This is a genomic window from Brevibacillus sp. NRS-1366 (assembly GCF_050467985.1).
Window position 1 is genome coordinate 1 of sequence record NZ_JBITPN010000006.1, and the last position, 57671, is coordinate 57671.

Annotated in this window: 58 protein-coding genes, 1 pseudogene and 1 riboswitch; of the genes and pseudogenes, 11 read left to right on the forward strand and 48 right to left on the reverse strand. The window is 49.2% G+C overall.

Annotated features, from left to right (window positions below):
• Positions 1 to 599: 599 nt before the first annotated feature.
• The 9 genes from ACIFQN_RS03860 to ACIFQN_RS03900 form a co-directional block, all read right to left on the reverse strand.
• Entirely contained in the window at positions 600 to 1052 is a 453-nt protein-coding gene (locus ACIFQN_RS03860; RefSeq protein WP_429831717.1) for a Dps family protein, read from the reverse strand.
• Between the two features lie 111 nt (positions 1053 to 1163).
• Complete coding sequence (locus ACIFQN_RS03865) at positions 1164 to 2375, reverse strand: M20 metallopeptidase family protein (RefSeq protein WP_429831718.1); 1212 nt, start codon at positions 2373 to 2375, stop codon at positions 1164 to 1166.
• Positions 2372 to 3301, reverse strand: a complete 930-nt coding sequence (locus ACIFQN_RS03870) for a S66 peptidase family protein (protein ID WP_429831719.1) — start codon at positions 3299 to 3301, stop codon at positions 2372 to 2374. Before ACIFQN_RS03870 ends, ACIFQN_RS03865 begins: the two co-directional genes overlap by 4 nt.
• Before the next feature lie 14 nt (positions 3302 to 3315).
• Positions 3316 to 4962, reverse strand: coding sequence for a peptide ABC transporter substrate-binding protein (locus tag ACIFQN_RS03875; protein WP_429831720.1), 1647 nt, complete (start codon positions 4960 to 4962; stop codon positions 3316 to 3318).
• Between the two features lie 166 nt (positions 4963 to 5128).
• Positions 5129 to 6499 carry a sigma-54 interaction domain-containing protein gene (locus tag ACIFQN_RS03880; RefSeq protein WP_429831721.1) on the reverse strand — a complete coding sequence of 457 codons (1371 nt, stop codon included), beginning with the start codon at positions 6497 to 6499 and terminating at the stop codon, positions 5129 to 5131.
• Between the two features lie 23 nt (positions 6500 to 6522).
• Positions 6523 to 6762, reverse strand: coding sequence for a hypothetical protein (locus ACIFQN_RS03885; RefSeq protein ID WP_429831722.1), 240 nt, complete (start codon positions 6760 to 6762; stop codon positions 6523 to 6525).
• A gap of 47 nt (positions 6763 to 6809) precedes the next feature.
• The gene (locus ACIFQN_RS03890; protein WP_429831723.1) at positions 6810 to 8225 is read right to left on the reverse strand and encodes a HAMP domain-containing sensor histidine kinase; all 1416 of its coding nucleotides are present in this window, start codon (positions 8223 to 8225) and stop codon (positions 6810 to 6812) included.
• Positions 8209 to 8895, reverse strand: a complete 687-nt coding sequence (locus tag ACIFQN_RS03895) for a response regulator transcription factor (RefSeq protein WP_429831724.1) — start codon at positions 8893 to 8895, stop codon at positions 8209 to 8211. The genes ACIFQN_RS03890 and ACIFQN_RS03895 overlap by 17 nt, the downstream gene beginning before the upstream one ends.
• A 206-nt stretch (positions 8896 to 9101) precedes the next feature.
• Complete coding sequence (locus ACIFQN_RS03900; RefSeq protein ID WP_429831725.1) at positions 9102 to 9848, reverse strand: stalk domain-containing protein; 747 nt, start codon at positions 9846 to 9848, stop codon at positions 9102 to 9104.
• A gap of 245 nt (positions 9849 to 10093) precedes the next feature.
• Between ACIFQN_RS03900 and psiE the strand changes: the two genes are divergently transcribed.
• On the forward strand, positions 10094 to 10510 hold the full coding sequence (gene psiE / locus ACIFQN_RS03905) for a phosphate-starvation-inducible protein PsiE (protein WP_429831726.1): 417 nt from the start codon (positions 10094 to 10096) through the stop codon (positions 10508 to 10510).
• A gap of 10 nt (positions 10511 to 10520) precedes the next feature.
• On the opposite strand, the gene ACIFQN_RS03910 is transcribed toward psiE, so the two are convergent.
• Positions 10521 to 10775, reverse strand: a complete 255-nt coding sequence (locus ACIFQN_RS03910) for a hypothetical protein (RefSeq protein WP_429831727.1) — start codon at positions 10773 to 10775, stop codon at positions 10521 to 10523.
• A 175-nt stretch (positions 10776 to 10950) separates the two neighbouring features.
• On the opposite strand from ACIFQN_RS03910, the gene ACIFQN_RS03915 reads away from it, so the two are divergent.
• A complete protein-coding gene (locus ACIFQN_RS03915) occupies positions 10951 to 11448 on the forward strand; it encodes a cation:proton antiporter regulatory subunit (protein ID WP_429831728.1) in 498 nt (165 codons plus the stop codon).
• 82 nt (positions 11449 to 11530) lie between these two features.
• On the opposite strand, the gene ACIFQN_RS03920 is transcribed toward ACIFQN_RS03915, so the two are convergent.
• The 22 genes from ACIFQN_RS03920 to cobO form a co-directional block, all read right to left on the reverse strand.
• Entirely contained in the window at positions 11531 to 12091 is a 561-nt protein-coding gene (locus ACIFQN_RS03920) for a peroxiredoxin family protein (protein WP_429831729.1), read from the reverse strand.
• Positions 12081 to 12776 carry a hypothetical protein gene (locus tag ACIFQN_RS03925; protein ID WP_429831730.1) on the reverse strand — a complete coding sequence of 232 codons (696 nt, stop codon included), beginning with the start codon at positions 12774 to 12776 and terminating at the stop codon, positions 12081 to 12083. Before ACIFQN_RS03925 ends, ACIFQN_RS03920 begins: the two co-directional genes overlap by 11 nt.
• A 154-nt stretch (positions 12777 to 12930) precedes the next feature.
• Positions 12931 to 13563 (reverse strand): precorrin-2 dehydrogenase/sirohydrochlorin ferrochelatase family protein, encoded by a 633-nt coding sequence (locus ACIFQN_RS03930; protein ID WP_429831731.1) that lies wholly within the window; start codon positions 13561 to 13563, stop codon positions 12931 to 12933.
• A 49-nt stretch (positions 13564 to 13612) separates the two neighbouring features.
• Complete coding sequence (gene cobA, locus ACIFQN_RS03935) at positions 13613 to 14401, reverse strand: uroporphyrinogen-III C-methyltransferase (RefSeq protein ID WP_429831732.1); 789 nt, start codon at positions 14399 to 14401, stop codon at positions 13613 to 13615.
• Positions 14398 to 15450 carry a nicotinate-nucleotide--dimethylbenzimidazole phosphoribosyltransferase gene (cobT, locus tag ACIFQN_RS03940; RefSeq protein WP_429831733.1) on the reverse strand — a complete coding sequence of 351 codons (1053 nt, stop codon included), beginning with the start codon at positions 15448 to 15450 and terminating at the stop codon, positions 14398 to 14400. Before cobT ends, cobA begins: the two co-directional genes overlap by 4 nt.
• Positions 15447 to 16964, reverse strand: coding sequence for a cobyric acid synthase (locus ACIFQN_RS03945; protein WP_429831734.1), 1518 nt, complete (start codon positions 16962 to 16964; stop codon positions 15447 to 15449). The genes cobT and ACIFQN_RS03945 overlap by 4 nt, the downstream gene beginning before the upstream one ends.
• Positions 16957 to 18333, reverse strand: coding sequence for a cobyrinate a,c-diamide synthase (locus ACIFQN_RS03950; protein WP_429831735.1), 1377 nt, complete (start codon positions 18331 to 18333; stop codon positions 16957 to 16959). Before ACIFQN_RS03950 ends, ACIFQN_RS03945 begins: the two co-directional genes overlap by 8 nt.
• Positions 18330 to 19472, reverse strand: coding sequence for a cobalt-precorrin 5A hydrolase (locus ACIFQN_RS03955; protein WP_429831736.1), 1143 nt, complete (start codon positions 19470 to 19472; stop codon positions 18330 to 18332). The genes ACIFQN_RS03950 and ACIFQN_RS03955 overlap by 4 nt, the downstream gene beginning before the upstream one ends.
• Positions 19469 to 20251, reverse strand: coding sequence for a precorrin-4 C(11)-methyltransferase (cobM, locus tag ACIFQN_RS03960; protein ID WP_429831737.1), 783 nt, complete (start codon positions 20249 to 20251; stop codon positions 19469 to 19471). Before cobM ends, ACIFQN_RS03955 begins: the two co-directional genes overlap by 4 nt.
• Entirely contained in the window at positions 20251 to 20961 is a 711-nt protein-coding gene (gene cobI, locus ACIFQN_RS03965) for a precorrin-2 C(20)-methyltransferase (RefSeq protein WP_429831738.1), read from the reverse strand. The genes cobM and cobI overlap by 1 nt, the downstream gene beginning before the upstream one ends.
• A complete protein-coding gene (gene cbiE, locus ACIFQN_RS03970; RefSeq protein WP_429831739.1) occupies positions 20958 to 22187 on the reverse strand; it encodes a precorrin-6y C5,15-methyltransferase (decarboxylating) subunit CbiE in 1230 nt (409 codons plus the stop codon). Before cbiE ends, cobI begins: the two co-directional genes overlap by 4 nt.
• Positions 22150 to 23286, reverse strand: a complete 1137-nt coding sequence (locus tag ACIFQN_RS03975) for a cobalt-precorrin-5B (C(1))-methyltransferase (protein WP_429831740.1) — start codon at positions 23284 to 23286, stop codon at positions 22150 to 22152. Before ACIFQN_RS03975 ends, cbiE begins: the two co-directional genes overlap by 38 nt.
• A gap of 4 nt (positions 23287 to 23290) precedes the next feature.
• Complete coding sequence (locus tag ACIFQN_RS03980; protein ID WP_429831741.1) at positions 23291 to 23941, reverse strand: precorrin-8X methylmutase; 651 nt, start codon at positions 23939 to 23941, stop codon at positions 23291 to 23293.
• 36 nt (positions 23942 to 23977) lie between these two features.
• Positions 23978 to 24745, reverse strand: a complete 768-nt coding sequence (cobK, locus tag ACIFQN_RS03985; RefSeq protein WP_429831742.1) for a precorrin-6A reductase — start codon at positions 24743 to 24745, stop codon at positions 23978 to 23980.
• Between the two features lie 12 nt (positions 24746 to 24757).
• A complete protein-coding gene (locus ACIFQN_RS03990) occupies positions 24758 to 25711 on the reverse strand; it encodes a sirohydrochlorin chelatase (RefSeq protein ID WP_429831743.1) in 954 nt (317 codons plus the stop codon).
• Between the two features lie 41 nt (positions 25712 to 25752).
• Positions 25753 to 27519: a precorrin-3B C(17)-methyltransferase gene (gene cobJ / locus ACIFQN_RS03995; RefSeq protein WP_429831744.1), complete on the reverse strand. Its 1767-nt coding sequence runs from the start codon at positions 27517 to 27519 to the stop codon at positions 25753 to 25755.
• 19 nt (positions 27520 to 27538) lie between these two features.
• Positions 27539 to 28498 carry an adenosylcobinamide-phosphate synthase CbiB gene (gene cbiB, locus ACIFQN_RS04000; RefSeq protein ID WP_429831745.1) on the reverse strand — a complete coding sequence of 320 codons (960 nt, stop codon included), beginning with the start codon at positions 28496 to 28498 and terminating at the stop codon, positions 27539 to 27541.
• Between the two features lie 12 nt (positions 28499 to 28510).
• On the reverse strand, positions 28511 to 29116 hold the full coding sequence (locus ACIFQN_RS04005; protein WP_429831746.1) for a histidine phosphatase family protein: 606 nt from the start codon (positions 29114 to 29116) through the stop codon (positions 28511 to 28513).
• A complete protein-coding gene (cobS, locus tag ACIFQN_RS04010) occupies positions 29113 to 29853 on the reverse strand; it encodes an adenosylcobinamide-GDP ribazoletransferase (RefSeq protein WP_429831747.1) in 741 nt (246 codons plus the stop codon). The genes ACIFQN_RS04005 and cobS overlap by 4 nt, the downstream gene beginning before the upstream one ends.
• Entirely contained in the window at positions 29850 to 30389 is a 540-nt protein-coding gene (gene cobU / locus ACIFQN_RS04015) for a bifunctional adenosylcobinamide kinase/adenosylcobinamide-phosphate guanylyltransferase (protein WP_429831748.1), read from the reverse strand. The genes cobS and cobU overlap by 4 nt, the downstream gene beginning before the upstream one ends.
• On the reverse strand, positions 30386 to 31492 hold the full coding sequence (gene cobD, locus ACIFQN_RS04020; RefSeq protein WP_429831749.1) for a threonine-phosphate decarboxylase CobD: 1107 nt from the start codon (positions 31490 to 31492) through the stop codon (positions 30386 to 30388). The genes cobU and cobD overlap by 4 nt, the downstream gene beginning before the upstream one ends.
• Positions 31492 to 32040 carry a cob(I)yrinic acid a,c-diamide adenosyltransferase gene (cobO, locus tag ACIFQN_RS04025; RefSeq protein WP_429831750.1) on the reverse strand — a complete coding sequence of 183 codons (549 nt, stop codon included), beginning with the start codon at positions 32038 to 32040 and terminating at the stop codon, positions 31492 to 31494. Before cobO ends, cobD begins: the two co-directional genes overlap by 1 nt.
• A 141-nt stretch (positions 32041 to 32181) precedes the next feature.
• A riboswitch (cobalamin riboswitch) is annotated at positions 32182 to 32399 on the reverse strand.
• A gap of 205 nt (positions 32400 to 32604) precedes the next feature.
• Here cobO and ACIFQN_RS04030 point away from each other — a divergent pair.
• The gene (locus ACIFQN_RS04030) at positions 32605 to 33492 is read left to right on the forward strand and encodes a hypothetical protein (protein ID WP_429831751.1); all 888 of its coding nucleotides are present in this window, start codon (positions 32605 to 32607) and stop codon (positions 33490 to 33492) included.
• Between the two features lie 76 nt (positions 33493 to 33568).
• Here the strand turns inward: ACIFQN_RS04030 and ACIFQN_RS04035 are convergent, their stop codons facing one another.
• The gene (locus ACIFQN_RS04035) at positions 33569 to 35143 is read right to left on the reverse strand and encodes a glutamate synthase-related protein (protein WP_429831752.1); all 1575 of its coding nucleotides are present in this window, start codon (positions 35141 to 35143) and stop codon (positions 33569 to 33571) included.
• Between the two features lie 85 nt (positions 35144 to 35228).
• Positions 35229 to 35540, reverse strand: a complete 312-nt coding sequence (locus tag ACIFQN_RS04040; protein WP_429831753.1) for a hypothetical protein — start codon at positions 35538 to 35540, stop codon at positions 35229 to 35231.
• A gap of 282 nt (positions 35541 to 35822) precedes the next feature.
• Here ACIFQN_RS04040 and ACIFQN_RS04045 point away from each other — a divergent pair, with 282 nt between their 5' ends.
• Genes ACIFQN_RS04045 through ACIFQN_RS04060 form a run of 4 tightly spaced genes read left to right on the forward strand, consistent with a single transcriptional unit; the run spans position 35823 to position 39311 of the window.
• The gene (locus ACIFQN_RS04045) at positions 35823 to 37181 is read left to right on the forward strand and encodes a right-handed parallel beta-helix repeat-containing protein (protein WP_429831754.1); all 1359 of its coding nucleotides are present in this window, start codon (positions 35823 to 35825) and stop codon (positions 37179 to 37181) included.
• The gene (locus ACIFQN_RS04050; protein ID WP_429831755.1) at positions 37178 to 37756 is read left to right on the forward strand and encodes a nitrous oxide reductase accessory protein NosL; all 579 of its coding nucleotides are present in this window, start codon (positions 37178 to 37180) and stop codon (positions 37754 to 37756) included. The genes ACIFQN_RS04045 and ACIFQN_RS04050 overlap by 4 nt, the downstream gene beginning before the upstream one ends.
• A gap of 18 nt (positions 37757 to 37774) precedes the next feature.
• The gene (locus ACIFQN_RS04055; protein ID WP_429831756.1) at positions 37775 to 38581 is read left to right on the forward strand and encodes an ABC transporter permease; all 807 of its coding nucleotides are present in this window, start codon (positions 37775 to 37777) and stop codon (positions 38579 to 38581) included.
• Complete coding sequence (locus ACIFQN_RS04060) at positions 38550 to 39311, forward strand: ABC transporter ATP-binding protein (protein ID WP_429831757.1); 762 nt, start codon at positions 38550 to 38552, stop codon at positions 39309 to 39311. The genes ACIFQN_RS04055 and ACIFQN_RS04060 overlap by 32 nt, the downstream gene beginning before the upstream one ends.
• Positions 39312 to 39320: 9 nt before the next feature.
• Here the strand turns inward: ACIFQN_RS04060 and ACIFQN_RS04065 are convergent, their stop codons facing one another.
• Positions 39321 to 40025 carry a MerR family DNA-binding transcriptional regulator gene (locus ACIFQN_RS04065; protein ID WP_429831758.1) on the reverse strand — a complete coding sequence of 235 codons (705 nt, stop codon included), beginning with the start codon at positions 40023 to 40025 and terminating at the stop codon, positions 39321 to 39323.
• Positions 40026 to 40178: 153 nt separating this feature from the next.
• On the opposite strand from ACIFQN_RS04065, the gene ACIFQN_RS04070 reads away from it, so the two are divergent.
• Positions 40179 to 40673, forward strand: a complete 495-nt coding sequence (locus ACIFQN_RS04070; RefSeq protein ID WP_429831759.1) for a DUF6022 family protein — start codon at positions 40179 to 40181, stop codon at positions 40671 to 40673.
• A gap of 523 nt (positions 40674 to 41196) precedes the next feature.
• On the opposite strand, the gene ACIFQN_RS04075 is transcribed toward ACIFQN_RS04070, so the two are convergent.
• Entirely contained in the window at positions 41197 to 42363 is a 1167-nt protein-coding gene (locus tag ACIFQN_RS04075) for a DUF4062 domain-containing protein (RefSeq protein WP_429831760.1), read from the reverse strand.
• A 306-nt stretch (positions 42364 to 42669) separates the two neighbouring features.
• Here ACIFQN_RS04075 and ACIFQN_RS04080 point away from each other — a divergent pair, with 306 nt between their 5' ends.
• Complete coding sequence (locus ACIFQN_RS04080) at positions 42670 to 42957, forward strand: hypothetical protein (RefSeq protein ID WP_429831761.1); 288 nt, start codon at positions 42670 to 42672, stop codon at positions 42955 to 42957.
• Positions 42958 to 42988: 31 nt separating this feature from the next.
• On the opposite strand, the gene ACIFQN_RS04085 is transcribed toward ACIFQN_RS04080, so the two are convergent.
• Positions 42989 to 43351: a helix-turn-helix domain-containing protein gene (locus ACIFQN_RS04085; protein ID WP_429831762.1), complete on the reverse strand. Its 363-nt coding sequence runs from the start codon at positions 43349 to 43351 to the stop codon at positions 42989 to 42991.
• Positions 43352 to 43492: 141 nt separating this feature from the next.
• On the opposite strand from ACIFQN_RS04085, the gene ACIFQN_RS04090 reads away from it, so the two are divergent.
• Both ACIFQN_RS04090 and ACIFQN_RS04095 read left to right on the forward strand, forming a co-directional pair.
• Positions 43493 to 43630 (forward strand): hypothetical protein, encoded by a 138-nt coding sequence (locus ACIFQN_RS04090; protein ID WP_429831763.1) that lies wholly within the window; start codon positions 43493 to 43495, stop codon positions 43628 to 43630.
• Positions 43631 to 43643: 13 nt separating this feature from the next.
• Positions 43644 to 44204, forward strand: coding sequence for a hypothetical protein (locus ACIFQN_RS04095; protein WP_429831764.1), 561 nt, complete (start codon positions 43644 to 43646; stop codon positions 44202 to 44204).
• A 331-nt stretch (positions 44205 to 44535) separates the two neighbouring features.
• Here ACIFQN_RS04095 and ACIFQN_RS04100 read toward each other — a convergent pair whose 3' ends face one another.
• The 11 genes and pseudogenes from ACIFQN_RS04100 to ACIFQN_RS04150 all read right to left on the reverse strand — a co-directional run bounded on the left by ACIFQN_RS04100 (position 44536) and on the right by ACIFQN_RS04150 (position 57594).
• Positions 44536 to 45831, reverse strand: a complete 1296-nt coding sequence (locus tag ACIFQN_RS04100) for a transcriptional regulator (protein ID WP_429831765.1) — start codon at positions 45829 to 45831, stop codon at positions 44536 to 44538.
• Positions 45832 to 45992: 161 nt separating this feature from the next.
• Complete coding sequence (locus ACIFQN_RS04105; protein WP_429831766.1) at positions 45993 to 47330, reverse strand: CapA family protein; 1338 nt, start codon at positions 47328 to 47330, stop codon at positions 45993 to 45995.
• 19 nt (positions 47331 to 47349) lie between these two features.
• Positions 47350 to 48147: a serine hydrolase gene (locus tag ACIFQN_RS04110; RefSeq protein WP_429831767.1), complete on the reverse strand. Its 798-nt coding sequence runs from the start codon at positions 48145 to 48147 to the stop codon at positions 47350 to 47352.
• A 19-nt stretch (positions 48148 to 48166) separates the two neighbouring features.
• The gene (locus ACIFQN_RS04115; protein ID WP_429831768.1) at positions 48167 to 49480 is read right to left on the reverse strand and encodes a Na+/H+ antiporter NhaC family protein; all 1314 of its coding nucleotides are present in this window, start codon (positions 49478 to 49480) and stop codon (positions 48167 to 48169) included.
• Positions 49481 to 49511: 31 nt separating this feature from the next.
• Entirely contained in the window at positions 49512 to 50705 is a 1194-nt protein-coding gene (locus ACIFQN_RS04120) for a M20 metallopeptidase family protein (protein WP_429831769.1), read from the reverse strand.
• 641 nt (positions 50706 to 51346) lie between these two features.
• Positions 51347 to 52060: pseudogene (locus tag ACIFQN_RS04125) on the reverse strand (ATP-binding cassette domain-containing protein); the annotation flags it as partial.
• A 58-nt stretch (positions 52061 to 52118) separates the two neighbouring features.
• Positions 52119 to 53033 (reverse strand): hypothetical protein, encoded by a 915-nt coding sequence (locus ACIFQN_RS04130; RefSeq protein WP_429831770.1) that lies wholly within the window; start codon positions 53031 to 53033, stop codon positions 52119 to 52121.
• Positions 53008 to 53583, reverse strand: a complete 576-nt coding sequence (locus tag ACIFQN_RS04135) for an RNA polymerase sigma factor (protein WP_429831771.1) — start codon at positions 53581 to 53583, stop codon at positions 53008 to 53010. Before ACIFQN_RS04135 ends, ACIFQN_RS04130 begins: the two co-directional genes overlap by 26 nt.
• 38 nt (positions 53584 to 53621) lie before the next feature.
• Positions 53622 to 54326 (reverse strand): DUF998 domain-containing protein, encoded by a 705-nt coding sequence (locus ACIFQN_RS04140; protein WP_429831772.1) that lies wholly within the window; start codon positions 54324 to 54326, stop codon positions 53622 to 53624.
• Between the two features lie 29 nt (positions 54327 to 54355).
• Entirely contained in the window at positions 54356 to 56713 is a 2358-nt protein-coding gene (locus ACIFQN_RS04145) for an ABC transporter permease (protein WP_429831773.1), read from the reverse strand.
• Positions 56710 to 57594 (reverse strand): ABC transporter ATP-binding protein, encoded by an 885-nt coding sequence (locus ACIFQN_RS04150; RefSeq protein WP_429831774.1) that lies wholly within the window; start codon positions 57592 to 57594, stop codon positions 56710 to 56712. Before ACIFQN_RS04150 ends, ACIFQN_RS04145 begins: the two co-directional genes overlap by 4 nt.
• Positions 57595 to 57671: the final 77 nt, after the last annotated feature.

Sequence of the window (57671 nt, forward strand, 5' to 3'; positions counted from 1 at the left end):
TGGCGCTGATTATAGCGAGGATTGCGAAGAGACACGGCTTCCCCAATAAATAAATACGAGGATCTCAATAAGCGAAGCTTCCGAAACTAGGTGGGTAAAAAATAAAAATAGTAAATGATTCATTGAACTAATGGGTTCGATAGTTCAATAAACAAGGCCAGTCTAACACTTTATTTTCGTGTTTTGACTGGCCTTTTTGTATGGAAGGACTGAATAGTCTAATACCTATATTTCTAAGGTAAAGAGCTTTCTTAGACAGAAATAGCACCAAATCAACAACATCAGTCTAATGCTTTATTTTCTCTGAACACCAGCCTTGAGTCATCCCCCTGCCTTCTTCTGAAGCCTTCCACGGAGTTTCTTTATTGACAAAACAAAATGAAACTTTTGCGACTCGTGCAACACTACTGCCGCTGCCAAACTAATCGGTGCCTATTAAGAGTCATGTTTATCCCATCAAAATCTTATAAATACCTTGTTATGCGCTTCGGAAAGTTTAAGCAATGATGCTTTTACACTGTGAAGCACTTGAACTTTCCTACACGTTGAAAAAAAGCTGACACCTTATCAGGCATCAGCTCGCACTTTTTTCCAATCCCTTATTTCCCTAAAAACGCCTGCAGCATCCAGACATGCTTTTGCAAGCTTTCGCTCATCTCCAAAAACATGTCTCCAGTCGCGTCGTCATCCGCGGCTTCGGCTGCCACGATCCCTTCATGCAGTTCACTGATGAGCGTAGTAAAATCGCTCACAACCGCCTGCACCATCTGATCAGCTGACTCTCCGCCTGCCGCTTCCTTGATGGAAGACTGCTCCATACAGGCTTTCATGGTAGAAACGGGCTTGCCACCGACCACGAGCAGACGCTCTGCCAGCTCATCTACATACTTCGCAGCCTCGTTGTACAGCTCCTCGAACTTTGCATGCAGCGTAAAAAAGTTCGGGCCTTTTACATACCAATGAAAGTGGTGCAGCTTTATATACAACACAGACCAGCTTGCAACCTGCTTGTTCAGCACTTCGGTTACGGGACGGCTTATCGTAATACTCATTTCGGCGCTCCTTCCTTTCAAGGAAATAGATATAGCGTCAGTAGTGTGCCGCTATGGACCGTTTGCTATTCTAGAACAGCGGGATTTACGCAAAATGGACTGCTCTACTATTTAAGCCTGCAAGCTTTTTGCACGCTCCTGCAGAAAGACTATCGCATTATACGCCTGCATGGCAGCTCCGACCGCCAAGCTGCGCTCATCCAGATCAAATCGCGGATGATGGACAGGATAGATGCACCCCGTCTCTTCATTTCGAACACCTAAATGGTAGAAGGCGCCAGGCACATGCTCGGCAAAGAAGGCGAAGTCCTCGACTCCCAGGCTCGGCAGCTCGTTTACTTGAACTTTATTCTCTCCAAGCATTTCTTCCCCGCTGTTTTTAACCAAATCGACCAAAGCATTATCGTTAATCAACGACGTGTATCCTTCCTCGAAGGCAACCTCTGCCCTGCCCCCTAGGCTGCGAGCAGTCAGTTCGGCTACCTCACGAACACGCTCCTTAACGAGTGCACGTACTTCTTTTGTGAGCGTGCGAATGGTGCCAGACAGCTTTACTTCCTGGGCAATAATGTTGGTCGCGGTTCCCCCTGAAATGATTCCCAGCGAAAGAACAGCTGACTGGCGCGGGTCTACATTGCGACTGACAATCGTCTGCAACGCAGTAATGATATGAGCAGCGATCACGATGGCATCTCTTCCGTTGTGCGGATAGGCTCCATGACCATTTTCTCCATACACGGTAATATGCACATCATCCGAAGCGGCATTCATTTGGCCGTATTTGACTCCGATATGGCCCACCGCCAGCTCAGGCGATACATGCAGTCCAAATACTGCCTCCACCCGAGGGTTTTCCAGCACGCCTTCCTGTATCATCGGCAGTGCTCCGCCTACAGTCTCTTCTGCTGGCTGGAAAAATAGCTTCACATTGCCAGCGAGGTCCTGCTTGTGTTCATTCAGAATACGAGCAGCACCGAGCAAGCATGTCATGTGAGCATCGTGTCCGCACGCGTGCATTTTTCCTTCGACCTTTGAACGGTAGGTGGTGTCGTTCTGCTCCAGAATGGGCAATGCATCCATGTCTCCACGCAGCGCAACTGTTGCTCCCGAGTGCGCCCCTTGGATCAGACCCACGACTCCCGTTCCAGCAGATTTCGAATAAGGAATCCCCATTTCATCGAGGTAGCGGATAATCTGTTCTTGGGTACGGAACTCTTCTAGACCAAACTCCGGATATTGATGAAAGTCTCTGCGTACTTCCGACAGCCACGGCAAAATCTGTTCGGCCTGACGCTTCACCTGTTCTTTATACCCGATCCTCATACGGTTACACTCTCCTCAATGATCAACTGACAGCTTGTCGCATCCAGACTGGCTTCTACGCCAAGCGGCAGTGCCATGTTGTACGCACCATGTCCGATCTGCACATTCCAGACAGTTGGCTTTTGATATGGCACGACAATATTTTGAAAAACATTCCACACAGAAAAGCCTTCGCGTTTTTTCGATTCGCAGTCGGTCCAGGTCCCAATCACCACACCAGCGCAATCATCAAACAAGCCGCCGAGCGCCAATTGGGTCAGCATCCGGTCCACTCTGTATGGCTCCTCGTCAATATCTTCTAAAAATAACAGCTTGCCTCTCGTATCCAATTGGAACGGCGTGCCCATCAATGCTGAAATGAGTGCCAAATTTCCACCGACAACCGGGCCTGAAGCCTGCCCCTCTACGAGGCAAACCATCTCTTCTCCAGGAGGATTGACGATGGGACCGAGCGGCTCTGGACGTGTCATGGCACGCAGCAAGTATTGCTTGGACCAATCATCCAAATTGTGCGCAATATCGGAAGTAGCCATCGGCCCGTGCAGCGTAGCCAGATTTGCGTATTTACCAAAAGCGGTATGTAAGGAGGTGATATCGCTATAACCGATAAACAGCTTCGGATTTTGCGCGATGCAATCGTAATCCAGCAGAGAGAGAATTTGCGGAGCTCCATATCCGCCACGCATGCACATGATGCCATCCACTTCATCGTCAGCAAACATCGCGTTCATTTCAAAAGCCCGCTGCTGTGGGGAGCCTGCCAAATATCCGCCGTACGTCTCACGGCAAGCTGCTCCTACCTTTACTTTGTAGCCGAATGCTTCCAGTCCGGCTATTGCCTTGTTCAAGACTTCCTCTGTGGCGGGACTCGAGGTGGCAACCACTCCGATGGTATCTCCCGCGCGCAATGCTTTTCCTTTATTCATCTTCTCGTCTCCCCTTATTCTTTATAGGCCCATTTGAAATCGACTTTACTAAGTGGATCAATACGAACTCCTTTTACCTTGTCGTCCTGTACCCAAGCGTTCACATCGCTGAATATGCCGGTCAGCGGCATTTCGTCCATCAACAGTGTCTCAGCCTCTAATAAAATTTGATTTCGCTTTGCCGGGTCTGTCTGGACATACGATTGTTTGATCAGCTCCGTATATTTAGGACTATGCCAGCGTGTGATATTGGAAGAGCTGTATTTTTCAATGAATTTCTGTAAAAAGTTGATCGAGTCGTTGTAATCTGCCGTCCAGCTCGAACGAGTAATCTCAAACTTGCCTTGCTCCTGGTCATCGAGGTACACCTTTGTTTCCTTGTTCAGCAGCTTGACATCGACCCCGAGTACATTTTTCCAGGTTGCCTGCAATGTTTCTGCGATTGCCTTGTTTCGATCTGACGTATTGTAGAGATACGTGATCGGAGGCAGCTTGGCCATCCCTAGCTCTGTCATGCCTTCTACCAAGAGTTTTTTCGCTTCTTCCTGCTGGTTGTCTGCAAAAAATCCTTCCGGCTTGAGACTTGCTGTTATCGGTGTGATGCCCATCAATGGCGTTTGCCCTGCCTGACCGATGTTATCGGCAATTTCCTGGCGGTTGATCGCATAGGCAAAGGCTTTGCGCACCTTGACGTTCGTAAATGGCGGGCGCTCTGTGTTAAAGCGAATATAGTAAGAAGTGGCCTTTGGCTTGGTTTTGAGCTTGCCTTCTTGCTTCAATGGAGCAACAGCGTCTACCGGCAGCCCGCTGATGGGACCGCCTGCCCAGTCCAGGTCTTTGTTTTCGAACATGGATAGCTCGGTATTGGTATCAGATATCATCGAGAATTCGATGCGTTCCAGTTTTACCACATCTTTTTCCCAGTAGGCTTCATTTTTGACCAGGATAATCTTATTTTTATGCGCCCACGTCTCCAGCTTGAACGGTCCATTGGTAACCAATGTCTTTGGATCGTTCGCCCAGTCTGGATTGGCTTCCACCACTTTTTTGTTGACCGGAGGGAGAAACGATGCCAAGGTCGGGAAAAATGGCGTAGGATGCTCCAGCGTGACATGCAGGGTCTTGTCATCTACTGCCTTGACTCCGACATCCTCCGCCTTTGCCTTGCCGGAGGTAAATGCCTGCGCATTCTTGATGCTATAATAATTGTAAGAAGCGGGGGAACCTGTTTTCGGATCGAGCGCGTGCTTCCACGAAAACTCAAAATCATGCGCAGTCACGGGTTCGCCATTCGTCCATTTCGCATCACGGAGCGTAAAGGTGTACGTCAGCTTATCGTCAGAAAGCTTCATATCCTGGGCGAGGGAATTGATCGGCTCCCCATTCTCATCCAAGCGTGTCAATCCGTCGTAAATGGCACGAATCACAGCCCCGGAGGTTGTATCCTCGGCATATGTCGGGTCTAGTGTAGCTGGCTCCTCCATGTTAAGACGCAAAACCTGCTCCTCGTTTTTGACTGGTTCTTGAGCAGGTACTGGTGCTGATTGTGTCGACTCTGGTGAACTAGCTGGTGCTGAAGTGCTGGTACCGCTGCTACAGGCAGCAAGCAAGCTTCCAACCACGAGCAAGGAACCGACTAATGCAGGTACCGTTTTTTTCATGTGACAAGCCCCCTTTTTTACATGTGCTGTATCTATTATTTGATTAGCAAAAATGGTGCCAATCTAAAAAACGCGCAGCTTATCCCTTACCTATTCAGCTTTGAATACAAAAATGAATCATATTGAAATTTTACACTTTTACCTTCTATTCACGTTCGAATACACACTATTCACTGGAGAATACCCATTTCCTCACTTTTCTGCTGGCGGAGGGCTGGCTAATCCCCAGAGCAGTTGCTACCTTCGTCGTTGTTTTATGCTGGTCGAAAGCTCGCTGGATGAGTTGCCGCTCGACTTCATCCATGGCATCCTGCATCTGCATGAGACGATCCACTTTTATGCCATTGGTTTCGCTGCTCTGCTGGTTGTGGATGTACCGTGGTATTTGTGCAGGTGTAATCAGGACATCATGAGAGGTTACCACCAGACGCTCTACTACGTTTTCTAGCTCGCGCACATTCCCCGGCCAATCATACTCTGCGAGAATCCGGTAACAGACGTCACTCAGTTGGCGTTCGAGGCAGTATTTTTCTGCGAATACGTTGAGAAAGTAATGAATGAGCACGGGAATTTCTTCCCTTCGCTCACGCAGTGGCGGTATTTCCAACGGCACGACATGAATGCGGTAGTACAAGTCTTCGCGGAACTTGCCCTCTCTCACCATTTTCCTCAAGTTCTTGTTCGTCGCGGTAATCAGCTTCACATCCACCTTGCGCGAGACCAAGCTACCTACGGGGGTAATTGTTTTTTCCTGCAGTACGTTCAAGAGCTTCACTTGAAGCGCCAGCGACATTTCCCCGATCTCATCCAAAAACAGTGTTCCCCTGTTTGCTTTTTCAATTAATCCAGCTTTTCCATCCTTGTCTGCCCCAGTGAAAGCACCTTTTTCATATCCAAACAGCTCCGACTCAAGCAATGTCTCCGGAATCGCCCCACAGTTGATATGGATAAACGGCTTGTCCACTCGCGGGCTGCACTCATGGATGTACTTGGCCAAAACCCCCTTCCCTACACCTGACTCTCCTAACAAGATCATCGAAGAGTCGACTTGCGCCAGCTTCTCGGCCATGGCAGCCACTTGTTGCATGGATTGGCTGCGATAGATCAGACAGGTGTTTCCTTTTTTCCTGCTGTTTTCTTTCGTAATTTCACTTTGGAAAAGCGTTCCGATGTATTTCACTTCATTTAATTCCTGTTGCAGCTGCTCCTGGCTCGTAATATCGATGGAAGTATTCACGACACCGTTGAAATTGCCATCCTTGTCCCAAATCGGCGTCCCTTCTACGAACAGCCTGCGATTTTGCTGGGTGGTTTGAATCGTTTGCACTTTTTTCTTATCGCGGATGACTCGCATCGTAATCGTCGGGGCAAAATATCCCAGATGGTAAAACTCTTCAATCGGTTTGCCGATCATCTCATTTGGATCAATGCCGAAAAATTCGCTGTACCCCTCTGAGCAATAGAGCGTCCTGCCTTCAGCGTCCGTAACATGAACGATATCATACACCGAGCCTAGCACTGCCTCAAAGTCGATCATGGAGTTCACTCCTACCCTGCTTTTTATAGTTGAAATACGGATGCATAGCGATTGGTTGGTTGAAAGAGTGCGCTAAGTACCGCATCAGATTGCAAGTCTGACACCAGTACTCTGAATGTTAACCTTCTCCATTTGTCTGCTACCTCCTTCAAATGGTCTGAAAGATAAAGGCTCCGTTCCAAAAGCGAAACCGCGTCCAAAGTAGCCGCTTCAATGGGGCTTCCCAGGAAGATTTTGCGACTACCCTTCGCATAAAAAAACAAAAAAGCCTCACCTCATGCGGTGAAGCCTTGTCCATGCCTATTTGATCTTACTTTTTGGGCAAAATAAGTGTGAACGTTGATCCTGCAGGAGAGCTTTGGCCTAGGATCAGATCCCCTCCCAGCGCTTTCGCGATCATTCTGGAAAACGACAGGCCTAGTCCCAGTCCTCTTACTTTATCTTTTTTGTTGCTGCCCCGGAAAAACCGCTCAAACACCAGTGATTGCTCATCGAAAGGAATGCCTTGTCCGTCATCTTTTACATCAATGCGCATATCCTCCGGCGTCTCGTACAGAACCAGCCCGATCGTACCTTCGTTGCCAACTGCCTGCTTGGCGTTGTTTAACAGATTAATCAAGACCTGCTGAACACGCCCCGGGTCAATAAAGATGGTGGTCTCTGCCTCGGGAATATGCGTCGTCAGTGTGACCGTTTCGATGTCCTGGGTAATTTTCCACTGCGAGGCGATCTCCCGAATCAGCTTGCTCATGTTTTGCTCTTCTTGCTGTACAGCGATTGCCCCTACTGCAAATGAATTGAAATCGAGCAAATCTTCTACCATTTTTTGGAGTCGCTTGGTTTCTTTCAGACAAATTTCCAAAAACTCTTTTTGCTCGTCGCCGGTAACCACTTCATCGTTGATCGCCTGAACCAGTCCGCTAATCGCAGTAACAGGCGTTTTCAACTCATGCGTAACTCCCGCGAGTAGCTCTGTACGCATGCTTTCCAACTGCCGGAGCCGGTCCGCCATCTCTTTAAAAGTATAGACCAATTCGTGAATTTCCCGCTCCTTGATCGGCTTGTTGATCGCGATGTCGTAATTTCCTTCCACGATCCGTCTGGCAGAATGGACCACATTCTGAATGGGATCCGAGAGTTTACGGGCATGAAAGTAAATTACCGACCATCCGAGCACTCCCAGACTTCCCAACATGATGACCAAGTATTGTATTTGCTCTTTGCTGACTTTAATATCCGTTTCGGGAAACAATAAAATGACCTTGCCAACCGAAACGTCATTAAACTCCAATTCTTTTCTGATTACATAGAGCGTATCACCCGACGGCTGCTTCACCTTGTCTGCGGTATCAGCTTGCGCAATCAATCGAGGAAGCGCCTGCATTAAGGGAGGTGGCACCATGCCCGGTCGATTGTAGATCACTTCTCCTTTCTCATTCTTGATGAACAGAAGAAGATTGCGATCGACACCCATAAACTTTCGACGATTATCCAGTACCTGATGGAGCTTGTCGCCTACCAGTACATTCCCGACATCATCCACCACACGGTCAGCTACTTCTTCAGCAAACAGGCGCGTCACTTCCAGCTGCTTCTCTGTCGCAGCATATTTGACCCAGTATGCGGAGAGTCCTCCGATGAGTACCAAGCCGACACATAGCGTAATCAGATAGCGCGTCGTCCAGTAGCGCAGGAGTGAAACAGGCTCTTTATTTTTGATAAACACAGAATTGATACCCCACCCCTCTGAGCGTTTTGATTTCGCCTTCAGAGGCAGGCCAGTTTTCTAATGTTTTGCGGATTCGCTTGATCGCCAAATCTACAGCTCGGTCACTTCCTCCATAGTCCATTCCCCACACCTGCTCGATCAATTGCTCGCGGGTAAAGGTCTGATTCGGGTTCTGTGCCAAAAACAGCAACAAGGACAAGTCCCTCGGATGAAATACCACTTCCAACCCATGAAGTGTGACATTATGCGATTGGAAGTTTACTTTCAGGCTGCCGAAAAATCTCGTCTCCTGATCCTTCATCAAAATAGCTGACCGGCGCAGTACGGCATTCACCCGGGCAACCACTTCTTCTGCTACAAATGGTTTCGTTATGTAGTCGTCCGCTCCCTGGTTCAGTCCTTTCAGTTTTTGATCGGTTTGGCCCAATGCTGTTATCATAATCACCGGACAGGCGCTTTTTTCCCGAATGTACTGCAAAATGTCCCAACCGCTTCGCTCAGGAAGCATGACATCCAAAAGGACCAGATCAGGCTTTTTTTCATCGAAGAGCTGTGTCGCCACGTCGCCATCCTCGGCCTGCCAGACTTGATAGCCTTCTTTTTGCAAATAAGCTCTAAGTACACGCGATATCACGAGTTCGTCTTCTACTAACAAAATGCTTTTCATTGAATACCTTCCAGATTGAGAGGCATATCATCATTCTCCATTCGCTCTTTCCCTGCGTGATCCAGTCATTCTATTTTATTCTTCTGTACTTCTATACTACCAGTTTACATCTTTCTCATCGCATATGGATTTGCTGTTTTTGGAAAATAGGAAAAAAGCCTTGCCTCCCTTTTATTTCAGGAAGCAAGGCTTATAGGAGAAGTGGCTTAGATCAAATCACCATCGAAGTAGATGTCCTCGTCGTCAACTTCACCTTCGAAGCTGTATTTTTTCTTGCCTGTATCACTGTCAATGATTTTACCGGTTACATCAGCATCATCGAATTCATCCCAGATATCAGTAACGATATCCTCTACCAAATCTTTGAAATCGGAATCATCCAAATCATCCCATTCATCTTCGAATTCAGCAAGGTCAACCTCAATTTCTACTTCAATCTCGTCTTCATCCCCCTCCAAGGTGATCTCCCATTCGAGGTCTTCAAAGTCACCATAGTCTTTGTTCAATTGCTTTTCCAAATCACTCAAAAGATCATCAAAGTCATCATCGTCATTATTTTTCTTCTTGTCGAGATCGTCTTCCAGATCTTCAATCTCTTTGTTCAAGCTGTCGATCTTGGATTGCAGAGTTCTGATTTGGGCATCGCGCGCTGCGAGCTCAGCCGCATGCTGGGAATTACCCGTATCTTTTACGTTAATCGTGTAGTTTGTGCCATCCCACGTAATATCTTTGTTAAAAACACCTGCCATCATGCGAAGCGGAATGTAAGTGGTACCGTTTACGATGAAAGGCTCGATTGTAGTGGAAACCGCATTACCGTTATACAGCACTTTGATATTGTTGTACTTTGCTTGCAGATTCTTCGTAGCAACGGATGCAGAAGAGCTCGTTGGAAATAACCCTACGGTAAGAACCAACGCAGATGCAATCGCCAGGTACTGTTTTTTAAACATGGAAAGTCCTCCATTTCTTCCGGTTGTGTATTTCGATATCGTGTCGCTATGTACATATCCTACTTTACCTACCCAACGTGTCGAGCGTATGTCAACAATCGATTTTTTCCTTACCATTTTGTGGGGGTACTTTTATTAAATTAGTATGTCACTTTTGTTAAATGTGTTGATTATATTTTGAAAATTATCTATATTAGTATAACACATTCACTCTTGAAATTCTTAAATCTCGGAGGAGGTTTATCATGCAGCATTTGCGAACGGCTTTCAAGCAGCTTTCGATTCCGTCCTTGCTACAAGCGGTTCTGAACGTGTCCTTGATCTTTCTCGCCTTTATTTTGATCTATCTTCTCGGCAAAGAGCTGCTTCATTTTGCCAAGATGACTTTTTGGTATGAAACCTCCTTGAACGAATTTCTAGAAACGATTTTGATTTTTTTCCTTTATTTTGAGTTCATCGCGATGATCGTCAAATACTTTCGGGAAAACTATCACTTCCCGATGCGCTACTTTCTCTATATCGGCATTACAGCAATGATCCGGCTCATTATTGTCGACCACCACAATCCCTTAAATACGCTGCTCTTTGCGGGCGTTATTTTGACTCTGATCATCTGCTATTACATTATCAACAAAACGCCCGTGGAAAGACCGGGGAAATAGTGCTTCCTGCTTATTCAATCGGCCATGTTTTGCGAATATCTTGTTCAAATTGGCGCAGACGATTGATTCGCTTTTGCGTCGTTTGGTAATCTGCCTGCCAGTTTTCACTTTCTCGCTCGCGGATGAGCTGGGCTTTTTTCTCCAACTCCCGTACTTCACTGCGCAGAGCTATCACAATATCTAACAATCCATCCATGTCGATTTCCCGCATTTCCGATATGAAATGCCATTCTGCTTCTGTTAAACGATATTGTTTGTTTGCCATCTTTCATCACCCTTAACAAATCTTGTACCGAATCCTGCTTACTCGATAACATATGTGTCAACTTTTCAAGTAGTTGTTTTAGTAGACAGGTATCACGGTGTCCCTTCATGTATAATAAATAAGGTGTAGGTTATTTTCTGCCACGCAACCAGAAGTTAGTAAAGGAGACTGCTGCATGTTCTCTATTAGAGAATCCGATTTGCCAGGAATCGGAAGGAAGTATCAAGTTGATTCAAAAAGTGGGGATAAACTGGTCGTAGTCATTCATGATGATGGACGCAGAGAAATGTACCACTTCAACAATGACGATAAAGACGAAACGATTTCCATGATCACGCTCGATGATGACGAAGCGAGAAAAATCGCCGCGATTGTCGGCGGGCTAACCTATCAGCCAACTGCATTGGAAACAGTCGAGGTCGCGTTGGACAAGCTGATCATCGAATGGTACAAAATCCAAAACGGTTCTGCCTCGATCGGCAAAACGATTGGTGAGCTCGATGTTCGTCAAGAAACGGGAGCTACCATCATTGCGATTATCGAAAAAGACCATCGCCAAACGATTAACCCCGGTCCAGAATATGTGCTCTGTACAGGGGCCACCTTGGTCGTTGCCGGTGAGCGCAAACAGGTAAAAGCACTAAAAACGATACTTAGCGCAGAGGGTAAGTGACAGGCTGCACTTCACCTCATCGCTCTTGATACGCAGATCGAAAAAAAGTGGACAGCCCATTTGCAGGCTGTCTTTTTTTCTATTATTCAATGGCAGACAGCATATTCTCCATCATTTCCTGATTCATGGGTCCTATGAATTTATTTTGGATCACGCCGTGAGAATCAATGATGAAGCTGGTAGGAATCGAGATCGCCTTGTACACATTCGAAACCTGTTTATCGACATCAAGCAAAATCGGAAATGTAATGCCGTAAGCCTGGGCGAAAGCCGAAACATCCTCAGCGCTCGTTTCTGTCTGCGTCAAATTGATCCCGAGAACAACGATTCCTTTGTCTTTGTTTTCCTCATAAAAGCTCTGCATATCCGGTATTTCGGCCCTACACGGAGGACACCAGGTAGCCCAAAGATTTACGATTACTTTTTTTCCACGCAGCTCGGAAAGCTTCACCTGCCCACCTGTCAACGTTTGCAATTCAAAATCAGGGGCCAGATTTCCTTTTTCAATCCCAATCGTTAGGTTCCCCTGCGCGTTTGTGCTTCCTGGAGCCATAGTCGTGGACGGAGACCTTCCTCCATCCACTATTCCCCAGGCAAGCAATCCTAACAGAACGATAACAGCCAGTGCGTTTTTATGTTTCATTGGCTGATCCTCCTACTTCTTGAGTCTGTACCCGTGTAGATAAAAATAAAAGGAGAAGGGATAACAAATAATAGGCAACCTGTTCTTGGGAAAGCCCAAGCACCCAGACCTCTCTAGCCTCGATAAAGAAAAGTACATAGATTTGACTGATCGCAAACCAAAGCACGAGCGATAACCAATCTGGTATACTCGTCAGCCCTTGTTTGGTGTGGAACAGCCACCACATAAAAACAGCACTGATAGCAACCTGTTGAACATGGAGCCAGATGCCTGTGTTATCCATAGCAATCGTGAGTAGATGGTGAATCCCTTGCGCAGCCAAAAAGCCTGTCGCGATCGCCAGAACAACGAGATGAATGGGGATTCCTTTTTTCTTGACGCTCTTCGTGAGATACACAGCGACTGCAACCCCCGCTAGCCAGGCTCCAATCACTCCACCTGAGAAATAAAGTATCGTAGCGGGGTTTTCTATAGCTTTCGAAAAGTGAAGCAGGACAAAGCTGAGCTTCCAAATCAAAAACGCCAATAAGACTGCGTTGCCGAGCATTTCAATGATCGCTTTCCTCGCTTCTCTCTCATTTTTTAATCGAATGGTTATCATAAGAAAACCGATTGCCAGTGATATGATCGCTGCCAAAGTACTCGTTTTCAAAATAAATGGACCAATTTGAAATGCATCAGACAATTACGTTTCCTCCCTGTCCATGATCACTGGCTCGTAAAAAGAGAAAGATGGCATGTGTTTCCACTTTCACCATATCAGGAAACGCGAAATAAAGGAATGATGAAAAAAACTCCCACAAAGGTAGCGGGAGCTTTTCGTTTTTCGTCTACTATTATCATTCTCTTTTATATAGAAGCGCTGCCGCCTCCCGGTCCCTTCGTTCGGTTTCCCCCGTTTTTGTCCAGTGTAAAAAGCGATCATCCAAGAGCTCGGACAGGATGGCTCGTTTATCTGCCTCGTTTAGAGCGAGAGCAAGTACTTGTCGTCTCATCTCGCCAAGAAACAGCGTATAGCCTTCATATTCAGGACCGATCCATTGTTCTAGCTGTCGACGCAGCTTTTTCGCCAAGCCCGGATTATGCCCTCCTGTTGAAATGGCAATTTGCAAATCACCACGCTCTACAAGAGAAGGCACGGTAAAAGTGCACAAATCGGGGCGGTCTACAATATTGATCCATTGATGAGGCAGACAGGCCTTGAAAACAGCGAGATTGACTGCTGGATCACTCGTCGCTGCAATGACGATCACGGCACCCTGCACGTCCTGAGGTACAAAAGAACGGGGGTGTACCACAACTTTTCCGTGATGCATCCACGTTTGAATGGTATCGGTAACGGAGGGACTGACTACCGCAACATCAGCACCAGCCGCCAGCAGACTGCCGATTTTTCGCTCGGCCACCTGCCCTCCGCCTACGACCAGACAACGTTTTTGGTGAAGTCGAACCATCATCGGATAATACGGCACATCAGGTCCCTCCCTTTTGAATTCATTCTCTGTCGTTTCCGTCCAAAAACTAGTTGTTCGAGATCGGATCAGCAGCCTGCCCCGCCTCAAACCAGTTTATTTTCTCCCGCATCTTCACGACCTCTCCGACCAGGATAATCGCCGGATTGGAGATATGCGGATTTTCTGCCACCCGATCTTCGATATCTGCCAACGTGCCTGTCACTGTTGTTTGCTGTGGCAGCGTTCCCCAAGCAATGACTGCCACAGGTGTCTGCGGGTCACGCCCGTGCCGGATGAGCTGGGTGCGAATCAGCGGGAGATTCCCCACGCCCATGTAAAAAGCAACGGTATCGATCCCCTCTGCAAGCGCCCGCCATTTATCAACCGCAAGTTCCGGCTTATCCTCTCGCAAATGCCCAGTCACCACAGCAAAGGAAGAGCCGTGGTCACGGTGCGTCACCGGAATACCCGCATAGGCAGAGGCAGCGATTCCTGCTGTTACACCCGGCACAATCTCAAAAGAGATTCCCCGCTCCGCCAAGTGCTCTGCTTCTTCTCCAGCGCGTCCGAAAACGCATGGATCTCCGCCTTTTAGCCTTACAACGATATTGCCTTCGAGTGCCTTCTCAGCCAGCAGCTCGTTGATCGATTCCTGTCTCATCGTGTGATGATCCGGGAGCTTGCCGCAGTAAATGCGCTCAGCCGTTTTCGGTGCATATTCCAGCAAGGCGGGATTGGCCAGGCGATCATAAACGATGACGTCCGCTTGCTGCAAGCATTCCATCCCTTTTACCGTAATCAGCTTGGGATCTCCGGGACCTGCGCCAACGAGATATACTTTACCCGCGCCGCTCATCGGTCACTTACTCCTGCCGAAGCAAATGTCGCCATCTCTTTGACCATCCGCGATGCTGCCTCAATAATTGGAAACGCCAACGCTGCACCACTTCCCTCGCCCAATCGCAGGTGTAAATCCAGCAGCGGCTCCTTGCCCAGTGCCTGAAGCACAAATGCGTGGCCCGGCTCCTGTGAACGGTGACCGGCTATGAGGTAATCGGTAACGCCAGCGTCTATTTTTACAGCCAAAAGAGCCGCTACGGTAGCAATAAAGCCATCCAGCAGGACGGGAACACGATTTTGTGCCGCACCGAGAATCGCACCAGCCATCGCTCCGATTTCCAGACCGCCCACCTTGGACAATACCTCAAGCGGTTTGTCAGCATCAGGTCGATGCAGAGCAAGAGCTTCTCTGACGACGGCTTTTTTATGTTTCCAGCCTGCATCATCAAGCCCTGTGCCACGCCCTACGATTTCATCTGGATCAGCACCAGTGAGTGCTGACAAAATCGCACTGGAAGCAGTCGTATTGCCGATGCCTACCTCGCCGACGATCAACACCTTGGCCCCCTCGTTGATGATTGCTTCAGCCGCTTCCATCCCTACAGCAATCGAGCGCTTTGCTTCCTCTTCAGACATGGCCGCTTCCCGGAGAATATTGCCCGATGCTGCCCTGATACGCTTGCTACAGACTCCTGGGGCATTTACAGGGACAGCAACCCCCACATCTACGACCTTTTGGAGAGCGCCGATTTGGCGGGCAAACACGTTGATACCAGCGCCGCCATGAACCAGATTGATCACCATTTGCGCTGTGACTTCTTGCGGATAGGCGGATACGCCTTCTACCGAGACACCGTGGTCTGCCGCAAACACAATCACGCCTGGTGGAGTAACGACTGGAAAGGGGTCACCAGTCATTCCTGCCAGCTCGACGGCGAGATCCTCCAAGCGCCCGAGGCTGCCGAGCGGCTTCGTCAGTTGATCCACATGCTGTCTTGTCTGCTCTCTGGCTTCGTGGCTTTGCGGTTCTATCGTTCTAGGTTGTTTTTCCAAGCTATTCATCATACGCGCACCTCATTTTCCTGATAAGCCCTCATCTGCTCTTCGATAACATCCAACCGCACGTGGCTCCGGACGGTATCAGCCAACAGATCGTAGCCCTGCTCGCGAAGAGCGACGAAGGATGGTCGATCAACCAAAGGCTGCAGCCCTTTTTTCTCCCTGATCGTATTCAGCAAGAGCGTACGAAGTCGATCATTATGGAACAAGCCGTGGAAATAGGTACCGATGAGCCTGTTCTCTTCCTGACAGTACCCCTCGGAGCGCTCCTCCATCTGGATAAACGGAGCCTCGTACTTTTCGTAAACCGACTGTCCCATATGAATTTCGTAGCCCTCAACCAGTAATTTCTCTCCAGCAAAAACAGCTTCGCCGCGGGACAGCACCGTCGTTTTCTTCTGCTCCATCGTCGTGGTCATCGGAATCAATCCCAAGCCATTCAGCTGTTTTACCGGTGACTCTACTCCAGCCGGATCATGAATGGACTCCCCGAGCATTTGGTACCCGCCGCACAAACCGACTATATAGGTCTTCCCCTTGTGATGCAGCTGCTGGACAGCCGCCGCAAGTCCTGTCTCACGCAGGAACAGCAGGTCTTCGATCGTATTTTTGCTTCCAGGCAGAACGATGAGATCAGGCTCCCCCAATTCCTCTACACGCGTCACAAAGCGCATCCGGCAGTCTGGCTCCACAAAAAACGGATCCACATCCGTAAAGTTGGAAATGCGCGGGTATCGAAGGACTGCGATATCAATCTCGCGCGGTGTTTCCCGCTGCCCCTGATATTTGTGCAGGATCAACGAATCTTCTGCATCAATCCACAGGTCGGGAATGAATGGAACCACGCCCAGTACAGGCTTGCCGGTATATTCCTCGAACCAGTCCAATCCTGGCTGCAAAAGCGTGACGTCTCCGCGAAAACGGTTAATAATGACGCCGATGACGCGCTCACGGTCCTCTGGCGCAAGCAGTTGCAAGGTTCCGACCAGACTGGCAAATACACCGCCGCGTTCGATGTCAGCCACCAAAATGACCGGAGCATTGGCCAGGCGAGCGACCCGCATATTCACTAGCTCGCGGTCGTTCAAATTGACTTCAGCTGGACTGCCTGCCCCTTCAATCACGATCCGTTCATAGGAAGCAGCCAGACGTTGGTAAGCCTCCCCGATGATCCGAAGTCCCTGGTCAAAAAACTGTGTCCGATAGGCAAAAGCTTTCATATTACCATACGGCTCGCCATTAACGACAATTTGTGATTCCGAATCCCTCGTCGGCTTGATCAGGATCGGATTCATATCCGTCGTGGCGAGAATTCCCGCTGCTTCTGCCTGCACGCCTTGTGCTCTCCCGATTTCTTTTCCGTCCAGCGTTACGTATGAATTCAAGGCCATGTTTTGCGATTTGAACGGCGCTGTCTTGTAGCCGTCCTGAGCAAAAATGCGGCATAGCGCTGTCGCAATCGCACTTTTTCCTGCATCTGAGCTAGTGCCCTGAATCATGAGAGGGAGGCCTTTAGGCACGTGCACCCACCTCCGCGCACCGGTTCAGCCAGCGCTTCACCAGCTCTGGGTTAGAGCCGAAATGCAGGTGTGTATAGCCCGCCACCAGATTATCGTGGGCGTATCCTTCTGGCTTGGTGCCGCGCAGTCCTTTTGTTTCGTAGGCATGCGGCAGTTCTGCTTCCGTGGAATAGGTGGAATAATGGAACTCATGGCCTTTTGCCTGTTCATCCGGACCAATCAAGAAATTGCCTTCTTTCCCACGAACCTCGCGATAACCGAGTGCTGCCAGCTTCTTTTGCATCGTGACTTGCCCTGGAATCAGGCCGACCATCGGATAGCGCTCTCCATCAGTCGTCACAATCGCTTCTGTCAAAAACATGTAGCCGCCGCATTCAGCAAGAGTCGGCAAACCGGATTGGATGGCATCCCGAACCGATTGCAGGACTTTCTCGTTTTGCGACAGCTCGGCGGCAAATTCCTCAGGAAATCCGCCTCCGATGTACAGACCTTCTGCTCCCTTTGGCACACCTTCTCCGGCAAGCGGGGAGAAGAACGCCAGCTTTGCACCGTACGATTCCAGAAGCTCTAGATTCTCTGGATAGTAAAAATGAAACGCTGAGTCCTTCGCAACCGCAATTGTTACGCGAACAGACGTCTCTTGCGGTGCAAACAGCTTTGGTTCCGCATCCAGCGGCTGCGCCTTTGCCAGCTCCCAGACAAGGTCCAAATCTACCGTATCCGCGATCAAATCCGCTAATTTCTCAAACAGCGGGGACAGCTCACCCCGTTCTACAGATGGAACCAATCCGAGATGGCGCTCAGGGATTTCCAGCTCATTTTCCCGTTTCAGATAACCCACGACCGGAATTTTGCACTCCTGCTCGATGGCTGCCTTGACGATTTTATGATGTCCCTCGCTGCCTACCTTGTTTGCGATGACCCCAACAATTCTCGCCTGCGGGTTCAGAAGCTGAAAGCCTTTGACAATCGCTGCCGCACTGCGCGCCATACTCTGGCAATTGACAACCAACAGGACGGGGGAACCGGTCAGGATGCTGATCTCTGCCGTACTTCCCTTGTCACTGGTCGCTTCCTTGCCATCGTACATCCCCATAACGCCCTCGATGATAGAGATATCAGCTCCGGCGCTTCCCCGAACGAAAATCTCCATAACCGTGTCGTGAGGAAGCATGAAGCTGTCCAGATTGCGGGAGGCTCTGCCTGTTACAGCCGTATGGTACGTAGGATCGATATAGTCAGGACCGCACTTGAACCCTTGCACGATATGGCCCTTTTGTTTCAAAGCAGCCATCAGACCAATCGTGACGGTCGTTTTACCTGCTCCGCTGCCTGTTCCCGCAATAACAATACGGCGGCTCTCTGTCATGAGCGTCCCTCCTCGTGATAAGGCATCAATCCAACAGAAATAGTGACATTGCCCGATTTTTTCTTGGTCAACACCAGCTTGTCTACACCTGCGTACAGCTTGGCAGCGGGCTCGCTCACGCCATATGCACCCGTAAACTTAAAGACGGTATCGGACGGATCGCTGATTTCCACCTGATTCAACTGCTCAGGAGAATACCAGACGAACGGCCAACCGTATTTTTCACATACAGCAATGAGGCCCTCTTCGTCTTTTTTCAACTCAATTGTTGCCAGCGCCTTGACGCTTTTGATCGAGAACTGCAGCTCATCCAGTGTTTCTTTGATGACTGCTTCGATCTCTTCTGAGGAGGTTCCCCGATTGCAGCCCATCCCCAGCACGATGACCTTTGGACGATAGAGAACGCCGTTGTTCAAAATCGTTTGTTCTGCAGGTGTTAACAATCGATGGGACACGACGAGTGCGGCCTGCGGCTGATCTGCCTGCGCAGCGACGATCGAAGGATACTCCTTGATCGAGGGCGGTATCGGTGTGTCATGCATCCACCAGTCACGCTCGCCTGATTCGTTTACTACGGCTACACGCTCTTCATTTACAACCGAAGCACTGACTGGGGTCAGCTTTTCATCGGAGTCCCATTCCCAACCGAAACGACGACCGAACAGATCGACTGGGATTGTTTTTTGCACATCGGATGCAGTCGTAATGATCGCACGTGCGCCCATTACCGCTGCTACCTCATGAGTCAACTCGTTGGCCCCGCCCAAATGACCGGACAGTACACTGATGACATTTTCGCCACGGTCATCTACGACAACGACGCCCGGGTCTTTCTTTTTATCTTCGAGCAGCGGAGCGATCATACGTACAACCGCCCCGAGCGAAATGATGATGATCAAGCCCTTGTAAGCAGGCCAAAGGGCGGGAAACAGCATCCGGACACTATTGGAAAAAAGCTGAATGCCGCGCGATTCCTCGTCGCCGCGAGCAAACTTGCTCATGTAGTAAAGGTCTGTCCCGGGAAATTTTTGCGCGAGATCGCGAGCCATTTCTACACCATGCTTGGTAATGGCGACGATAGCATAATCCCCGTTCTGTTGGATCGCAGGGATTTCTCCCTCCTTCAGCTCGATGATCATACCTCTTTCACACCTTTTCTGTACCCGTGTGTGAAGGTTTTATCATACAGCTTGGAACGGTACTGCTCGCTCTTTTCGTGAATGTCCGGGTCGAGTGCCCAGCCTGCCAAAATCATGGCGTGCTTGCGGATGCCGTTTTTGCCCATGTCTTCGTCCAAATTCTTCAGGGTGGTGCGAATAATCAATTGATCCGGCCAGCTTGCCCGCTGCACAACAGCTACAGGCGTATCCTCGCTCCAGCCTGCTTCGATCAGCTCGCGCACCACTTTTTTGGTCAAAGTCGCGCTGAGATACAACGCCAATGTGCAGTGATGCTCGGCAAGTGCGCGCAGCTTTTCCCGATCTGGCACAGGTGTACGTCCCTCTGCACGGGTGAGAATCAGCGTTTGCGTCAGCTCAGGAATCGTTAGCTCGGCTCCTACAGCCGCGGCTGCTGCAAAGACAGAGCTGACACCTGGAACGATCTCTACCTCGATGCCCTCCGCTTTCAAGAGAGCGATCTGCTCCATGATGGCTCCGTAAACGGACGGATCGCCCGTATGCAAGCGAACGACAGTTTTTCCTTTGCTGATTCGGTCTACCATCAGCTCTACCATCTCTTCTAACGCCATCCCCGAGCTTTGCAGCACTTCGGCGTCAGAATTGGCGAGCGCTACCAGGTCCTCATTGACGAGAGAATCGGTATATAAAATCACGTCAGCCTTTTGCAAAAGCTTCAAGCCTTTTACAGTAATTAAATCAGGGTCGCCGGGACCCGCTCCCACTATGTACAGTTTCATTATTTTTTCACCACCATTAGTGTAAGATAGCTAAGCTCTGCACGCTCCAGCTCCCGCATATCGGTCCAAACCATTTCCTCTGCGGAAGTAACCTTGGTTGCCACGGCCGCCTTGTCTGCAAGCCCCATTTCTTTCAGCAATCCGATGATCATCGGCAGTACTTTCGCTACCTTGAGGAAGACGACGGTATCGTGATCCTGAATCGCTTTGCGCATCGCTTCCTTGTCCTCGGTTGCGGGAATGATGCCGATCTGTTCATCTCCGTCCGCGAGCGGCAGGTTAAAGCGGGAAGCGGCACCGAGAAACGAGGAGACACCTGGGATCGTCACGACAGGCACTTCTGGATGCTCGTCATGCATGACACGCATCATATGGATAAACGTGCTGTAAAACATCGGATCGCCCTCTGTCACGAAAGCAACGTCCTTGCCCTCGGATAGACGCTCCCAAACGATCTCAACGGTGTTGTTCCATTCGCGCTCCAAAATCTCTTTGTCCCGTGTCATCGGGAATACCAGCCCGAGCATTTCCTTGTCCCCTGGCTGCACATACAGCTCGGCGATTTGATGCGCGTAGCTTTTGCTGCCCATCCGTTTTTTCGGGTACGCGATGACAGGCGATTGTTGCAAAAGGCGAAATGCCTTGACGGTAATCAATTCAGGGTCGCCAGGACCTACTCCTAGTCCGTATAGTGTTCCGATCTTGGTCAATTGCTGTCTCCTCCTTGTTCTTCCTCCTGCTTGGCCCAGGCGGTGATGATGTAGATCGGGTTCAATGCTTCAAACCGCGTCAATGACAAAATCGGCTTGCTGCGTGAAAGCTGCGCCAGTGTCACCGATGTCTCAAAGCCTTCCGCGGCCAATGCTTGTGTCGCTTCATACAAAGTCTCAATCGTAGCTGCATTGACGACAATCCGTCCACCTGGACGCAGCCGCGTACAGCAAATGTTCAAGAGCTCACGCAATTCGCCGCCGCTGCCACCGATAAACACAGCATCAGGGTCTGGAAATTCCTCCAAGCCTTTTGGCGCCCGGGCATTCACCACGGTCAGATCTGTACGAAACTTGGCCATGTTCTGACGGCAGTTTTCGAGATCATCCGCATTTTTCTCCACGCCGTACACTTCGCCTTCGCGGGCAATGCGCGCTGCTTCGATGGCGACAGAGCCTGTGCAGGTGCCGATATCCCATACGATGCTTTTTGCATGCAATTGAAGCTGCGCAATGCTCAAGATGCGCACTTCTTTTTTCGTGATCAAGCCCTTGTCTGGTTTTCGCTGGGAAAATTGTTCGTCAGGAATTCCAAACGGCCATACCGGACTCGGACGAAGTTTTTTCAAAATCACTACGTTCAGATCAGAAAACACACCGTCAGCCATGTCCTCAAGGGAATACCAGCCGGTCTTCTCTTCTGCACTGCCCAAATTCTCAGCGACGAACGCATCGTATTCTGTCATCTGAAAGGACAGCAGGTAACGGGCAATCGCAGATGGTGAATTTTCTAGATCGGTCAGCAGAGCGACCTTTTCCTTCCCATCGATCCGCTGTGCCAGCCCTTTGATGCTGCGTCCATGTACACTCGCGAGTGTTGCATCCTGCCACGCTTCCCCCATCTTGGCGAAAGCGAGCTGTATGGAGCTCAGATGCGGGTAAACTTCCACGTTCAGTTTTTTGGCCAAGAGACTGCCGATCCCGTAAAAAAGCGGATCACCAGAGGCGAGAATGACGGTTTTGCGCGTCTCGCTGCGAAGCTCCTCCACCATCGCGGAGAGTCCGCCCTTGAGCACCCGTTTCTCCCCCGTATACGCTGGAAAAAAGGCTAGATGCCGCTCTCCTCCAACCAAGAGTTCACTTTCTTCTATCCACGTCCGGTACAACGGAAGCAAGCTCTCTTGTCCGTCATCCCCAATTCCGATCACTTTCATCGCCTGTGTCATTGATCGTCACCCTTCCCAACAGGGACCCTTTCATTGTAATGATGATGGTTTCGACCTCGATTCCCCCACCAACCTCTTTAAGCGCAGCATGGCAGCAATTCGCACACATGATCTCAAAAAAGGCCGGTGTATCCACCATCAGATCGCCTACCTGCGAAGCGGTGTTGGCACCCAGTATTTCGTCGATTCTTTCCTGCGGCGCTCCCGCATCTTTTGCCATCTGGGCGAGGAACCCGAAATCAACAGGTGCGCTTTTGGAGTGAACCATCATGACGCCCTGTGCTACTTTGGAAAATTTCCCCATCATCCCGACCAGCGTGACTTTTTTCATCTGCTTTCGCTTGCATTGCATGAGTGAAAAGCCGACGAAATCACCCATCTCGACAAAAGCTTCCTCAGACAGGTCCGGGTAGGTTGCGATCCCGAACGTCTCACTCTTTCCACCCGTTGAAAGCACGATGTGGTCACAGCCCGCTTCCTTGGCGACATTCACTGCTTGCGCTACGCTCGCTTTGTAGGCAGAAGTGGAAAACGGCACCACGATTCCGCGCGTCCCCAAAATGGAGATGCCTCCGAGTATGCCGAGTCGTCCATTTAACGTTTTTTTGGCTATTTCCTCGCCCGCAGGCACAGATATGACGATCTTGATCCCCCTCTTTGTCCCGTACTCTTCCAGTACGGCCTGAGCGGTTTCACGGATCATCTTGCGCGGGACAGGATTAATGGCTGCCTCGCCGATAGAGACGGGCAGTCCTGGTTTGGTCACCCGTCCGACGCCGATTCCTCCATCCAGAATAATGCCTGGCTCATCCGACCATTCCACCGTGCTGAGTATCAAGGCCCCGTGTGTCGCATCCGGGTCGTCTCCGCCATCCTTGATGGTGCCGGTCGTAGCCTTTTTAGATGTGAATTCACAGCTTACCAATTGAAAGGTGACTTCCTCTCCAATCGGCAGGCGGATGGTGGCTTCGCTTTGCTCCTCCTGTGTAATCAGCGCTATCAAAGCAGCCTTGGTCGTCGCCGTTGCACAGGAGCCAGTCGTATATCCGTGGCGGAGGGGTTTTGCCTCTTTTTCGTCCGTCGCTGCTTTGGCCGCCATATGTTTATCCCAACCGTTCCGCCATGATGGAGATGGCATTCAATGCCGCGACCGTTACGGGGCTTCCGCCTTTACGGCCGATGTTGGTGATGAATGGAATATCGAGTTTGGCCAGCTCTTCCTTGGATTCAGCTGCGGATACGAATCCAACCGGCATGCCGATAACCAGACCTGGCTTCGCTTCGCCTTCCTTCACCATACGGATGAGCTCAAGCAGCGCAGTCGGTGCATTCCCGATGCAGAAGATGCCGCCATCTGCTTCTTTAATGGCCTTGCGCATCGAAATAATCGCACGCGTCGTATTGAGGCGCTTTGCTTCTTCCATGACATCTCGATCTGAGATGTATACTTTTACCTCTCCGCCGAACTTTTCGATCCGGTTTTTACTGATGCCGACTTGAACCATTTGCACGTCCGCTACGACGATTTTTCCGCTGCGAATCGCTTCGATCCCTGATTTCACAGCATCCGGGTGGAATACAAGGCTGCGTCCCAGATCAAAGTCTGCAGATGCGTGGATGACGCGCTGAACAACCGGGTACTGTTCCTCCGTAAAAGGATGCTCCCCCAGCTCGTCTGTAATGATTTGAAAGCTCATTTCCTCGATCTCTTGTGGTTGTACGGTCATTGGTTTGAAATCCGTCTTGAAATCCATGATTCATTTCCTCCAGTCATTTGTTTTCGTACGTGATTATTGGACTACCTCTTTGAGTTGGCCGAGTACACTTTCAAAATCGGAAAACTTCGTTCCGTAATCAATCTTTGGACGCCCGATGACGATCGTTTCAATGCCCATTTCCAGGGCGGCTTCCACTTTTTCGTCAAAGGCGCCTACTTTTCCGCTTTCTTTCGTGATCATCAGCGTCACGCCATAGTGATCGTACAGCGCCTTGTTCAGTTCTTTGGAGAATGGCCCCTGCATCGCTACGATGTTTTTCTGCTCCAGGCCCAGCTCTTCGCATTTTTGCATATTGTCGAGTCGCGGCAGCATTCGTGCCACCACAGTCGTATCCGGCAAGCCTAACAAGCGATCCGTAAAAGTTTTCAGTGTCTTGCTGCCAGTCGTTAGCATGATGATGCCACGCTTATCAGCCGCAAGCTCTGCTGCTTGCACATAATCTTCTACTACAATCAGCTTTTCGCTGCCGGGAGAAGACAGGCTTTCCCTTTCGTAACGGATGTATGGAACACCTGCGCCCTGTGCACCTGCCATCGCATTTTTAGAAGCTTCCTCAGCGAAGGGATGGCTAGCGTCTACCACGCATTGCACGCTTTTCTCCACAATCAACGACTTGATGTCGTCCGCAGTCAAACGCCCCACTTGAACGGGCACTCCTGCTTCCTCCATGCTTTTAGCGGCATTGTCGGTTACGACCGTCGTCAAAAGATCGTACCCGCTGCCTTTGATCAAAAGGGCCAATTCGCGCGCATCGCTTGTTCCAGCCAGTACCAGAATCATCCTTACGTCCTCCTACTTCGTTACGTGGTCATGCTTATGGTCGTGATCGTGCTTATGATCATGATCGTGGTCATCATGGTCATGATCGTGGTGATGGTGGTGCCCATGATGATGGTGGTGATGCCCGTGGTCGTGATCGTCGTCATGGTGGTGGTGATGGTCAATATGCTCCATCGCTGCCAGTCTGTACTGACAGGTATCACAGTTGAGCTTCACTTCCCCATGCAGTGCTTCCTCTACGCGATCTTTCAACACTTCTTTCAGCAGCGGATGGAATCCGAAATACTCGGCCATCTCGAACTGTGCTTCCGGATATTGCTCGCGGAACTTTTCCAGCTGATCGCTCATCCGCTTGATCAATACGCCTGTAAACAAGAAGTAAGGTAAAAGCACGACTCGCTTTGCGCCCAGCTTCAGGCAACGCTCAACTCCCTCATCGTAGAGCGGGTAGGTGACTCCCATGAAGGCAGTCTCCACCCATTTTGCCTTGTAGCGCTCCCAGAACAGTCGGGACATTTTGTAAATATCGCTATTGGCATCTGCATCGCTGCTGCCTCGTCCGATCACGAGTACAGCCAAATCATCATGTTCCTCGCCAGGAGCAAAGCCAGCCTCTCCCATCCGTGCCGTCAAAATGTTGATGACTTCATCATGAATACCAATCGGGCGGCCGTAGATGAACTGTACGTGCGGGTGAAGCTCCTTCGCCTCGTCGATAGCTGCCGGGATGTGGATTTTGGCGTGACCCGCGGAGAACAGAATGATCGGGATGACCGCCACACGGGTCGCTCCCCGTGCTACACATGTATTCAAGCCGGAAAGCATGTCAGGACGTGCAAACTCGAGAAAGCACGTTTCGATAATTGGAACATCCAGCTCCGGTGCAAGCGAGCTTACAAACTGTCTAATCTCTTCATTGCCTTCAGGATCTTTGCTCCCGTGGCCTACAAATAATACCGCGTCCATGGTTGTTCCCCCTCATCTTATATACGTGAATTGGATTGTTCTTAATCCCCACAAGCAGCGTTCTCGATCTCTGCTTTCGCCGGCTCGCGCCAAGCATAGCCCTCCAGTTCGCCCACACGCTGGAAATACTTGTGGAACCGTTCATTCGGGAACGCCTCTTTTTTGAACCGTGTAACGATTCGCTCGACCAGAGACACAATCTCTTCTTTCGGGATTCCTTCTGCCACTGGAATACCTGAGTGAGCGTTGCGCCCCACTGTCTTGGCTCCGAGGAACAGATCAAACTTGCCTTTGCGGAATACGATTCCGATATCCTCCTGAACCGCGCCATAGCAGGCCATCCCACAACCGTTAAAGCCGATTCTCATCTCTTTTGGCATTTCCTTGCCGCCCAGTTTTTGATGCAGCTCCTCCGCATAAGGGATACTGTCCTTTTTCTCTCCATCGCAGAAGTCGCACGCTTTCACCTGCAAAACGTCTCCAATCGGGCTCAAGATGAGTCCGAGCTCGCGCAAACGTCCGGTTACAAGATCTGGATTGGCAGTGGGAACACGCAGTATGATCTGATGGTGAGGAGTGTATTCAATTTCCCCTTTTTCTCCTGCCACTTCTGCGATCGCCATCATCTGCTGCGGTGTGATCTTTTTGTTTGCAACCCCTGGGCTGACCGCGCATTCAAAAATCATTTCCGGCGTAAAAGAAGACACCGGACGCCCCACCGTTTTCGCGGAATTCTCCGTAACAATGCCTTTTGCCGCATTGATTGCCGTAAGAGCTTGCATGGCCCAATCAAAAGGTGCTGGCTGTGACTTTGGAACCGTTGCCTCTTCTGCGGCGGTGGGTGGTGCTTCCAAGACAGCCGTGCTCGTGGCTGTTCCTGTTGCCGCTGTTTTTGCTGGCTCTGTGTCTGCCAGTACGAGTCTATCCTGTGTAGGCGCAGAGGGAGCTAGTGGTGTGGACCCCAGCGTTTCGCCTGCTGCCTCCAATGACCACGGCTCATTCTCCACCCGCAGGCGCTGATGCGGCTTCAATGGCTGTTCATCTGCCGACAACGTGTACTTGCGCTGGTATCCGCGCGGCGTAATCATTTTGCCGTCGTAGACGAATGTCGACGTATTTCCGATAATCACTGTCGTCAGCATACCGATATCGTGCTCCAGCATTTGTGCCAGCGTAGTGATCACGACATGCTCACGCTCACGAAACGCACTTTTCACAATACCAACAGGGGTATCTGGTGAGCGGTATTGCAGCAGGATTCGCTGCGCCTCTACAATCTGGCGCGTACGTCGTCCGCTGCGCGGATTGTACAAGGCAATGACAAAGTCAGCCATCCCTGCTGCATCAATTCGGCGCTCAATCAGCTCCCATGGAGTCAAGTGGTCACTCAGGCTGATCGTGCAGGCATCGTGCATGATAGGTGCCCCAAGGATTGCCCCGCAGGAGTTAATCGCGGAAATCCCCGGTACGATCTCAATCGGAACGCCTGTCGCCTCCGTCCAGCCTTTTTCCACGAGCACCTCATAGACCAGCCCTGCCATCCCGTACACGCCCGCGTCGCCACTGGAAATGACGGCTACTTTTTTGCCTTCCTCTTCTGCCTGGCGCACTGCTTCGCGCGCACGCGTCACTTCTTCGGTCATCCCTGTACTCACAATTTCCTGATCGGTTAAAAGTCCGCGGATCAAATCCACGTAAGTCGAGTAGCCGATGATGACATCACTTTCCTGGATCGCTTCCCGTGCACGTTTGGTGATATGCTCAAAGCTTCCTGGGCCAAATCCGATCACAAACAACTTGCCGCTCATTCGATTTTCCCCCTTTTGCTCACACGCTTGTAGTCACTGCTGTGATTGCCAGACAGACGATCAGACAAAGCAGCGATACGAGATACATCATTTTTACCGTTGACTTGATATCCTGTGACCTGAGTGGTCTGTGCGGGTCCCCCAGCTTCGCTCGGTTGGATGGTACCCCCTGGTAGTAATTCAGTCCGCCTAACTGGACGCCCAAGGCTCCTGCTACGCCTGCTTCGGGCAAGCCGCTATTAGGACTGGGGTGCAGGTGTGCATCCCGCTTCATCATCGCCCAGCTCTGCTGCCAATCCAGCCGCATCAGCCAGCTCACCACGATCAAAAACAGTGCTGTCAGACGTGCGGGTATGTAGTTCAACACATCATCAAAACGGGCAGAAGCCCAGCCAAGATTCCCATATTTTTCATTTTTATAGCCGACCATGGAATCCAATGTATTGGCTGCTCGATAAGCCATCGCCAGCGGAGCTCCGCCAATCGCCGCAAAAAACAACGGTGAGACGATGGCATCCACGATATTTTCCGCCACTGTTTCCACAGCGCCCCGACAAATTTGCGGTTCGTCCAGCTGCTCCGTATCCCTGCCAACGACCATAGAGAGCGAGCGCCTCGCCGCTGGCAAATCACCAGCCAACAGATGGCGGGCAATTTCCATTCCTGCATCGGCAAGACCTTTGGTCGCAATGGTCGTGGAGATAAACCAGGCTGCCAATGCCCATGAAAGCAGCGGATGAACAAGTGATGCTCCCCATAAAATAAGCCACACCACCATGTAGCTGCCCGTAACGATCAGGAGCGGAAAGAGTACCCCCGCCAGCTTCAAATGCGATTCTCTTTTGACGACTGCCCGAATGACACGCTCCAGCCGAGTAATCCACCAGCCCATGATGACGACGGGATGGGGCAAGCTGCGCGGATCACCCACCACCCGATCAATCAGGTAGGCAGCACAGAGTATCCATATTTCAGTCATGTTGTCCCTCTCTTACTCTTTAGCGGTTGCGTGGGTCAAGCGCCGCCCATTCCAATTCGTGAACAACGCCTCTCCATGCTTCAATCCATCCACAGTCCAATAAGCACTCGGATCGTTTTGCAGCCAAACGGCCTGTACCCAACGAATGACCCCGCCATGCGTCACAACAATCACCGTATCTGCCAAGTCCTGTTCTGACTTTGCCAGCAACGAGCAGAGCCAGCCATCTACGCGCCGCCCCAGCTCTTCCAAGCTCTCGCCCTGCGGCGGCCGCTGCCTGTACGGATCGTCATACCAGCGTATGGCTCGCTCGCTATCCGTCTGCATGATCTCGTCATAGGTCAACAGCTCCCATTCCCCAAATGACAATTCGCGCAAAGCAGGCAGCGCAAGCACCGGAAGCTGCCACTCTGTCGACAGCGGCTCTGCCGTCTCGACACACCGGAGCAAATCGCTTGAATACAGTGCTGCCGGACGATCAACCAGGCTTTTGAGCCGATAGGTCAGCTCTTTTGCTTGCGATCGCCCCTCTTCATTTAAGGAAATGTCGCTATGCCCCAAATATCGGCCCTGTCGGTTTATATCCGTCACCCCATGCCGAATCCAGATCCAATTCATGACCACCAGCTCCCTGCCAGCACCAAAAGCATCACGGCCTCACTGCTTTCGATTACCGCTCCGTAGCAATCACCGTTTAGTCCACCCAGCTTACTTGCTACCGAGCGTGAAAAGCCGAGTGCAATCACCAGCGAAATCAAAATCGCTGCAATCACATGCGAACCGCCCAAAAACCATCCAGCCACGAGCAAAAGCACATAACTGATGATGATCGACATAGGCGAGAGACCTTCACTGATCCCTTTTCCGATCCCTTTGTCAGCAGACAGATAAGGCCAGAGACGAATCGACAGCAGAACGTGCGTCCGGGCCGCTGCAGGAACAAAAAGCAGCAGCATTCCCCATCCGGGATGGGCCAGCTCGCTTACGCCACCTGCTTTGATCAGCAGCAGCAGAAATGCAGCCAGAACACCCATTGCGCCCACGCGGCTGTCTTTCATGATGGCCAGAACCTGCTCTTTCGGTCTGCTGCTGCCAAGCCCATCTGCCAAGTCCATCCAGCCGTCCAGGTGAAGGCCACCTGTTATGTACACCCAGACAACCAGCGTCAAAACGGCTGCAAGCCATGGACTAAACAGATACAGGCCTGCCTGATGTACACCCCAGAGCAAGAGTCCGATAACAACTCCGACGGCAGGGTACCAATTGACACTTTTCTTCCAGGCGACCTCAGACGGCTGCAGCCATGGCACTGGAATCCGGGTAAAAAAAGCGATTGCATGAAAAAATGCATTCATCCCTTGATCCTCCAGGGGATCCCTGACCAGACCGCGTACACGGTATCTGCCTGGCGAGCGCTCATCTGATTTACATCCCCGAGTACATCAGCGAACCATCTACCCAAACGGCTCATGGCAACACCGCCAAGTCCCACCTCACTGGTGACAGCGATGACCGTTTGCTGAGACTGCGAAACCAACTCCAGCCAAGCCGCAGCTTCCTGTAACAGAGCGCTCGTATACGCCTCGCTTCTCCACTCAGATTCCTCTATATTCATCAGACGATTGCTTACCCAGGTGGAGAGACAGTCAATCAGCACGACATCATAGCCCTTACTGCCTGCAGCATAGTCCGTTAATCGCTCTCCTACCTCGACACAGCCCCACTCCCTCGGGCGGCGCTTCTGATGCAGCTCAATTCTTGTACGCATTTCATCATCCCATACCTGACCTGTCGCTACGTACAAGACGCGATTGCCTGTAGCCTCTGCCAGCTCCTCGGCATAACGGCTTTTTCCTGAGCGGACACCGCCGGTTACCACAATCAGACTCAAAGCTGTCCACTTCCTTCCGCGTTTACCTCACGCAGGGCAGCTATCAGCCTTTCGTTCTCCTCCCTACTGCGTACAGCGATTCGCACATCACGGTCAGTCAGGCCGGGATACATCGCACAGCTGCGGATCAAGACTCTTTTTCTGCCCAGGCGAGCCTGCAATTGTTCTGCTGTCAAATTCTCAGGTGATCGAAGCAACAGAAAGTTTGCCTCTCCCGGCCATACTTTCCATCCCAGTTCCTGCCCGATGATTTCCGACAAATAGGCCCGCTCGTTTGCAACCAGTGTACGTGTCCTGTTTTCGTACTCCGTCTCTTGAAGGCACAGCTCTCCCGCGAGCAGTGCCAAGGAATTGACGCTCCAGCTCACCTGTTTTTGGCTCATCCGCCTGATCACATCCGGATGAGCGATTGCATATCCGAGACGAAGCCCGGGAATGGCGTACATTTTAGTCATCGAGCGCATCAAAATGACACGGGGAAACTGTTCGAGCTGGCTCGCTAGCGTAAACTGCCGCTTCTCTTCTACAAAATCGAGAAACGCCTCATCCACAATGAGCCAGGTATCCGTCTCGTCCGTCCAGCGAGCCATTTGCAGAAGCTCCTCGGGTTGATACAAAATCCCTGTCGGATTGTTCGGCGATCCGACAAACACCAGGTCTGCCTGATCAAACAGGGTGTACAGCTCTCCCCTATCCGGCTTGTATCCATTTTCTTCTTGGCCGTAGCAACCAATGACACTAGATCCAAACTGTTTGGAGAGTTGCGCGTATTCGGAAAAGCAAGGATAGACCACCCCGACCGTTTGCGGCTGCAAGCCGAGAATCGCGAGCGCCATCGCTTCCGCTGCTCCATTTGCTGGCAAAAGCCACTCTTCGGCTATCCCAAGGCTCAAAGACAGTGCCTTGCGAAAAGAACGATGCCCCGGATCCGGGTAGCGAACAACCGCAGACAGCGAAGCCAGCAGAATCTCCTTGACGCTGACTGGCATTCCCAGTGGATTGATATTGGCGCTGTAATCGAGGAAATCACCAGGCGGAACACCGAAGCGCTGGGCTGCCGTCAGCAAATCGCCGCCGTGTCCGAATGTTTCTACGATGCCCATCAAAATTCTACCCCCAGCACAGCCGGGATTCCCTCATTGTAGTAATGTTTGATTGGCTTCATTTCTGTAACCAGATCGGCCATGTCCATAATCTCCTGCTTGGCGCTTCGTCCCGTGATTACGAGGTGAATATGGCGCGGTCTGCTCTGGATGGTCTCCAGCACATCTGCAAGCGGCAACACGTCATCAATCGGAAAGCGATCAATCGCAAGCGCATTGTTCAGCTCATCCAAAATAACCACATCGTACTCTCCGCCAAGCAGCTTCTCACGTGCGAAGCTCCACGCTTCTTTTAGGGCAGCCCGATGCTCTTCGGGAGTTTTTGTCCAGGTGAAACCGACACCTTTTTGCACGATTTCAATGCCTAGCCGATCAAAAATGATCTTTTCTCCGTAGGTGCGTTCTGGTGACTTGATGAACTGAATCATCAATACTTTTTTTCCACGGCCAGTTGCTCGTACAGCCAGCCCAATTGCCGCTGTTGTTTTTCCCTTGCCGTCACCGGTATAGACCAAAAGCAATCCTCGCTTGTTGTCTTGCTGACTCAACAAAGCCACCCCCATATAGTGGAATTCCCTTGCGCAAACAAATAAAAAACGCTTTGTTCTCCCTTTACCATGCAAGGAAAACAAAGCGCGGATAGCATACTGCCACAATCCTCACCTTTTCCTTTGACCCGAAGGAAATCAGTGCAAACACAAAAACAGGCAGGTCTCCTGGCTTGAGGATCATCGCTCTTCTTCTCCTTCCCGCACCCATGTGGGCAGTGGATGGCATCGTTGCCATGAAGAACAGCTACTCTCTTACAGTGGCGGGACCGCGTTGGTTTTTCACCAATCTTCCCTTTTAACCCTGCTCCCGCGAAAAAGGTTTCGCAGTAACAAGGACCTGTTTGTATATCGTATTCAAATGTCGCTTGCTGCTATGACAAGCACTTGATCTAATAATAGCAAATGCTGGTGCGGATTCAAGCAAAAGCTTGGCGGAATGTGTATATAAAAACACAAATCCATCCCTAGACCGATACTGATTTCAATCTGCCTCCCGTTATTTCAGGATTCCGGTCGCTGTAAAATGAGAGTACCAAATCCTTACAGAGAGGGGATACAAGCATGAAGACGCCATCCGTTTATGCCGGGCATCCGGCAGTCAGGTTTTTTGAAGGAGAAAAATGGTTAGTGATCACAGGGCTTCTCGGTTTTTTGCTTGCGGGGATTTGCGCGATCTGGGTCATGCTCTACGGAGGTGTGGTGGAGCCAAAGGGCGATGTATCGAAAGCCTTTTCCTTTAATGCCGCACTTGGCCTATTTCTTTTGTCGACGGCGGCGATTGTTCCGTTTTCTGCGATGAAAACGAGAAGCAGAGCTTTCTTTCGCTGGTCTTACATCGCGCTCGCTCTCTACTCTTACGGAGCGGAAACAATGCAAAATTTTCGCGGCGTTGACCCGAGGTTCGTTAAAAATGGCACACCCTTCGATGTTGCTGTTGGTTCGATTTTTACTTTTGTAGCTTTACTCCTGGTCCTTTTTTATGTGCTCTTCGCCGCTTCTTTTTTTCGTAGAAAAGCCTATTTACAAAGTCCAGAGCTGGTAGTGGGTATCCGTTATGCAATGATCGCCATCATGCTTTCTTTTACGGCAGGCGTCTGGATTTCTTTCAACCAAGGTCGCTTCGTCGGGCTGCAGGGAAATATTATTTGGCTGCACGGTCTTGGCTTTCACGCGTTGCAAGCAGTACCTTTCGTCGCTTGGTTAAGCACACGCAAAAGGCATTTATCCCTTGGATACAAACGCTTGATCCATGTAAGCGGCATCGCTTATTTGCTCGGTTTAGTAGCGGTCGGCTGGCAAACGTTTCTTGGACACGCCATTCTGGAATGGTCTGTCCTGCCGCTTCTCGCCACCTGCTGTTTTTTGATTGCCTTCATGCCCGCAGTGATTCTGCTCCGCCAAAAAGATATATCGCAGAAAACGCGCCATGCGTTTGGCATTCGCTCGTAAGGACTCCATATTTTAAAAATAAAAGGTGGGCAACCTCTGTTGTCCACCTTTCGCCATGGAAAAGCTCGAGTCCCTATCACCTGGAAACCTCCGGATACGGAAACAGATCCACCACCCGTATGCTCTCACCGCTTTCATTTGTAAAAACGACATGCTCTCTTCTCAATTCTCGCGGACTTTCCAGACCACAGGCTGCTGCCAAAGAGAACAGGCCTTCCCTCAATTGAAGGATATAGTTCATGACACGCCACTGCTTTTCTTCAGGGACTAATGCTTCCTGATACTTGGAATCAGTCGTAGTGATCCCGGTCGGGCACTTGCCCGTATGACATTGCAGTGCCATAATGCAGCCATTTGCCATCATGAAACCGCGCGCCGAGCTGACGCAATCCGCACCAAGTGCCATCGCGATTGCTACTTTATCCGCTGTAATAAGCTTTCCGGAGGCAAAAATTTTTAACCGATCGCGCACCCCGAATTTCCTCGCTGTATCATCGAGAATGATTAAGGCTGGATAAAGTGGCAACCCCATGCCGTCAGCCATCGCTTTAAACGTCGCACCGGACCCTCCCTCAGAGCCATCCACGGTAATGAAATCCGGGTATATATCCAGTTTGAGCATTGTCTCAAAGAATGGTTCAAGCCGCTTCGGATCGCCGACGACGATCTTCACGCCTACAGGCTTTCCCCCCGCTTCCTGCAGCGTCCCAATGAACCGCAACGCTTCCTCCGGATTGGTGAGAAATTCAAAGCGATTTGGCGAATTGACCGTTTTTCCCACAGGCACCAAGCGGGCTGCCGCAACCTTTTCGGTAACCTTTGTGCCCTCGAGGTGACCTCCGCGGATTTTCGCCCCCTGGTGAAATTTCAGCTCAAACGCCTTGATGTTTGAAATACTTGCCTTATGCTTGTATTCTTCGATGGAAAAATGGCCGGTATCATCCCGGAATCCGAACATCCCCGGTCCGATCTGGGAAACGATATCCACACCTGTGGAAAGGTGGACTTCCGCAACCCCGCCCTCCCCTGTATTGATCCAGGAACCGCCTGCCATATGCGCCCCGCTGCCGGTAGACAAGATATAGTTTTCACCGACTGCCCCAAAGGAAGTGGCAGAAGCACCGAACATGCCTTTGAGCCGCCACGGATGCCTGCGCCTTTCGCCGACGACAATGACATCTTCGTCGGCCAAAAGCCACGGACTTACCTGTCCATCGATGAATTTTTCCCTCCTCGTGAACACACCTTCATCCGTAATGACATACTTCTTGCCAGGGACGGTTTTCTCGTTATCGACCCGCAGCTCACTCGTCAATTTCGGAAACATCGCATTGGACAAATAAAAACCGGGCTTCTCATAATCGCGTCTGCCGCCGAACGAGATGAGGTCCGTTCTGTATTTTGCCGCATAGACAAGACCGACAAAATCTGCCCGGGAGAACGGTTTTCCTTCTGTGTCACTATCAAACCAGTACTGCCTAAGTTCTGGACCGAGCTTCTCCAGCAAATAGCGCACCCAGCCCAAAAACGGGTGCGAGCGGATGATGGAATGCTTGGGCTGCCTGGACAGGGCGTACATGTACCCCAAGAAAACGAGCGGCGGTAATACGATAACAATCAGCAGTATGATCAACAGAACGGTATGTGTCATCTTTCCAGACCCTCCCGGAACCACTTTCTAGTTAGCATACTACCAATTGCCAATTCTCATTCTGTGTCCTGTGATCTGCTGGTCTTTAATCGTATTTCTCGTCCTCTACTCTCGTCTGCCCATCTACGATTAATTCGAGCTCGGTCTCGAAATTCAAGATGATCTCGCCAGGCATCTGGTCCATGACCTCTGCCAGATCCGGCAACAGCAAGGCCTCGTCCAGTGACTCCGGTTTTGGCTCCAACCGTCCATACCATTTTCGAATGGTTTCCATCAATTGATAAAAGGAAGCTTCAAAAGTATTTGCATCGTCTTCGGCATCGTCTTCGTGACTCTTTTTCATTCGCTCCCAATTTGCAAGCATGGTATGTAATGCCTTCTCTATAGTTGCATCCATTACGGCTATGCCTCCTCCTCTTTATCGCTGCTCCATTTCTCATTATGAACCGACCGCCTGCCGATTTCCATCTCTTGCTTTACGCACTGTTCTCCTTTGCTCATTTCCAAACTTGTGAAATCGTTTCTTTTTTTGACACGATTTATAGCCCGGTTGAGTCATCCGAAAAGGAAACAGGACTGCTATTCTAATAGTGGCTCAAACAAGGAAAAGAAAGGGGGAAGAACCCTGTTTTGGAAATGGAAAAGCCGAAGCGTTTTCCGCTATTTCTCTCTGGCGGTCATGGCCATTCTGATCGTTTCGTGGATTCCGGTTGGCAGCAGTGCTACAGAATTGACAGCCTCATTACAAGCCATGCTGGACCAGGCTCGCCCCGGAGATACCGTAACCATACCTGAAGGCGAATATGAGGGACCGATCCTGGTGACCAAACCCGTCACATTACTGGCTCAAGGGAATGTGAAGATTACGAATCCCAGCGAAGAGACTGCACTCACGATTCAAAGCGACAAGGTCACCTTACAAGGTATCAAGATCGTTGACAAACGGATTAACAGCGAAGACGCCTCACTCGTTATCAGGGGTAATCAAAACGTGTTGGAGAGAATCGTGATTGAAACGATGGGAACTGGCATTCAGCTGCGTCAGGCCAGCTCCAATACCCTGCACAACATTCAAGTGATAGGCAAAGTGAAGGAAAAAGGTGCAGGAAGCGATGTCGGGCACAATCACAGCCAGCATCTGTCAAAAGGCCAGACGACGCCAAAAAGTACCGTTCAAGCGCAAAAGGGAAATGGTATCGACTTGTTTGAATCACACCAAAACCGGATCATAGCAAACCGGATAACGAATGTTTTTGACGGGATTTATGTAGAAAAAAGCAATGGGAATCACATCGAGCAAAATGACGTTGAAAAATCACGATATGGCTACCATTTCATGGGGACCACTGACACTGTACTCTCGGAAAATACGGGAACAGAAAATGTTACGGGAGCAATGCTCATGGAGACAACCAAAGCCACTGTCCAGAGCAATCAGTTATTCAAACAACAGAAAAACCCCAATTCTCAAGGCATTCTTCTCTACGACGTAACGAATTCGCAGCTCATAGGCAATCAAATTGAAGGGAATCGGGTAGGTCTTTATTTTGAACGCTCTTCCGGAATTGAGGTACGGCGCAATCAGTTGAAACTCAATTTCATCGGCATGCAGCTCCTCGATTCCACAGGCAATGTGTTGACCGAGAACGCTTTTGTATCCAATGTCATTCAAGCCCAGGCCCAGGACAGCACGACTGATCATCTCGACGGCAACTATTGGGATAATCTGCAGGGATTAGATGTTGATGGAGATAGCCGCAGTGATCTACCTTTTGAAATGAATCCTTTATATTTAGGCTTGACGGACGCGGTTCCCCCTTATCAGCTTTTTTTCCAAGCTCCCGGTTTTGTCTTTCTCGAAAATCTCTTTACCAACGGGACGGGGACAACCATCCGTGACACGACCCCTATCATGAATCCCCCTGATTCCCTAGCCCAAGAGGACGGCTCTAGCAGCAGCTGGGGGGCCGGCATTCTAGGAGCTCTCTTATTACTGGGAAGCAGTTCAATCATTTACACAGGAGTGAGAAAACAATGAAGAAATGGTATACAGCAATAGGTGCTATTCTAGGAATTAGCCTCCTCATCATGGGCTGCGGCAAAGAGGAAGCCAGTCCAGTTGAAATCGCAGAAGGCGTAGATAAATGCGATATTTGCCACATGCATGTGCCCAATGACCACAACGCAACAGAAATCGTACTGAAGGATGGAAAAATCCTGAAATTTGATGATATCGGCTGCATGCACGAATGGACCGAAAAAAATGGCACGGAGCAAGTAAATGTCCAGTTTGTTCGTGATTACTACTCGGCAGAATGGATGAAAGCAGAACAGGCTGCTTACGCGTACGATTCCACCTTTAAAACTCCAATGAGCTACGGGATCTACTCTTTTAAAGACAAAGCCGCTGCCGATTCATTTGTGCAAGAACAGAAAAAAGGCGTCGCAATGAATGCAGCAGATTTGGGCAACCACAGTTGGGAGCGCAGCATGAGCGAGAATATGCATAAGGATGGTCATTCGATGGATGGACAGAAACAGGATGGTCACACTGCCGAAGGACATGGTCAAAGCACTGATGCACCCAATAGCAGCACGCATACAAAACACTAGCATAAGGACGTGGAGAGCGTGCACATCAATCTGATTGCCCAACGGGAAGTGAAGGTAGGCTTTCGCAATCCATGGTCATACTCGTTCATGGCCCTGTTCACCCTGTTTAGCCTAGGGCTCTTAGTCATCCAATCCCAGTCTTACATGAAAGGCTACACATATACGACTGGTACCATGCTGAACTTGATTTTGTACCTATTGCCGCTGATGACGATGCTGCTCTCCTCCTTTTCTTTGACCGCAGAAAAAGAGGAAGGAAGCTGGCAGCTGCTGTCCACTTACGCGATGACGACCTCTTCCTTTTTACTGGGGAAATACGTAGGGCAAGCCGTTGTGTTGATTTCGATCGTTTCCTTTGGCTACGGTCTTTCTGGTCTCGCAGGTTTCCTGCTTGGGAGAAGCTTTTCCCCTACGGCTCTACTATTTCTATTCGTCTTTTCTCTTTGCCTCATTCTGCTTTTCTTAGGGATTGCTCTATTAATCGGGGCATTGAGCAAAAACCGTTGGCAGGCTTTGACGATGGGCGTAAGCATCTGGTTTTTCTATATTCTAGCCTGGCCTACTCTACTCATCTCTGTACTCAGCTTCGTTCCCTACACCTGGATCAAGCCGCTCATGCAAATCGCAATTTTGCTGAATCCTGCTGAGTTCGTACGCGTCTTTTCCGTTACCAGACTAGGAGGCGGCTCCATCTTTGGGCCCGAGTATTACAAGTGGATGTATTGGGTCGATTCGCCACTGGGCGATGTCTGTTTCGTTGCCCTCTGTCTGCTCTGGATTGGCGCAACGATGTATGCAGCAATTACTGCGTGGGAAAGAAGGTGAGATTGTGATTCCATTTGGTTTGGAGATCGATCAGGTACAAAAAGCGATAAACGGGAAAACCATTGTACAACCATTTAGTCTGCGGATCGAGCCCGGAGAAGTTGTGGCTTTGTGTGGCGGCAATGGCGCAGGAAAAAGTACAATCTTGCGGATGATTGTCGGCATTCTGCCTCCTACCTCGGGGACCATCCAGCTAAACGGACTAAACTGGAAGGAGCATCGCGTCGACTATTTGCAGCAAATCGGCTATATGCCGGATCACTTTACTTTTTCGCCAGGTTTGACAGCTAGTGAAACGATTACGTTTTACGCCGCATTGCGGAATCGGTCAGCACAGGAGGCAGAGCATGTGCTGCAGGCAGTCGGGCTTTCCGATCATCGCAGCAAACGTGTTTCCCAGTTTTCCAAAGGCATGCAGCAACGCCTTTTGTTTGCTCAAGCGATTTTAGCCAAGCCCGCTCTCGTCATCTTAGATGAACCAACTAATGGACTCGATCCGTATTGGATGGACGGGTTTGTTGATCTCGTGCGGGAACTAAAGCTCGCTGGGCAGACCGTCATCTTTTCTACTCACCAGCTGCAAGTAGCGGATGCAATCGCCGACCGCGCCATCTTCTTGATGAACGGACAAATCATGCGAGACAGCCCCATTCATGAATATCAAGAGCAGTATGGGGCAACAGGGTTGTATGGTGCGTTTGCAGAGCTTTTTTCGCAAGCTAAAGCTTAAAGAATGCAATCACGATAAGTTTAGCACCGTACATAATCGGTACAGACTATGCAGTCCATGTAGCTGCTCACGATTGCGCTGATGCAACGCATTTCGAGCAGACTCTATCAGCGATCGTAGGGCCTGCCAGTCTCCGGGTGAAACATTGCCAATCGCTTGTTTAAGGCGAACCGTCTCTTCGGAGTAGACTGCTTTTTGGGTCGATTTCAACAACCATATTTTCACCTCTTGAAACTTGTCATACAGGCGATAGTTGTTTTTTTCATTTCTCATCGAGCAAATCAACTCCTCGTGCTCCCAATACCGAAGAGTCGATGCAGGGATGTTCACAGCAGCGGATAACTCACCTATGGACATCCAGCTCACTTTCCCTCCTTGGTCAGCTGCCATTTGCTCCAACAGATTATCCGCTTTATCAAGCACGAGTTTATCCTCGTGAGTAGCCGCTTGGGCATCATTGATAAGCCAGAGCACAGCACCAAGCTCTCTTTGCTGAAGCATGGAAAGAACAGCCGAGGTGATTTCCATGCCAAACCCTGGGGACATTGCTACAATGCATTCAAAGTAAGCAACATGCTCGTGCGTATATACCCGATAACCATTGGGAGCCCTATCAGCTGGAGGTACAATTCCCCGCGCTTCATAATTTCTCAACGAGCTTGTACTGATCCCTAATTGCTGGGCAATATCCGAAGGACGTAATGTTCGGCTCATGACCTACCCCCGATTACGATGAAAGATTAGACCCTTTACAAGGTTTTTCATTATATATACAGGAAATTCGATGGCTTTTTGTCAAAACCTTCGAATTCGCTTTAATGTTATACAATGAGTCTGTAAGATAAAAACAGTCGGGGGAATGAGTAAATGTACATGCTCGGAATGAATCCAGAAATGGCGATTGAACAAGTGGGAGTGGCGTTGTCCGAGTATATCGAGAACAACTGGAGCGAAGTGCTTCATGCCAACAGAGATGAACTCGAAGCGCTGTTTCCCGAATTGGAGGATGCAACTTACGGAGTGTACTTGGACAAATTAATCCCACCGGCATGGCAGGAGTTTGAGCGCTGCGGATTTCAATCGGCCGAACCGGACAAGGAAGACGATTTTGTCATCGCAGGATGCTTGAATTTCCGAAATTCACTGGAAAAAGCAGAATGGGGAACCCCGGGGCACGAAATCCGCATCTTTTGGATTGTGCTGAAAAATCGTGAGGAACAGCGGATCGGAACGCTGGTTTTGGAATTTGCCCACTCCCATATTCAATTCGACGTTCCGGCGAAGCCGAAGATCATCGCCATGGAAGAAACGGAGCGTAGAGAGATTGTGTCCAGAATTTTGCAAAGGAAAGAGAATCGTTAATACTAGAATACGATCCTCTTACAGATGGGGGGAGCCTGAGGATGTGGCGGATCTCATCTGTAATTTTACGAGTTCAGAAGCCTAGTTGAAGAGCTAGTCTTTTGAACCCGTTAATTTACTTCAATATCCTGCTCGTTAGCGGAGCAAAAGCTGCTGTATTATTATTGGCAGCCTCATTTTGTGTTTGTTCGCGATCGCCCCCGTAAGTTAAACAACATTTTCGTTACTTGAGATACGGTTCACCGAGTTTTGAACAACGGCAACGATCCCCACGCCGATACCGTTACCGTTACTTGTAATAAGATTGACTGTTTTGGTTGCTTGGCAACGAAAAGAAGCCGGAGCTGATGCCGGCTTCTTTTTTTAAGTAAACAAGTCTGAAATAATTTTTTACTCAAGATTTTCTGCCTAATTTCACCTTTCAGATTGACCTCAGGCAGGCCAAGAGACCAAAACCCGCAACACAAAGACGGTGCTAATCGAAAGTACTGCCTTCAACTATAACAAAAAAAACGGTACCGAATCATTCCTCCTTGGAGTCGTTAAAGCCACCATGAGAAAGAGATTCTTCATTGTTTTCCTGAGTAGCTGCGTATTCATCAAAAGGTTTGTCAATATACTTAATATAACGCATAGGTCTTGAATCCTCAGTATCATAAATTGCGTTAATGATTGCTTGTCTTGAGGTCTGAGGTAGCCTTATAAAGTCCTGCCAGTTATCCCTAAGTCTATTAAAATACGCCATCGGGTACCCAACTTCAAAAAAAGTATTATCATCAAGCAATAATATAGAAGCCCGTTGCAACCTGTTTGAACTCTCCATTGCAAATATATCAACAATTCTCATTTCCTTTAATAGTGTATCAAATGGGAAATCCCCCAGTAATAGATCTATAGTATTTGGATTCCGAAGTTGCCTAAAGAAATCCACAAGGTGCCTAAACTTTATAGCCCCTCTTGCAGTATCTTTAAGATCTGAACTGGAGATTGATGTCATAATTGCTGTTTTAATATCAGCAATTTGATTAGCAAGATAATCTATTTTTACTTCTTCTTGTTTCTTGAATCGTTGTTCATAAAGTAATCTTTGAAAAAGTCCTGACCATTGCTTTCTTAGATAACTTTCAATATCATCCATCTTATTAAAGCTAACAATGCTATTATTTTCTATTCTATGACGCAAAAAATTAATAAACTCAAATACATATTTAGCAGTTTCCGGTTTTTCTACAAAAGATGGGAAATCCAAACTGCTGATGAAATCCTTTTCTTTATTCTTTTCATAAACAAGATGATCATGCATTACTTTGCTGTCGACAAAAGTAAAAATAGGTATGCTAGATTCAATAGCTTTAATTACCTCGAGTTGAGTAATTGATACATTGCTTGAGTTATCGAAAAATTCTTTGCTACGACTTTTTCCTTTAACAAACTCTATGTCAACCGATTCAATTGCCTGAGGGATTGCTTTTCCACCGAATCTTGAGCCAATAATTAAAATAAGAACGTCACAGTTAGAAACTTCCTGTATACAACTCGTATGAGTATGAATTCTTGGGTCGTAAAGAACATCCGCATAATCACTCATAACAGGATCATATCCAAAACTTCCAATAAAGTTCCTTAATTGTGATCTAACGATATTTAAATCGTAACAAGTAGAAGAGATAAAGATTTTTAAATTAGCCATAGCGACCCCAAATCACGGAATATTTTAACTTAAAAATGAAAATTATTTGTAGCTGTATTTTTCTGCGTTGCTTTCTCTAACATCTTTATCACGATGAGTTTAATTTCCAAGTTTAGGTTAAGTTGACGATATTTATCTACGTTAATTAACACGGCTTACCATCGATATCATACCACAAAGTGGAATGAAAATAAATGATTACTAATTCCTCCACTTTCCAACTCCTTTACTTCCCGCCCCCCTGCTGAAAAAATGCCAAAAAAGTGGGACTTCCCCGCTTCATCAGCAAAAAGGGGATGATTTACAGTGAACAACCAAAATGCTGCATCTGAACGCTACGAACATCTTATTATCGAAGAAGATTACCTGATCGCTCAAATTGAAACCTACGACCAAATGATCGATTCCACGCTAAACTACGCTTATACGAATTCCAGCAATCTACACCTGGAAACCCTCAAAAACGTATTCACCGATATTCACAACAAAAATCAACAAGCACAACTCCAACTCCTTCATGTGAGACTGGAGAAGAACATCCTAGCCTACCGGCTAAAATTTTATATAAATAGCAACGCCCCATCCTCAACATGAGGAATGGGGCTAGTCATGTTTCTCTATGAATTTATTGAACCCTTTGTTCATCAATCGTTGCCAGTATATCCTTTGCAAGTCGATGAACTAGTTTCACTTCTTGTACGTTGCGGCTTAGAAGCAAGGAGTTAAGTGCTTTTACTAACTGTTTTTTATCTACTTGTTCCTGCTCAGTATCAGCATAATCAAACTGAAATACCTCCACAGGCAAGACTCCAAGTGCATCAATAATCTTTTCCAATGTTTCTAACGAGATATTCCGGTCTCCCCGCTCTACACCGCCAATGTAGGAGTAATGAAGACCAGCTTTTTCTGCAAGGGTTTCTTGTGTTAAGTCTTGTGCTTTCCGTATGGAACGAATCCGTTCACCAACTGACTTTAGAAATGCCGACACCGCAACCACCTCTCTTTCAGACTAGAGAAGCGGTAAAGTCTACAACAGTAAAAGAAAGTCAAAACCAAAGCCTTTAATTGTACTTATTTGTACTGCATAGTAGTTTTGTAATACTTTTTGAATTGGAAAGGATCAGATATAATGGAAAAATCTAAAATCTATATAATGATTTACAAAGAAAACGGTGCAAAAGTTGAGTGTACCGAGAAGTTTCTCATTGAATGGTTTGCAAGAGGATTTGAAGTTGAAAGTATTCGCTTTGGTGAACTCGCTGATTAGGAATCAAGCGAGAATGGAGACAAAAATGAAGATATCTAGCTTTTTCATAATTGGAATAACCAGCATTGTCCTCGTCTGTGGATGCAGTACTAACAATGAGAAAGTCGCAACGTCCCAATCAACGCAACGTTGGCAATCACTCAATATTAAGGAGTATGTCCCCGCTACTTCAATTGTAGAACGGATTTATAATACATATAGTGAAAAAGGAGAGGTAATTGGAACACAAACAGAGACAATCCAATCATCCCCCGATCAATCAGGTAATCAATTCTATGTTACATCAGTAGGCAATTCACTTGGAGTTAACATTACAAAAGAAGCCACATATGAAGTATCCCCTACTACGCTTACATTAATAAAATCCTTTAACTCTGTTTCTGGGGTAAGAAATACACCTAGTATCGTTATTTCAACAACTGGTCCATGGGAGATAGAAAAAGACAGGGTATTTATTAATCACGATGCACCTCTTCAAAAAATCAAAAATGATATCTTCTTAGTCGAATTGTTAATGCTCAATACACAATTCGACATTAGAACAAGGAGCCCCTTTTCTAGTTTAGTTCTATAAAAAATATTACTATTTCCTAACGGTAAACTATTAGACCTAAATCGCTTAACCAAAAACGTAAAATTTATAGTTGCCGAACATATATTATTACAATGATAACAATCTGATACTAGCATAAGAAGGTACTTACTATCGTTTTATTCATCAGTCAGACTATACCACACCCTGACTGAAAGGTGTATCTAGTCTTTTGTAGGGCTATTTTCAAGTGAACCAAAGACCCGTTGCCGTTACTTATGATAAGGTTCACCTCACCTATTTAAGAGGCGGTTTTTATGTAAGTAAAAAAGGACACCTAGAGCAGGTGCCAATATAATTTTAAGAATCAATCCTAAATCAACAGCTTATAGAGTGCTCGTGGTCTGCCTTTGTGGTAGGGCTGCTCTTCGCCCGAAATCTCGGCAAATTGATTATCCACAAGCTTTTTCAAAAGCCGCTCTGAGGTTCGTTTGCTTACTTGAAGATAGTTTGCCAGGTCATTTGCCGAAAAGATTTGATTCTGCCTGAGATCAATAAAATTCATCATTTTCGTAATGGCCGATACGCTTACACCTGTTTTTTTGGCGATCATCAAGGTTTGATCATCCTGGCTTTGCAGCTGGAAGGTTTTCGTTACGGACTTGTTCAACGGACCGATAACCTGCTTCTCTTCCGTCACGATAAAGGCCGCATGTTCTCCCGTTTTCTTTGCATGGTAAAGTCCGATACGAGCATGTTCCTCGGCCTCTACTGCTGTAAGCCCAAATCCAAATCCAAAATGAATAGGTGCATGATGCAGTCTTACTAACTGATCGATGAAAGGAAAAACCCGATAATCTTCGGTAATTTGCTGAATGCCGCCCTTGGTTCCATAAATCATGAAGGTATGTGGATCGATCATCTTCAACGAAGCATTCATTTTTCTTGAAAATGTCATCAGGAGTTCTTGTATTTGCTTCCAGACCTGATCATCCAAGGCATCCTCCTCTTTTTGAGCCCCGTTGATTTCGATGATTCCGGTCGCAATCTGTGATTTTTTACTTAGCAGCAATTCTCCTTCTGTAACCGCTCTTTGAAGAGTATCGAGAATATTCTTGTGTGGGATGATCAGACGAAAGCTTGGGATCCCTTTCTTTTGCAGTTCGTCAAAAACAGATTGCACACTTGTTAACACAAAATCAATATTTCCTGACTCCCAGTGATTCTGATGGAACTCTACCATTTCATTTGTAATAAAATGATGATTACTGTATGTAAATTCTTTTATATAAATGTTCGTCGAATTGATCGACAGTTCGCTTAGAATATTCGTCACTATATCACGTCTGGGAATGTCTATGGACAAGCGATTAGGTAAAATCCCCCTATGATGCCTGATGTAGTTTAGCGACACGCTAAAGGCAAGCTCATCGGTAGGAACGTACATAGCCAACAAACCACGTTCTTCGATTTTATTTTTCCCTAAATAATAGGGGATGGGTCCTGTAAACAAAAGAACATCGTTGTTAGTGGCTTCGTCGATCAATTGTTTACTTGCTTCCGGACGATCATACACGAAGGAACGAAACTGTACCTGCTCATGATTATTCGAGCTTATTACTTTTTGAACCATATTTTTGGTCCCTATCACTGCAATTCGTATTTCCATTCCTGTCCTCCTGAACCCAACACAAAGATATGGTACTTCCATATTTACCAATGAAGAACAACTTTTGCAAGAAGTATTCGAATCTATCACAAGTGAAAGGTATAAAAAAGCCAGTGATACTTTGAGCAGAGTACCACTGGCTATCATACTTCTATTCGTTATTACAGGACTACCCGTCCGTGTTCATCAATGGTGGTGCCGAATTCGCTAGATAGTTCACTGAATTTGCGAAGAATTTCTTCCGCCCGTTGTCCCTGAGCCAAGCATGGTCTGCCCCGCTTGTACGGTTTATTGGAGTAGGTTAGTTCAACAGGTGTGATGTCGAGCTGGACCAGCTTCCCGTCCTTGAATCGGCAAACAGGGACGACTGTCTGCCAGTACAGTGAGTAGCCCGGGAATCCTTTTTTTCCGTCCTGGCTGCGAATGCGAAATACTTCGCTTGGTGCAAGCGTTTTATCGATTCCGAATCGTTTATACGAATCAGCCGGCAGCTTGTAAATCAATTCATTTTGTCCGATAAAGTTGCCGATACTGTAAAAAATCGGTTTACCTTGGTACATTTCCATCCCCCGCAGCAAATGCGGTCCATGTCCAACGACAATATCGGCCCCGGCGTCGATTACGCTCTTCGCAAACATCTGGATAAATTCTGCCGGCTGCTCCCTTGTCTCCCCTTGCTCATGGGCATGCAGGCTGACAATGACAATGTCTGCTCGGGACTTTGCTTCTCTTACCCATTTTACAATTTCCGCCAAATCTTGTGCATTTGGAACTGTTCGTACCGCTGGTTTTTCAGCAGCGCGGAAATTCGCATTTAACGTTCCCGCTACACGCAAATTGGAATCTACCAATGGCAGCAGGCTGGCATCCTTGGTATCGGCAGCAAAGCCGAGTCTGACCCACTCCTTGCGCTGGGTTTCCAAGCCCAGATCATCAGATACCTGACGCAAAACAGACAGCTGCTCTTTTGTCACTTCATAGACCACGTCAAAATGGAGCGGATTTACACCCGGTCTTCCTTTCGCCTCCGGGCTTTGGTCTCCGGCTGACTGTTCTTCAAAGAAGGTAGACGTGCAGGAAATCATCGCTACGCTGCCAGCATCGGTATCATAGTAGACAGGCATCCGGGAATCCGCAAGATTACGCCCTGCACCTGCATAGGACATCTTTCTGTCTTCCAGCTCTTTAAAAGTAGCCAACAAGCCTTCCACACCATAATCCAACGCGTGATTGTTGGCGACAGAGAACAAATTAAAGCCCATATCAACCAGTTCATCCAATACCCAAGAATGAGCTGCGAAATGTGCGCCATCGCTTCTTGCAGCCGGATGACCCTTAAAATCGTTAGGCAGTACTTCCAGATTGGTAAAGGAGACATCCGCATCCTTGATCAGCTTCACAAGCTCTTTCGTCGGATTGTCTTGATAGACTCCCAAACGTCTTGCGATAATGCTGTCTCCTGTAAGTACGATTTTCAATCCTTCATTGTGATTCATCATGGTTTCCTCCTACACCCTGTTAGTCTCTATGGAAAAACGTGTCAAAAACGGCTTTTCCCACTCTGGCGATGAATTCTCGTCCGGCGGCGCTATCCGCCAAATGGCTTGTGAGAACCGCCATATAAACGTACTGGTCTCCCGTTTTCAGGATGCCGGCATCATGCTCAATCCCTGGCAATTCACCGGTCTTATGAGCGAAAATAGAATCCGACGGCATCTGGTTGATAAAAGAAGCGGGCAGCTTTGTATGAAACTGCTGTTGTCGCATCATCTGAAATGCTGCCTCTTTTCCGAATGGATCAAGCGTATTTCCTGTCACGATTTCTTTTAAGAACAACCCGATATCCCGTGCAGATGTGTAATTGTCTCTTCCCATCTTTACAGCCAAGGTGTCCATCATTTTTCTGGCCAGTACGGTTTGCGCACAGCCGAGACGTGCTGCCAATTGATTGACCGCTTCCATCGTTACTTCATGAATAACCAGATTGGTAGCCGTATTATCAGAAATCGCAATCATCAGAGAGACAAGATCTCCCAAAGAAATCTGGATGCCCGAAGAGAGGTGGGCGAGTACTCCCATTCCTCCCACTCGTTCTTCAGATGGAATAACAAAGGTGGAGCTTAAGTCTGTTTTGCCTTCCTGTGCCTGCCTCAACGCCTCGATCATGATTGGGATTTTAATGAGACTTGCGGATGGAAATGATTCCTGTTCGTTCAGATAGACGTGTCCCTCATCCCACTCGATGAATACTGCTACTCGTCCGTCAACGGAAGCTGCTAGTTCCTGAATTGTATTTTCCAGCTTACCTGCCTTCATGTTTCAACACCTGCCTCATTTATAGGAAAAGCGCATAAACAATCACCAACAGCATAACCGCCACTGTCGCCACGACACCGAAGATGATGACATTTTTCAAGTCATTGGACCTGGCCAGACCCATGGCCCCAATCGCGTCTCCCGTCGGATACAAGAAGGATGGCATCTGCGACCCTACCAAGAGCGCAAGCGCCCAAATCGACATCGGGATGTGCAGATTGGTTACCGTTGGCAGGAACATCTTGTGCATCAATATCGAATGGGCAACCGCTGCGCCCGGAATACCAGCTACATTGACCAAAGTGCTGACGATGATCATGACTGTTTGACCGCTGCTTTCTACCAATGGCAGCAGCAAGTTTTTCAGTGCTTCGAATCCGCCCATTTTTTCGATGAAGTAGATAAAAGGCGTAAAGAGTACAAATTGCAGGAAAATCCACAGAAGGGGCTTCGCGCCTTCTACGAAGGTTTCAGAAATTTGGTTTGGATTCATGCGACCAGCAAGACCTGTTACGATCGCTGTCAACAAGATCACCACGATGGTAAAGTTCGCTCCGCCTTTCACCGTGATTCCGTAGATAATCGCTCCGATCAATGTAATCAGAAAGGCTAGTGTGGCTTGATTGGAAATTTTCACTTGGCGAGGATCTTGGTTTGGTTCCTCTGCGTGGACATTAGCGTCTTCGATTGGATAAGCATGATCCTTGAGGGTCTTTTTCAAGATTACCTTGCTGTAGACGAAGGTGATGAGCAGCAGCACGATCGCATAAGGCAGCCCTGCATGTACCAGCACTTGCGGATAGCTAAGGCCAGTTAACTCCATCAAAGTCACCATCGGAGGAGTGAAAGGCCCAAGCAACAATCCTGCGGCTGCAGCACCGTGAAATAAAATGGCAACGACACTCGAGGAAAGACCAGCAGCTGCAACGACTGGGATCAGAACCGGTGCGATAATCGCATTGGCACCGGCGAGTGTACCCAGCAAGGCAGACAACACACAGGATGCAATCATGGTACTGACCATTGCTTTATTCGGGGAATTGATTCCAACTCTCTTTAAAATAAAGCTCACAATATTTCGGGCTACACCCGTCTTTTCTGCGATTTTGCCTAAACCACCGCCTGCCAAAATGACCAGGCCAATATAGGCGACAAAGTCCGTCATCCCATTTTTTGCGATGACAGTAGCTACATCCATCAAGCTTGCCCCGCTCATTGCAGCCCCAACAATAATGGCGCCGCCAATCGCAGCGATCGGATTCCACTTCAGAAAGATCAGAACAATGAACAGAAACAAAGGAATGAGTCCCCAGAGCGATGGAGCATGTACCATGACAATACCTCCTTGATGACTTGTTTATGGATTATCGTGAACGCAAGAAGCGCAATGCTGTTTCCACTAACATCTCAGAACCAGTGGCAAGTATCCTTTCATCAAGCATGAACTTCGGATGATGCAGAGGCGCATTGAGAGAGGTATCCTCAAATCCACAGCCTAGCCAGAAGAATGCTCCGGGGAAGTTCTGTAAGTAAACTGCGAAATCTTCGGCCACCAGTGCCGGTTCTACATGAGGAAGCGCTCGTTCTCCTAACAAGGCCACACTTGCCTCCCGAACGATTTCTACCATCTCTGGCGTATTGTAGAGAACCGGATAACCGAATTGATACTCGATCTCAACGGTAGCGCCCATACTCATGGCAACACTTTGAACAATCGAATAAAAGCGTTCTTTTATCATTTCCCGGGTCTTGGGTGCAAAGCTTCGTACAGTCCCCTCTATCAACGCTTCGCTCGCAATCACATTGTGGCCCGTCCCCGCCTGGATTTTCCCGAGGGTGACTACTCCTGCGTCCAATGGATTGACATTGCGGCTGACAATCGTTTGCAGAACCTGCGCCACCTGTACGGCCACGATTGTGGCATCGATTGTTTCATGCGGCATGCTTGCATGTCCGCCTTTTCCAACGATTCGAATCCGAAAGCGGTCGGAAGCGCCCATGAAGTTTCCTTCCCTTACACCAATCTGTCCGGCAGGCAAAGCCGGCCAAACGTGAAGTCCGAAGATCGCATCTGGCTTTGGATCAAGAAAGGCTCCTGCCTCTATGAGCGGTTTTGCTCCACCGACCGGACTGTTCTCTTCTGCCGGCTGAAAAACAAGGAGAACCTGACCTGGCAGTTCCTGTTCCATGCTTTTGAGAATTTTTGCTGCGCCCAAAAGCATGGCGGTATGGGCATCGTGTCCACATGCATGCATGACACCTTCATTCAAGGAAGCAAAGGATACACCCGATTGTTCGAAAATGGGCAGTGCATCCATGTCGGCACGAAGCGCTACCGTTGGACCATCTTTCTTTTGACCAATGACAGCCAACACTCCATAGCCTACCATGTTGGAGCGAATATCATGAATTGATAGCTTTTCTAGTTCTTCGCAAACACGCCTGGAAGTGCGCTGTTCTTGCCCGCTTAGCTCAGGGTTGCGGTGAAATTCTCGGCGAAGCTCCTTGATGTAGTTTTCTTCGGCTTTCCCTTTTACTGATGAGTTCAATCGTTCCATTCTGATCCTCCTCGCACAAGAAAACGTTTGCATCGTTAAAAATGACGTTTAGTAGTCGTTAAATAGCGATAAGAAAACCTCTATCAAGGCGTCTTCAAGGAAGAGCGACCGCGTTTTAGCGGAAAGTTTTCATGCGCTCCAGAATTCATAAGCGTCGCGCTTATAAATTCTTATACGTTAAAATAATGGGGCCCTTTGTTTGTCCCCCCTTTGATCTCTTGTTTTGTCGTTTAGTAGTCGTTATATTACTTGTAAAATTAATATACTCATAATTCGATATCTTGTCAATTTAATATTCGATATTTTTCGTTTATTTATTCTATTATTATGCTTGAAAATGATATAGATTCACACATCTCTTACGAAAAAATGGACTGCCCCAGTCAGTAACCTCAAAAATCAAAAAAGCGGTAGCCATGAACGAGAATAATGTCCTAGACTACCACTGTTTTATTGAACTATTGAACCTGTTCGTTCATGCAGTAGTAACTTAACTTGTGAGACGGTTTAGCTTAACGGTTCTATCGGGGGAAAGCAAGAAGGAGCTTGTCGCGGCGCGACAGCCCCTAGAAATCCAAGTGATTAACATAACACTACTTCTTTTCCCTCCGCACTTCTGCCGGACGCCGCCGAAATGGCTTTCAATCAAGGCGCCTCCGGCGTCTTGCGAACTCCATGTATACCTCTTCCAACGTCGGATTCCGCTCCGCGGGAATTTTCGCGTCCCGGCCATTCCGGAGCGCCTCGTGCAGCATAGCCGATTTCCACTGCTGCGGCGATTTTGGCCCGGATACGGCTCCATCCGCCATGAAAAGTACCTGATCGACCCAATCCTCGATTTCCATAAACATATGACCGACCAGCAATATGATGCAGCCGTTCGCATGTTCGTGCAGTAGATCCATCACATGGGCCCGCTCTTCCAGATCCAGCCCTTCCAGAGGTTCATCCAGAAGCAGCAAATGCGGATCGTTCAGTATCGCTTGAGCGATCGACAATCTTCTTCTTTGCCCGGTGGATAACGATTTGATGGGGAATTGCCCGAATCGGGCAAGGCCAACGTCCGTCAGCACCTCTGCGACCCTGTCCGGAATCAGGCGGGGCGGGATTAGCTTCATTTCCGCCGTATAAGTCAAAAAATGTTCCGCCTTCATCTCCTCGTAAAAGGCAAACTGCTGGGAAACGTAGCCGAGCCGTTCCCGAAACCGTTTGCCCCCTAGCTGTCGACCTCGCAGCGTAAACCGAATGTCGCCTTGGCCGAAAGTTCGGATGCCAGCGATGCATTCGAGCATCGTCGTTTTGCCGCTTCCATTGGGGCCGAATAAAGCGTTTATTCCCGGCGACAAGGAAAACTCCGCACCTTCAAACACCCAAGGAGCCGACGACGAATGGCGGAACGCCGCCTTGCGCACATCAAGCCGGATCATATCGTCCTTTATCCCCTTTCCCGCCGTTTCGGATTGTCCGGCAAGCGATGAAGAAGAGAATCGCCGTTATCGCGAATGCGATCATGCGGCTGCTTCCCCAAAATGCATAACCAGTGTCGCTCATGAAGTAAAAAGGTCCGAGCACGTCCCTTAGTGTTAATTGCGCCGCCCATACCGCCAGTGACAAACCGGCTCCAATCCGCAGCCCGAAACGGACGATGGCGGCAAATGCCAGCGCGGTGCAAAAGCATAAAGGCGCCAACCAACCGATGATAAATGCGAACAACGGACCGGACTGACCGGTCAGCGATAAGAGGACGCTTGCCGCCAAAGCCAGTATCATGTCATACAGAACGATTATGCCCAGCCGTCCCATCATCATCTCGACCGGAGAGACCGGGAAAGTCGCCTCCAGCTTGGACATCGGCGTGCCATACGATCTCAGCGCATAGAAGACACCGATTCCGGCTACAAATGACGATACGAAGACGAAGCTATTGATCCCGTCGCGCCCGACAAGAGGCATTGCGAGTACGCCGAAAATCATGATGACAGCCGATACGACCCAAAACGCCTTGGAAAACAACCGAACTTGAGGCGCGATAAAGCTAATGAGCGCAACCCATAGCGGCGCGCTTCCCGGTTCCGCATGCAGCAGACGGTCGGCAAACCTCAGCCGCTCTGGCTCGGCCGCCAGCGGAGTCAAGCGTGCGAGAAGCGCCTTCGTCTGTTCATCAGACGGACCTGCCACCCGATATCGTTCCAAACCGCGCGCGGTTTCCTCGAACGCTTCCCGGTCCCATTGGCCCGCATCGCCCTTGTCCGCTTCTTCGCGGAAAATCGGCTCCAGTTCCCTCCATATGTCTTGTGTCCGTTCACCCGGGGGAATGCGCCTTTCCATGCAGATCCACCTCCTCCGTTTTCAATAGATGGGACATCTTTTTAAATGTCTTATAAAGCTTCGTCTTGATCGAGCCTAACGGCTGATCCAAAATTTCCGCAATTTCGTCCAGCTTGAGCTCGTGATAAAACCTGAGAACGATCACTTCCCGCTCGTCATCCGCCAAGCTGCCGAGCGCGCGAATAACCGCTTCCCGTTCCCACTGCCGCTCCAAAATGGACGAAACCGTGTCTCCGGCAGAATGAAGGGACATTTTATCGGCTCCCCACAACGCTTCCTTGCGATAAGCCGACGACTTCCAAACGTCCTTGCACAGGTTGGTGGCTATGCGGTAGATCCATGGGCGAAACCGGCTCGGCAGGCGTCCTGTCCTTACGGTCTTGCATACACGGATAAAGCATTCCTGGCATAAGTCTTCCGCTAGCGATCTGTCATTCAGCATCCGCTGCAAATATTCGTAAATCGGTTTATGATAGCGATACACAAGCGCCTCCAAGCCGGCCTCGCTCCCATCCGCGATCTGGTTCAACAATTCCTCGTCGGAAATCATAGGCATCCCTCCTTTCTCCCGGCTCATTTCGTTGGCTCTTATTTCTCGAGTCTGTCTGTATCGGCTCGCCGCTTCGACCGAAACCGCTTTTGGAGCATATAGGCGCCTACTCCGATCGGGGAGTAAGCCGTAAATGCCAATATTCGTTGCAGAAGCCCCCTAATCATGGATTTGTCGATTTCCACCATTCCGCTCATGATCGGAATCATAGCCACAAACAACAAGATATTGGCGATGAGGTAGCCTTTCAAAAGCCGCGAATCGCTTTGCTTCCACAATGCGATGACAAAAATAAACGGCAGCAGGAACGAGCCGATCCCCAAAATTCCACCGCCATGTCTCGGGTCGGGACTGGGGAATATGCCCGATAATAGGGTGCCGATTCCGTTGGAACAAACGGCTATCGACGCGATCCACGCCAAAAATGGACGGGTTCCAAGACGCAGGAACACACGCAAAAAACCGAAAGCAGCAATAAGGGTCGCGATTCCGAGCAAAATAATCGCCGCATTGACCGGCAACGGGTAGATAGCATGATTGGAGCCGAGATCGCTTGCGGTATTCCTTATAAAGCTATAACCCGGGTAAAACGGCGCGGCGATGACGGGGATACCGAAATAAAGAAACGGGATCGCCATGCCCACGCGAAGATAAGCTTCCGTACCGCTCCGCGCCTTCTCCGAATGTGCGGCAATTTCGCGGCCGCTCTGCCACAAAGATAATAAACGTCTATTCTCTTTCATTCCGCGCGACCTCCTTCTGCCCCTTCCTTTTATGGAGCCAAACTGTTTAAAAACATGATGAAATCCTTATCGACATCTTGTTCATTTCCTTCATAACGGCGCGCGTACTCGTAAATTTGCCGGATCGCCTCGGGAAAACGCTCTTTTCCGAACGCTTCGTACACTTTATTCATCGCCAAGTAAACCGGATGCGGCGAACCGTTCCATTTATGCCTGCTCGGGATAAACAAAGGTTCGTCCTGCTCGGTACCGTTATGCCTGATCGATTGCGATATTGCTTCCGTCATATATCCGGCTAGCTTAGATAGGGGGACGGACATGACGCTTGCATCAAGAAGCGTTGCCCGCAAAAGATCCTCGTCGAAATAAGACAAGCCGTTAAAGGTCATCGAAGCTGGATGGTTCGAATAAGATAAATAGTTGAAGCCATTGCTATCAATCGGTTTAAGAAATTCACCCTTGATCAGCGGTGATCTGAATAGCAGTTGGTTGTTGAACGATTCGTTTTGCACCCGACCCGGATAATCCGTGCGGATGAAATGGATGCGGCTCGGATAAAAAGCATCTGGATTGAGCATCTTCGCTATTTGGGATAGCTCCGTATAATGCACAAGTAGGTTGCCGGCAATGCTCTTCGCACGGGCCGGAGGAATTTGATTCGATAAAACGATCGAAACCGTCGCCTGATTATTCGATTCCCTCCACTCGGTCATATTCCCGCCAATGAGGTTGAAGCCGCGAACGCCCGACGCATCGAATACGACACGCTGTCTCCCATCTGCCACTTGAGAATTTGTCCTTTCCCCGTTCGCGATAAGCTGCATCCGCTCGCCCGCTTCAACCTCCACATGAAAATCGGCAGGCAGCCGGTAAGGCTCGCTCTCTCTAACGGCTTCATCCACAACGGGACTTGACAGTCTTTCGTCGAAGTGTACTTGCTCCAGTTCGGCCAGCCTGTCGGTTCCCGGGTAAGGGTACCATCCGTAATATCCCGGCAGGAACAGCTTCTCCGGATCGACAAAAACTCTTCGCTCCCAATGGGCATCAAGGGAATCATCGATTCCTCCGGACCCTTGCGGATCATACCAATCATTGATCGTACCTGCATATTCCATCGTCGTTTCCACCACTGTTCGAGGCTGAACGGGCCGAGCCGGGACAACCCATACTACATCCTCTCCAGGCTCCCACTCGAAGGCTGCCGGCATCCCTTCGACCTTTATTTCATTGATTTGGAAATGATGCCGGAGCGACAGCGGAAAGCGGTCAATTGCCTCCTGACCTCCATGCTGCAATTGGATCGCGCTCCGCACTTCCATACGGTGCTTTTCCCCGATATTCACCTTCAAATCGTATTTGAGGGCTGTCAGCATGGCGTACTTCCGACCTAGAAGGAGCATGTTCTTATACTGCTGCGTCAGTGGATTCACGTTCGGGTCCGCTTCTTCACCTGCCAGAAACCGTTCGACAGCAATTCGATTGATCTCCGAAGGATTTTCTTGGAGCAGCTTTCTGTAAAATGCGAAATTCTCCTTGGACGATTCGGTACGCTCCTTCCATATGGACGCATAGCTGAGGACGCTCATAACCATTGTGACGACGGCTGCGGCGGAAATCGGGTACAAGACGGTATTCCGACTCTTTTCCTTTCTTCCCCTCTTCGCGCTGTACACGATTCCTCCGAATAAGAGGACGATCAGCGCGGTATGGAACAAGCGAAGAAGCCCGTATGCCGCAGCGTCCGTAAAGCCCCATAATTCCGAATAAAAGCCCAACCGGGTCAAGTCGGTTAATCCAATATCGACCAAATAGGTCCACTGGGCCGGTATCCATTCGAGAAAAATAACATTGGCCAAAAACAAAACAGCCGCGACAATCGCCAAGCTATACAAATAAACGATGCGGTTGCGGGTCCAAGTGCCGATCCAATAACCGAGCAAGATCGTAAAGGTCGTCGGAATGACGAATGAGCCAAGCATGGATAGTCCCATTGCCATGGAGGAAAACGCCATTCCCGCACGCAAAGCATGATAGGCGTAAAAGCACGCGGGCAGCAGGGAGAGCGCGCCCAGCGGAATGATCAAGGCAAGCAGTCTGGCCGAAATCAATTGTACGGAACGATAGGGCAAAGCGCCTTGTATCGGACGTGTCTTCGCCACGGTATCCCTTCGCGCCGCCGATACGGCCAAAAACGGTGCCATCATAAACATAAACCACATGAACTTGTATGAACTCGATATGGTATACCACCCGATATCATCCGCATACGCGTTATTGATCAGGGAGATTGCAAAAACCCCGCCTGTTACGGCAAGCAGGATCAAGCCGAACCATCCCCGGAACATAAGCTTCCATTCGACGACGGCATATTTCCAAATCGCAATCATGGCAGCGGCACCTCCGGCTTCATGACATCCATATAAGCATCCTCCAATCCGCTTGCCGCCGGCTCCGCGCCTTCAAAGGGCTTGGCTCCGTCACCGGACAACACGCGTATTTCCCGACCGTAAGCTGTCTTCCGGGAGGAGAGTACTTTCAGGTGCGGTTTGATGGCATCGAACCGGGTCTCCTCGACCATTCCCGTCCATACCCGGCCCCTCACCCGTTCAAGCAGCTGCGCTTGCGTGCCTTGGTAGACGACTCGGCCCTCCTTCATCATGGCAAGCCGACCGCAGCTGCTGCCGATATCGGCTGCGATATGGGTCGACAAAATGACAATACGATCTTTACCCATTTGATCGAGCCACTTGCGAAAACGAATCCGCTCCTCCAGATCGAGTCCCGCCGTCGGTTCGTCGACGATAATCAGCTTCGGCGATCCAAGCATCGCTTGAGCGATCCCGATCCGCTGTTTCATGCCGCTGGAATAGCTCCCCATCAGCTTCTTCGCTTTATCGGTCATATTCACTTGTTCCAGCAGCGAAGCAACCGCCTCTTTTCGCTTACGCGAATTCGTTATTCCTTTCATCAGCGCCACATAATCGAGATACTCGTAACCGGATAAGTTGCCGTATAAACCGAACTCTTGTGGCAAGTATCCGAGCATCGCCCGAATCGCCTGATCATCCCGCCCCAGCTTGCAATCGCCGATCTCCACGCTTCCTTCGTTGGCCGGCAGCAAGGTGGCGAGAATTTGCATGAGCGTCGTTTTCCCAGCCCCATTCGGACCGAGCAACCCGAATATGCCCGGTTGTATCGTTAAGGTGACCCCGCTTATCGCGTGCAAGGCGCCATATGTTTTCCCCAAGTTGGTAATCTGAATTTGCACAGGCTGCCCTCCTCTAAAAATAACCGGCTTGCTCGGTGTTCGCGCGCGTTGAGCATGCTTCGGCTAGTATAACGAGC

Coding starts and splice junctions, on each gene's coding strand:
- ACIFQN_RS03860 (WP_429831717.1), bottom strand. CDS start 1,052: ATGAGTATTACGATAAGCCGTCCCGTAACCGAAGTGCTGAACAAGCAG.
- ACIFQN_RS03865 (WP_429831718.1), bottom strand. CDS start 2,375: ATGAGGATCGGGTATAAAGAACAGGTGAAGCGTCAGGCCGAACAGATT.
- ACIFQN_RS03870 (WP_429831719.1), bottom strand. CDS start 3,301: ATGAATAAAGGAAAAGCATTGCGCGCGGGAGATACCATCGGAGTGGTT.
- ACIFQN_RS03875 (WP_429831720.1), bottom strand. CDS start 4,962: ATGAAAAAAACGGTACCTGCATTAGTCGGTTCCTTGCTCGTGGTTGGA.
- ACIFQN_RS03880 (WP_429831721.1), bottom strand. CDS start 6,499: ATGATCGACTTTGAGGCAGTGCTAGGCTCGGTGTATGATATCGTTCAT.
- ACIFQN_RS03895 (WP_429831724.1), bottom strand. CDS start 8,895: ATGAAAAGCATTTTGTTAGTAGAAGACGAACTCGTGATATCGCGTGTA.
- ACIFQN_RS03900 (WP_429831725.1), bottom strand. CDS start 9,848: ATGTTTAAAAAACAGTACCTGGCGATTGCATCTGCGTTGGTTCTTACC.
- psiE (WP_429831726.1), top strand. CDS start 10,094: ATGCAGCATTTGCGAACGGCTTTCAAGCAGCTTTCGATTCCGTCCTTG.
- ACIFQN_RS03910 (WP_429831727.1), bottom strand. CDS start 10,775: ATGGCAAACAAACAATATCGTTTAACAGAAGCAGAATGGCATTTCATA.
- ACIFQN_RS03915 (WP_429831728.1), top strand. CDS start 10,951: ATGTTCTCTATTAGAGAATCCGATTTGCCAGGAATCGGAAGGAAGTAT.
- ACIFQN_RS03920 (WP_429831729.1), bottom strand. CDS start 12,091: ATGAAACATAAAAACGCACTGGCTGTTATCGTTCTGTTAGGATTGCTT.
- cobA (WP_429831732.1), bottom strand. CDS start 14,401: ATGAGCGGCGCGGGTAAAGTATATCTCGTTGGCGCAGGTCCCGGAGAT.
- cobT (WP_429831733.1), bottom strand. CDS start 15,450: ATGATGAATAGCTTGGAAAAACAACCTAGAACGATAGAACCGCAAAGC.
- ACIFQN_RS03950 (WP_429831735.1), bottom strand. CDS start 18,333: ATGACAGAGAGCCGCCGTATTGTTATTGCGGGAACAGGCAGCGGAGCA.
- ACIFQN_RS03955 (WP_429831736.1), bottom strand. CDS start 19,472: ATGATCATCGAGCTGAAGGAGGGAGAAATCCCTGCGATCCAACAGAAC.
- cobM (WP_429831737.1), bottom strand. CDS start 20,251: ATGAAACTGTACATAGTGGGAGCGGGTCCCGGCGACCCTGATTTAATT.
- cbiE (WP_429831739.1), bottom strand. CDS start 22,187: ATGACACAGGCGATGAAAGTGATCGGAATTGGGGATGACGGACAAGAG.
- ACIFQN_RS03975 (WP_429831740.1), bottom strand. CDS start 23,286: ATGGCGGCCAAAGCAGCGACGGACGAAAAAGAGGCAAAACCCCTCCGC.
- ACIFQN_RS03980 (WP_429831741.1), bottom strand. CDS start 23,941: ATGGATTTCAAGACGGATTTCAAACCAATGACCGTACAACCACAAGAG.
- cobK (WP_429831742.1), bottom strand. CDS start 24,745: ATGATTCTGGTACTGGCTGGAACAAGCGATGCGCGCGAATTGGCCCTT.
- ACIFQN_RS03990 (WP_429831743.1), bottom strand. CDS start 25,711: ATGGACGCGGTATTATTTGTAGGCCACGGGAGCAAAGATCCTGAAGGC.
- cobJ (WP_429831744.1), bottom strand. CDS start 27,519: ATGAGCGGCAAGTTGTTTGTGATCGGATTTGGCCCAGGAAGCTTTGAG.
- cbiB (WP_429831745.1), bottom strand. CDS start 28,498: ATGACTGAAATATGGATACTCTGTGCTGCCTACCTGATTGATCGGGTG.
- ACIFQN_RS04005 (WP_429831746.1), bottom strand. CDS start 29,116: ATGAATTGGATCTGGATTCGGCATGGGGTGACGGATATAAACCGACAG.
- cobS (WP_429831747.1), bottom strand. CDS start 29,853: ATGAATGCATTTTTTCATGCAATCGCTTTTTTTACCCGGATTCCAGTG.
- cobD (WP_429831749.1), bottom strand. CDS start 31,492: ATGGGCATCGTAGAAACATTCGGACACGGCGGCGATTTGCTGACGGCA.
- ACIFQN_RS04030 (WP_429831751.1), top strand. CDS start 32,605: ATGAAGACGCCATCCGTTTATGCCGGGCATCCGGCAGTCAGGTTTTTT.
- ACIFQN_RS04035 (WP_429831752.1), bottom strand. CDS start 35,143: ATGACACATACCGTTCTGTTGATCATACTGCTGATTGTTATCGTATTA.
- ACIFQN_RS04040 (WP_429831753.1), bottom strand. CDS start 35,540: ATGGATGCAACTATAGAGAAGGCATTACATACCATGCTTGCAAATTGG.
- ACIFQN_RS04045 (WP_429831754.1), top strand. CDS start 35,823: ATGGCCATTCTGATCGTTTCGTGGATTCCGGTTGGCAGCAGTGCTACA.
- ACIFQN_RS04050 (WP_429831755.1), top strand. CDS start 37,178: ATGAAGAAATGGTATACAGCAATAGGTGCTATTCTAGGAATTAGCCTC.
- ACIFQN_RS04060 (WP_429831757.1), top strand. CDS start 38,550: ATGCAGCAATTACTGCGTGGGAAAGAAGGTGAGATTGTGATTCCATTT.
- ACIFQN_RS04065 (WP_429831758.1), bottom strand. CDS start 40,025: ATGAGCCGAACATTACGTCCTTCGGATATTGCCCAGCAATTAGGGATC.
- ACIFQN_RS04070 (WP_429831759.1), top strand. CDS start 40,179: ATGTACATGCTCGGAATGAATCCAGAAATGGCGATTGAACAAGTGGGA.
- ACIFQN_RS04075 (WP_429831760.1), bottom strand. CDS start 42,363: ATGGCTAATTTAAAAATCTTTATCTCTTCTACTTGTTACGATTTAAAT.
- ACIFQN_RS04090 (WP_429831763.1), top strand. CDS start 43,493: ATGGAAAAATCTAAAATCTATATAATGATTTACAAAGAAAACGGTGCA.
- ACIFQN_RS04095 (WP_429831764.1), top strand. CDS start 43,644: ATGGAGACAAAAATGAAGATATCTAGCTTTTTCATAATTGGAATAACC.
- ACIFQN_RS04100 (WP_429831765.1), bottom strand. CDS start 45,831: ATGGAAATACGAATTGCAGTGATAGGGACCAAAAATATGGTTCAAAAA.
- ACIFQN_RS04105 (WP_429831766.1), bottom strand. CDS start 47,330: ATGATGAATCACAATGAAGGATTGAAAATCGTACTTACAGGAGACAGC.
- ACIFQN_RS04110 (WP_429831767.1), bottom strand. CDS start 48,147: ATGAAGGCAGGTAAGCTGGAAAATACAATTCAGGAACTAGCAGCTTCC.
- ACIFQN_RS04115 (WP_429831768.1), bottom strand. CDS start 49,480: ATGGTACATGCTCCATCGCTCTGGGGACTCATTCCTTTGTTTCTGTTC.
- ACIFQN_RS04120 (WP_429831769.1), bottom strand. CDS start 50,705: ATGGAACGATTGAACTCATCAGTAAAAGGGAAAGCCGAAGAAAACTAC.
- ACIFQN_RS04130 (WP_429831770.1), bottom strand. CDS start 53,033: ATGGAAAGGCGCATTCCCCCGGGTGAACGGACACAAGACATATGGAGG.
- ACIFQN_RS04135 (WP_429831771.1), bottom strand. CDS start 53,583: ATGATTTCCGACGAGGAATTGTTGAACCAGATCGCGGATGGGAGCGAG.
- ACIFQN_RS04140 (WP_429831772.1), bottom strand. CDS start 54,326: ATGAAAGAGAATAGACGTTTATTATCTTTGTGGCAGAGCGGCCGCGAA.
- ACIFQN_RS04145 (WP_429831773.1), bottom strand. CDS start 56,713: ATGATTGCGATTTGGAAATATGCCGTCGTCGAATGGAAGCTTATGTTC.